The 56658-nt window shown below is 61.2% G+C and carries 58 protein-coding genes and 1 pseudogene (1 of these 59 only partly in view); 17 read left to right on the forward strand and 42 right to left on the reverse strand.

The features are described from left to right. Positions 1–85: pseudogene (locus KL786_RS21700) on the reverse strand (electron transfer flavoprotein subunit beta/FixA family protein); the annotation flags it as partial. A 556-nt stretch (positions 86–641) separates the two neighbouring features. On the opposite strand from KL786_RS21700, the gene KL786_RS21705 reads away from it, so the two are divergent. Continuing rightward, complete coding sequence (locus KL786_RS21705) at positions 642–2306, forward strand: electron transfer flavoprotein-ubiquinone oxidoreductase (protein WP_215518945.1); 1665 nt, start codon at positions 642–644, stop codon at positions 2304–2306. Positions 2307–2465: 159 nt separating this feature from the next. Here KL786_RS21705 and KL786_RS21710 read toward each other — a convergent pair whose 3' ends face one another. Then, entirely contained in the window at positions 2466–3359 is an 894-nt protein-coding gene (locus tag KL786_RS21710) for an AraC family transcriptional regulator (RefSeq protein ID WP_090291743.1), read from the reverse strand. Between the two features lie 225 nt (positions 3360–3584). Here KL786_RS21710 and KL786_RS21715 point away from each other — a divergent pair, with 225 nt between their 5' ends. After that, positions 3585–4637 (forward strand): NAD(P)-dependent alcohol dehydrogenase, encoded by a 1053-nt coding sequence (locus tag KL786_RS21715; RefSeq protein ID WP_215518946.1) that lies wholly within the window; start codon positions 3585–3587, stop codon positions 4635–4637. Here the strand turns inward: KL786_RS21715 and KL786_RS21720 are convergent, their stop codons facing one another. Both KL786_RS21720 and KL786_RS21725 read right to left on the reverse strand, forming a co-directional pair. Continuing rightward, entirely contained in the window at positions 4638–5441 is an 804-nt protein-coding gene (locus tag KL786_RS21720; protein WP_215518947.1) for an IclR family transcriptional regulator, read from the reverse strand. 72 nt (positions 5442–5513) lie between these two features. After that, entirely contained in the window at positions 5514–5993 is a 480-nt protein-coding gene (locus tag KL786_RS21725) for a GNAT family N-acetyltransferase (protein WP_029299666.1), read from the reverse strand. A gap of 184 nt (positions 5994–6177) precedes the next feature. Between KL786_RS21725 and KL786_RS21730 the strand changes: the two genes are divergently transcribed. Further along, positions 6178–7386 carry an MFS transporter gene (locus KL786_RS21730; protein WP_215518948.1) on the forward strand — a complete coding sequence of 403 codons (1209 nt, stop codon included), beginning with the start codon at positions 6178–6180 and terminating at the stop codon, positions 7384–7386. An 85-nt stretch (positions 7387–7471) separates the two neighbouring features. Continuing rightward, complete coding sequence (locus tag KL786_RS21735; protein ID WP_032861491.1) at positions 7472–7810, forward strand: hypothetical protein; 339 nt, start codon at positions 7472–7474, stop codon at positions 7808–7810. Between the two features lie 70 nt (positions 7811–7880). On the opposite strand, the gene KL786_RS21740 is transcribed toward KL786_RS21735, so the two are convergent. From KL786_RS21740 to KL786_RS21815, 16 genes are all read right to left on the reverse strand, one after another. Further along, positions 7881–8447, reverse strand: a complete 567-nt coding sequence (locus tag KL786_RS21740) for a DUF1285 domain-containing protein (protein ID WP_032861493.1) — start codon at positions 8445–8447, stop codon at positions 7881–7883. A gap of 16 nt (positions 8448–8463) precedes the next feature. After that, positions 8464–9069 (reverse strand): DUF4823 domain-containing protein, encoded by a 606-nt coding sequence (locus tag KL786_RS21745; RefSeq protein ID WP_032861494.1) that lies wholly within the window; start codon positions 9067–9069, stop codon positions 8464–8466. Between the two features lie 94 nt (positions 9070–9163). Beyond that, positions 9164–10132: a GTP 3',8-cyclase MoaA gene (locus KL786_RS21750; RefSeq protein ID WP_032861495.1), complete on the reverse strand. Its 969-nt coding sequence runs from the start codon at positions 10130–10132 to the stop codon at positions 9164–9166. Between the two features lie 139 nt (positions 10133–10271). Beyond that, positions 10272–10925, reverse strand: coding sequence for a TetR/AcrR family transcriptional regulator (locus KL786_RS21755; RefSeq protein ID WP_029299679.1), 654 nt, complete (start codon positions 10923–10925; stop codon positions 10272–10274). Between the two features lie 425 nt (positions 10926–11350). Beyond that, the gene (locus KL786_RS21760) at positions 11351–12133 is read right to left on the reverse strand and encodes a TatD family hydrolase (RefSeq protein WP_215518949.1); all 783 of its coding nucleotides are present in this window, start codon (positions 12131–12133) and stop codon (positions 11351–11353) included. Between the two features lie 65 nt (positions 12134–12198). Then, a complete protein-coding gene (locus KL786_RS21765) occupies positions 12199–13185 on the reverse strand; it encodes a DNA polymerase III subunit delta' (RefSeq protein WP_032861497.1) in 987 nt (328 codons plus the stop codon). Continuing rightward, positions 13178–13810: a dTMP kinase gene (gene tmk / locus KL786_RS21770; RefSeq protein WP_215518950.1), complete on the reverse strand. Its 633-nt coding sequence runs from the start codon at positions 13808–13810 to the stop codon at positions 13178–13180. Before tmk ends, KL786_RS21765 begins: the two co-directional genes overlap by 8 nt. 19 nt (positions 13811–13829) lie before the next feature. Further along, a complete protein-coding gene (mltG, locus tag KL786_RS21775; protein WP_215518951.1) occupies positions 13830–14924 on the reverse strand; it encodes an endolytic transglycosylase MltG in 1095 nt (364 codons plus the stop codon). A 1-nt stretch (position 14925) separates the two neighbouring features. Further along, complete coding sequence (gene pabC, locus KL786_RS21780) at positions 14926–15741, reverse strand: aminodeoxychorismate lyase (protein WP_215518952.1); 816 nt, start codon at positions 15739–15741, stop codon at positions 14926–14928. Beyond that, complete coding sequence (fabF, locus tag KL786_RS21785; protein ID WP_032861501.1) at positions 15741–16985, reverse strand: beta-ketoacyl-ACP synthase II; 1245 nt, start codon at positions 16983–16985, stop codon at positions 15741–15743. Before fabF ends, pabC begins: the two co-directional genes overlap by 1 nt. Positions 16986–17112: 127 nt before the next feature. Continuing rightward, positions 17113–17349 carry an acyl carrier protein gene (gene acpP / locus KL786_RS21790; RefSeq protein ID WP_010165887.1) on the reverse strand — a complete coding sequence of 79 codons (237 nt, stop codon included), beginning with the start codon at positions 17347–17349 and terminating at the stop codon, positions 17113–17115. Positions 17350–17540: 191 nt separating this feature from the next. Next, positions 17541–18284, reverse strand: a complete 744-nt coding sequence (gene fabG / locus KL786_RS21795; protein WP_017737757.1) for a 3-oxoacyl-ACP reductase FabG — start codon at positions 18282–18284, stop codon at positions 17541–17543. A gap of 17 nt (positions 18285–18301) precedes the next feature. Then, the gene (gene fabD / locus KL786_RS21800) at positions 18302–19240 is read right to left on the reverse strand and encodes an ACP S-malonyltransferase (protein ID WP_215518953.1); all 939 of its coding nucleotides are present in this window, start codon (positions 19238–19240) and stop codon (positions 18302–18304) included. A 127-nt stretch (positions 19241–19367) separates the two neighbouring features. Then, the gene (gene plsX, locus KL786_RS21805) at positions 19368–20378 is read right to left on the reverse strand and encodes a phosphate acyltransferase PlsX (RefSeq protein ID WP_286675759.1); all 1011 of its coding nucleotides are present in this window, start codon (positions 20376–20378) and stop codon (positions 19368–19370) included. Between the two features lie 4 nt (positions 20379–20382). Next, positions 20383–20565, reverse strand: coding sequence for a 50S ribosomal protein L32 (gene rpmF / locus KL786_RS21810; RefSeq protein WP_008152339.1), 183 nt, complete (start codon positions 20563–20565; stop codon positions 20383–20385). A gap of 13 nt (positions 20566–20578) precedes the next feature. Further along, positions 20579–21109: a YceD family protein gene (locus tag KL786_RS21815; RefSeq protein ID WP_029299696.1), complete on the reverse strand. Its 531-nt coding sequence runs from the start codon at positions 21107–21109 to the stop codon at positions 20579–20581. Between the two features lie 105 nt (positions 21110–21214). On the opposite strand from KL786_RS21815, the gene KL786_RS21820 reads away from it, so the two are divergent. Beyond that, positions 21215–21793, forward strand: a complete 579-nt coding sequence (locus tag KL786_RS21820; RefSeq protein ID WP_215518954.1) for a Maf family protein — start codon at positions 21215–21217, stop codon at positions 21791–21793. 128 nt (positions 21794–21921) lie between these two features. On the opposite strand, the gene KL786_RS21825 is transcribed toward KL786_RS21820, so the two are convergent. Genes KL786_RS21825 through rluC form a run of 3 tightly spaced genes read right to left on the reverse strand, consistent with a single transcriptional unit; the run spans position 21922 to position 24541 of the window. Next, on the reverse strand, positions 21922–22911 hold the full coding sequence (locus KL786_RS21825; RefSeq protein WP_215518955.1) for a S49 family peptidase: 990 nt from the start codon (positions 22909–22911) through the stop codon (positions 21922–21924). A gap of 21 nt (positions 22912–22932) precedes the next feature. Beyond that, the gene (locus tag KL786_RS21830) at positions 22933–23595 is read right to left on the reverse strand and encodes an HAD-IIIA family hydrolase (RefSeq protein WP_032861513.1); all 663 of its coding nucleotides are present in this window, start codon (positions 23593–23595) and stop codon (positions 22933–22935) included. Further along, a complete protein-coding gene (gene rluC, locus KL786_RS21835) occupies positions 23582–24541 on the reverse strand; it encodes a 23S rRNA pseudouridine(955/2504/2580) synthase RluC (protein ID WP_215518956.1) in 960 nt (319 codons plus the stop codon). Before rluC ends, KL786_RS21830 begins: the two co-directional genes overlap by 14 nt. Positions 24542–25242: 701 nt before the next feature. Here rluC and rne point away from each other — a divergent pair. Then, entirely contained in the window at positions 25243–28479 is a 3237-nt protein-coding gene (gene rne, locus KL786_RS21840; protein ID WP_215518957.1) for a ribonuclease E, read from the forward strand. A 126-nt stretch (positions 28480–28605) separates the two neighbouring features. On the opposite strand, the gene KL786_RS21845 is transcribed toward rne, so the two are convergent. From KL786_RS21845 to KL786_RS21900, 12 genes are all read right to left on the reverse strand, one after another. Then, entirely contained in the window at positions 28606–29193 is a 588-nt protein-coding gene (locus KL786_RS21845) for a nucleotidyltransferase family protein (protein WP_215518958.1), read from the reverse strand. Further along, on the reverse strand, positions 29190–30176 hold the full coding sequence (locus KL786_RS21850; RefSeq protein ID WP_215518959.1) for an XdhC family protein: 987 nt from the start codon (positions 30174–30176) through the stop codon (positions 29190–29192). The genes KL786_RS21845 and KL786_RS21850 overlap by 4 nt, the downstream gene beginning before the upstream one ends. Then, positions 30176–32497, reverse strand: coding sequence for a xanthine dehydrogenase family protein molybdopterin-binding subunit (locus tag KL786_RS21855; protein ID WP_215518960.1), 2322 nt, complete (start codon positions 32495–32497; stop codon positions 30176–30178). The genes KL786_RS21850 and KL786_RS21855 overlap by 1 nt, the downstream gene beginning before the upstream one ends. After that, a complete protein-coding gene (locus tag KL786_RS21860) occupies positions 32494–32964 on the reverse strand; it encodes a (2Fe-2S)-binding protein (protein WP_032861520.1) in 471 nt (156 codons plus the stop codon). The genes KL786_RS21855 and KL786_RS21860 overlap by 4 nt, the downstream gene beginning before the upstream one ends. 392 nt (positions 32965–33356) lie before the next feature. Beyond that, positions 33357–34376 (reverse strand): UDP-N-acetylmuramate dehydrogenase, encoded by a 1020-nt coding sequence (gene murB / locus KL786_RS21865; RefSeq protein WP_215518961.1) that lies wholly within the window; start codon positions 34374–34376, stop codon positions 33357–33359. Beyond that, on the reverse strand, positions 34373–34837 hold the full coding sequence (locus tag KL786_RS21870; RefSeq protein ID WP_215518962.1) for a low molecular weight protein-tyrosine-phosphatase: 465 nt from the start codon (positions 34835–34837) through the stop codon (positions 34373–34375). Before KL786_RS21870 ends, murB begins: the two co-directional genes overlap by 4 nt. Further along, entirely contained in the window at positions 34837–35601 is a 765-nt protein-coding gene (gene kdsB / locus KL786_RS21875) for a 3-deoxy-manno-octulosonate cytidylyltransferase (protein ID WP_032861524.1), read from the reverse strand. Before kdsB ends, KL786_RS21870 begins: the two co-directional genes overlap by 1 nt. After that, the gene (locus KL786_RS21880; RefSeq protein ID WP_003174668.1) at positions 35598–35783 is read right to left on the reverse strand and encodes a Trm112 family protein; all 186 of its coding nucleotides are present in this window, start codon (positions 35781–35783) and stop codon (positions 35598–35600) included. The genes kdsB and KL786_RS21880 overlap by 4 nt, the downstream gene beginning before the upstream one ends. Before the next feature lie 24 nt (positions 35784–35807). Next, on the reverse strand, positions 35808–36818 hold the full coding sequence (gene lpxK, locus KL786_RS21885; RefSeq protein WP_154842661.1) for a tetraacyldisaccharide 4'-kinase: 1011 nt from the start codon (positions 36816–36818) through the stop codon (positions 35808–35810). After that, a complete protein-coding gene (pocB, locus tag KL786_RS21890) occupies positions 36818–37246 on the reverse strand; it encodes a flagellar polar localization protein PocB (RefSeq protein ID WP_169992764.1) in 429 nt (142 codons plus the stop codon). Before pocB ends, lpxK begins: the two co-directional genes overlap by 1 nt. Then, a complete protein-coding gene (pocA, locus tag KL786_RS21895; protein WP_029299724.1) occupies positions 37243–37878 on the reverse strand; it encodes a flagellar polar localization protein PocA in 636 nt (211 codons plus the stop codon). Before pocA ends, pocB begins: the two co-directional genes overlap by 4 nt. 75 nt (positions 37879–37953) lie before the next feature. Beyond that, positions 37954–40209, reverse strand: a complete 2256-nt coding sequence (locus KL786_RS21900; RefSeq protein ID WP_215518963.1) for a DNA internalization-related competence protein ComEC/Rec2 — start codon at positions 40207–40209, stop codon at positions 37954–37956. 135 nt (positions 40210–40344) lie between these two features. Between KL786_RS21900 and KL786_RS21905 the strand changes: the two genes are divergently transcribed. The 5 genes from KL786_RS21905 to KL786_RS21925 all read left to right on the forward strand — a co-directional run bounded on the left by KL786_RS21905 (position 40345) and on the right by KL786_RS21925 (position 45826). Beyond that, on the forward strand, positions 40345–40860 hold the full coding sequence (locus KL786_RS21905) for a DUF2062 domain-containing protein (protein WP_032861531.1): 516 nt from the start codon (positions 40345–40347) through the stop codon (positions 40858–40860). A 273-nt stretch (positions 40861–41133) separates the two neighbouring features. After that, the gene (locus tag KL786_RS21910; RefSeq protein ID WP_032861532.1) at positions 41134–43887 is read left to right on the forward strand and encodes a response regulator; all 2754 of its coding nucleotides are present in this window, start codon (positions 41134–41136) and stop codon (positions 43885–43887) included. A 36-nt stretch (positions 43888–43923) separates the two neighbouring features. Continuing rightward, a complete protein-coding gene (locus tag KL786_RS21915) occupies positions 43924–44913 on the forward strand; it encodes a 2-hydroxyacid dehydrogenase (protein WP_215518964.1) in 990 nt (329 codons plus the stop codon). A gap of 71 nt (positions 44914–44984) precedes the next feature. Continuing rightward, on the forward strand, positions 44985–45425 hold the full coding sequence (locus tag KL786_RS21920; RefSeq protein ID WP_032861534.1) for a hypothetical protein: 441 nt from the start codon (positions 44985–44987) through the stop codon (positions 45423–45425). Beyond that, the gene (locus tag KL786_RS21925; protein WP_215518965.1) at positions 45422–45826 is read left to right on the forward strand and encodes an META domain-containing protein; all 405 of its coding nucleotides are present in this window, start codon (positions 45422–45424) and stop codon (positions 45824–45826) included. The genes KL786_RS21920 and KL786_RS21925 overlap by 4 nt, the downstream gene beginning before the upstream one ends. Positions 45827–45950: 124 nt before the next feature. Here the strand turns inward: KL786_RS21925 and KL786_RS21930 are convergent, their stop codons facing one another. Continuing rightward, entirely contained in the window at positions 45951–46412 is a 462-nt protein-coding gene (locus KL786_RS21930; RefSeq protein WP_032861536.1) for a TlpA disulfide reductase family protein, read from the reverse strand. A gap of 115 nt (positions 46413–46527) precedes the next feature. Between KL786_RS21930 and arsC the strand changes: the two genes are divergently transcribed. From arsC to KL786_RS21945, 3 genes are read left to right on the forward strand one after another with little or no spacing between them, the layout of a single operon-like run. Continuing rightward, positions 46528–46881, forward strand: a complete 354-nt coding sequence (arsC, locus tag KL786_RS21935) for an arsenate reductase (glutaredoxin) (protein ID WP_215518966.1) — start codon at positions 46528–46530, stop codon at positions 46879–46881. Continuing rightward, a complete protein-coding gene (gene wrbA, locus KL786_RS21940; RefSeq protein ID WP_029299742.1) occupies positions 46878–47492 on the forward strand; it encodes an NAD(P)H:quinone oxidoreductase in 615 nt (204 codons plus the stop codon). The genes arsC and wrbA overlap by 4 nt, the downstream gene beginning before the upstream one ends. After that, positions 47476–47880 (forward strand): DUF2069 domain-containing protein, encoded by a 405-nt coding sequence (locus tag KL786_RS21945; RefSeq protein WP_029299744.1) that lies wholly within the window; start codon positions 47476–47478, stop codon positions 47878–47880. Before wrbA ends, KL786_RS21945 begins: the two co-directional genes overlap by 17 nt. Before the next feature lie 97 nt (positions 47881–47977). On the opposite strand, the gene KL786_RS21950 is transcribed toward KL786_RS21945, so the two are convergent. Together KL786_RS21950 and ttcA are read right to left on the reverse strand one after the other, a co-directional pair. Next, positions 47978–48649 (reverse strand): DNA-3-methyladenine glycosylase I, encoded by a 672-nt coding sequence (locus tag KL786_RS21950; RefSeq protein ID WP_032861540.1) that lies wholly within the window; start codon positions 48647–48649, stop codon positions 47978–47980. A gap of 67 nt (positions 48650–48716) precedes the next feature. Then, positions 48717–49541: a tRNA 2-thiocytidine(32) synthetase TtcA gene (gene ttcA / locus KL786_RS21955; protein WP_215518967.1), complete on the reverse strand. Its 825-nt coding sequence runs from the start codon at positions 49539–49541 to the stop codon at positions 48717–48719. Positions 49542–49823: 282 nt separating this feature from the next. Here ttcA and KL786_RS21960 point away from each other — a divergent pair, with 282 nt between their 5' ends. Further along, on the forward strand, positions 49824–50426 hold the full coding sequence (locus KL786_RS21960; RefSeq protein ID WP_032861542.1) for a Yip1 family protein: 603 nt from the start codon (positions 49824–49826) through the stop codon (positions 50424–50426). 129 nt (positions 50427–50555) lie between these two features. Further along, complete coding sequence (locus KL786_RS21965; protein WP_215518968.1) at positions 50556–51050, forward strand: SprT family zinc-dependent metalloprotease; 495 nt, start codon at positions 50556–50558, stop codon at positions 51048–51050. A 114-nt stretch (positions 51051–51164) separates the two neighbouring features. Here KL786_RS21965 and KL786_RS21970 read toward each other — a convergent pair whose 3' ends face one another. Together KL786_RS21970 and KL786_RS21975 are read right to left on the reverse strand one after the other, a co-directional pair. Next, on the reverse strand, positions 51165–52346 hold the full coding sequence (locus tag KL786_RS21970; RefSeq protein ID WP_215518969.1) for a CaiB/BaiF CoA transferase family protein: 1182 nt from the start codon (positions 52344–52346) through the stop codon (positions 51165–51167). 151 nt (positions 52347–52497) lie between these two features. After that, positions 52498–53829, reverse strand: coding sequence for a dicarboxylate/amino acid:cation symporter (locus tag KL786_RS21975; RefSeq protein ID WP_029300714.1), 1332 nt, complete (start codon positions 53827–53829; stop codon positions 52498–52500). Positions 53830–54162: 333 nt separating this feature from the next. Here KL786_RS21975 and KL786_RS21980 point away from each other — a divergent pair, with 333 nt between their 5' ends. Beyond that, complete coding sequence (locus tag KL786_RS21980) at positions 54163–55161, forward strand: AraC family transcriptional regulator (protein ID WP_215518970.1); 999 nt, start codon at positions 54163–54165, stop codon at positions 55159–55161. 119 nt (positions 55162–55280) lie between these two features. On the opposite strand, the gene KL786_RS21985 is transcribed toward KL786_RS21980, so the two are convergent. Together KL786_RS21985 and KL786_RS21990 are read right to left on the reverse strand one after the other, a co-directional pair. Continuing rightward, on the reverse strand, positions 55281–56627 hold the full coding sequence (locus tag KL786_RS21985) for an ATP-binding protein (RefSeq protein ID WP_215518971.1): 1347 nt from the start codon (positions 56625–56627) through the stop codon (positions 55281–55283). Then, positions 56624–56658, reverse strand: the final stretch of a protein-coding gene (locus KL786_RS21990; RefSeq protein ID WP_215518972.1) for a response regulator transcription factor. 643 nt of this gene lie beyond the right edge of the window; the window shows 35 of its 678 coding nt (coding positions 644–678); its start codon lies beyond the right edge, outside the window — the gene reads right to left on this strand; it ends in the stop codon at positions 56624–56626. Before KL786_RS21990 ends, KL786_RS21985 begins: the two co-directional genes overlap by 4 nt.

Below are 56658 nucleotides of genomic sequence, written 5' to 3' on the forward strand. Positions count from 1 at the left end.
CCAGATCGACGCCGGAATTGTCCGCCTTGACGCGAACTTTCACGTTGTAATCGACAACGCGTTTGACAGCTACAAGAACCTTCATGGATTCCTCGTTACTCTCCGGTGAAAAGGAAGCCGCCCGGATAAACCTGGCGGTAGATGCTCAACGGCGCACAAGGGCACCTCTAAAAACGCAGGCCGTCATGACAGATAACGTTGCACGTACTCAATAATAAAGACCGTTCGTCAGGGGTGACTGACAAGTCATTCATCGTCGCAACGTGTAAACTGCGCACCAGCATTACGTGCGCGTCAACCTGCATGGAGCAGTGCCTTGTCTTTGGACGTGGCCTTGAAACCGGCAGTCCGCCTACGGGAAGCGCAAAACCGACCGTATATTGACCGGAACGCCTTTTCCGGTCAATACAGCAAAATGGTCAGATATAAGCCGCGCTGCTTTGATTTATCTAGCGCGCGGGCAATTCAAACAAACGTTTGTATTGGACGCTGAGAGTGGTGTAGATATAATGCGCCACCCAGAGAGAAAGGTGGGTCGTCCCCTGCCCTTCGTAAGAAATTTACGCAGATGACGACAGATAAAACACCGAACCTCCACCCATTAGAAAAAAAACTGTTGAGCCTTGAGTAGGAGATAGCCTGTGGAACGCGAATACATGGAATTCGACGTGGTCATCGTCGGCGCAGGGCCGTCGGGCCTGTCTGCCGCCTGCCGACTGAAGCAGAAGGCCGCCGAAGCCGGTAAGGAAATCAGCGTCTGCGTGGTCGAAAAAGGCTCCGAAGTCGGCGCACACATCCTGTCCGGTGCCGTGTTTGAACCACGCGCCCTGAATGAATTGTTCCCGGACTGGAAAGAACTTGGCGCCCCGCTCAACACTCCCGTGGTGCGCGACGACATCTATGTACTGCGCAGCAGCGACAGCTCCACCAAGGTTCCAGACTTCTTTGTGCCCAAGACCATGCACAACGAAGGCAACTACATCATCTCCCTGGGCAACCTGTGCCGCTGGCTGGCCCAGCAGGCCGAGAACCTGGGCGTAGAAATCTACCCAGGCTTCGCCGCCCAGGAAGTGCTGTTCGACGAGAACGGCGTAGTACGCGGGATCATCACTGGCGACCTCGGTGTCGACCGTGAAGGCCACCCAAAAGACGGCCTGTACACCCCGGGCATGGAACTGCGCGGCAAGTACACGCTGTTCGCCGAAGGCTGCCGTGGGCACCTGGGCAAGCAACTGATCCAGCGCTTCAACCTGGACAGCGACGCCGACGTGCAGCACTACGGTATCGGCCTCAAGGAAATCTGGGAAATCGACCCGGCCAAGCATCAGCCAGGCCTGGTGGTCCACACCGCCGGCTGGCCGCTGGACATCATGAGCAACGAGAACACCGGTGGTTCGTTCCTCTATCACTTGGAAAACAACCAGGTGGTGGTCGGCCTGATCGTCGACCTGTCCTACAGCAATACCTTCCTGTCGCCATTCGATGAGTTCCAGCGCCTCAAGCATCACCCGGTGCTGGCCCAATATCTGGAAGGCGGCAAGCGCATCAGCTACGGCGCGCGCGCCCTGGCCAAGGGCGGCATCAACTCGCTGCCGAAGATGATATTCAAAGGCGGCGCCTTGATCGGTTGCGACCTGGGCACCATGAACGTGGCCAAGATCAAGGGCAGCCACACCGCAATGAAGTCCGGCATGCTCGCCGCCGACGCCGTGGCTGATCGCCTGTTCGCCGAGTCCGAAGGCGGCGATGAACTGACCGCCTACGTCGACAGCTTCAAAGCCAGCTGGCTCTACGAAGAACTGTTCGCCACCCGCAACTTCGGCCCGGCGATGCACAAGTTCGGCCCGATCATCGGTGCTGGCTTCAACTGGTTCGACCAGAACATCCTCGGCGGCAAAATGCCGTTCACCCTGCATGACACCAAGCCGGACTACGCCTGCCTCAAGCTGGCCAAGGACAGCCAGAAGATCGACTACCCCAAACCCGACGGCAAGTTGAGCTTCGACAAGCTGAGCTCGGTGTTCCTCTCCAGCACCAACCATGAAGAAGAACAGCCGTGCCACTTGAAACTCAAGGACCCGAGCATCCCGATCGGCACCAACCTGCCGCTCTACGATGAACCGGCGCAGCGCTACTGCCCGGCTGGCGTGTACGAAGTCATCACCCAGGAAGACGGCGAGAAGCGCTTCCAGATCAACGCCCAGAACTGCGTGCACTGTAAGACCTGTGACATCAAGGACCCTTCGCAGAACATCACCTGGGTGACGCCGGAAGGCGCGGGCGGGCCGACTTACCCGAACATGTAAGTCATCTGCTTGAACACGAGGCTCTCCACTGGAGAGCCTTTTTTATAGTGGGAGCGGGCTTGCTCGCGAAGGCGGTGTATCAGGTTAATAATAGTTAACTGACACACCGCCTTCGCGAGCAAGCCCGCTCCCACATTTGGATAGAGGTATCTACGGGATTTATGCGGCGCGCTCTTCGCCAGGGTTGCGCAGGAAGTAGCGCTTATATTCGCGACTGAACTGCGACGTACTCTGATACCCCACGTTATGCGCCGCCTGCGCCACGCCCATGCCTTCGACCAGCAACAACTGCTGGGCCTTGAGCAATCGCAAGCGCTTGAGGTACTGCACCGGCGACAACAAGGTGCAGCGCTTGAAGTGCTCATGAAAGGTCGACGCGCTCATATGCGCATACCCAGCCAGGGTCTCGATGTTCAGCGGCTCGGCGTAATGGGCATGCAGGTGGTTCAATGACGTGGCAATCCGCGAAAACTGCCCCTGCTGTTCCACCAGCGCGCGCAGCACATCGGCCTGGGGCCCACGCAGCGCGGTGAACAACAATTCCCGCACCCGCGCCGGTCCCATGATCCGACTTTCCAGTGGATCGTGCAGGCACTGCAACAGCCGCTCCACGGCACCGCGCATCGCGTCATCGAGCACCACCGAACTCATCGACTCCAGGGTCTGCGCTGTCGGCGGTGGCCCGGCCTGCATGCCCATAGCCATCACCAACTCGCCCAACACCACCCGGTCAATCCCCACAGTCACCCCGTACAGCGGGGCATCGGCGGCCATGGCAAACGTCTCGCATTCAAAGGGCACCGGCATCGCCTGGATCAGGTAATGCCCGGCGCCATACTCCAGCGTCCGGGGCCCCAGGTAGGCGACCTTGCTGCCCTGGGCCACGAACATCAGGCTGGGTTCGTAGATCTGCGGCCCGCGCGCCACGTCGCAACTGGCGCGCAACACCTGCACGCCCGCCAGGTGAGTCGGGGAGAAACCGTCGCAGGGCGTGAGCTGCTCAATCAAGGCAACCAGCGTGGCGTTGGCATCAAGATGGCGGGTCAACAACATAAAAGCAGTTCTCGGGAAATTCACGACCGGATGCAGCGGGACAAGCTTCAAGCCACACGCTGCAAAAGAGTGTGGAGTTTATAGCTTGGCGCTTGAAGCTTGCTGCTTTTGGCTGCTCCTTCGGAGCTTTAGGCATAAGACTCGGAGCATTTGCCATGTTCGCCCACCGGGTCCACGCGCAGAATTCGCCACCTCTCCCGTCCAAGCTTTTGCGAGGTTTTCACCATGTATACCGCCATCGGTTACGCCGCCCAGTCGGCCACCACTCCCCTCGCCCCCATGTCGTTCGAGCGCCGCAGCCCGCGGGCCGATGACGTGGCGATCGAGATTCTCTACTGCGGCGTCTGCCACTCCGACATCCACCAGGCGCGCAACGAATGGGGCATCGCCGTCTACCCGCTGATGCCGGGCCATGAGATTGTCGGCAAGGTCACGGCCGTCGGCGCCAGCGTCACCGCGCATAAAGTCGGCGACCTGGTCGGCGTGGGCTGCATGGTGGACTCATGTCGCCACTGCGAAGCGTGCAAGTCGGACCTGGAGCAATACTGCCTCGAAGGCCCGACCATGACCTATGCCACCCCGGATCGCGTGGACGGCAGCAACACCATGGGCGGCTACTCCGACAGCATCGTGGTCAGCGAGCACTTTGTGGTGAAGATTCCGGCCAAGCTCGACCTGGCCAGCGCCGCACCGATCCTCTGTGCGGGCATCACCACCTACTCGCCGCTCAAGCACTACGGGGTCAAGGCGGGTGATAAAGTCGGGATCCTTGGCATGGGCGGCCTGGGCCATATGGGCATCAAGTTTGCCAAGGCCATGGGCGCCGAAGTGACGCTGTTCACCCGCTCGGCGAGCAAGGCTGAAGAAGGCCGTCGCCAGGGCGCCGATCATGTGATCGTGTCCACCGATGCCGAGCAGATGAAAGCCGCCGCCGGGCATTTCGATTTCCTGCTCGACACCATCCCGGTGCAGCACGACCTCAACCCCTACCTCGATACCCTGCGCTTTGACGGCGTGCATATCCTGGTGGGTTTGATCGAGCCGGTAGACCCTCCGGTCAACGCCGCCAAGCTGGTGCTGGGCCGTAAAGTGCTGGCCGGCTCACTGATCGGCGGCATTGCCGAAACCCAGGAAGTCCTGGATTTCTGCGCCGAGCATGGCATTACCTGCGACATCGAAATGCTCGATATCCGCCAGATCAACGAAGCCTATGCCCGCATGATTGCTGGCGACGTGAAGTACCGCTTCGTGATCGACATGACCACCCTGAAGGCTTGATCAGGCCTTCGCCCCCAACTCCGCTGACAGCCGTGCTGCGACCTGTTTGACCACAGGAATCAGCTCGGCCATTTTTTCCAGCGGCATGTAGGGCACCGTACTGGCGATGCTGATGCCGGCGACAATCCGCCGGCTGGCATCGCGCACGGGTGCGGCCACACAGCGGATCGATGGTTCGTTGTCTTCCAGGTCGAACGCATAGCCGCCCGCGACATAGTCGTGCATGCGTTGCTCGAACTGCTCCCAGGATTGTTCCGGGTGCTGCGGCCAGTGCAGGTTTTTCCCGCCTACCGGCAAGCTGGCCTGATACAGGCGCTGCCATTCCTCTTGCGTATCATCGAGCAACAAGGCCTTGCCGATCCCGGTGCGTGCCAGGGGCATGCGATGGCCGACCCGCGAACGCATTTCCGGGCCATTGCGCCCAGGGTTCTTGTGCAGGTACAGCACATCGTCGTATTCACGGATCGCCAGGTGGATGGTGTCGCCAGTCAGCGCCGACAACTCATCCAGATAAGGCATCGCCAGCGTCACCAGCGGCAGTTCTTCCCGGGCCTGGAAGCCCAATTCGATCAACTTCGGCCCCAACAGATAGCCGACTTGCGGCACCACCCGCAGGTAGCGCTCGTCCACCAGGCAACTGGCCAGGCGGTGCGTGGTGCTGCGGGTGGTGCCGATGCGCCGGGCAATCTCCTTGAGATCCCGCGCACCGCTAGCCACCGCCTGCACCACGCCCAGGCCGCGCAACAGGGTCTGGGTGCCCGTGGGGGCAGGATCTTTGACGGGCGTTGGGGCGTTTTCCTGCATGTCGGGAGCCTATGTGTCGTACGAAAGCGGCGGCCATTATGGCAAATGCCGGGCCTCAAGACAGGGCCGATCTCAGCCCTGGGCAAACTCACGCAACGCATCGCCTTCCATGCGGTAGCGCACCCATTCTTCCTGGGGCTGGGCACCGATGGATTTGTAGAACGCAATGGCCGGCTCGTTCCAGTCCAGCACGCTCCATTCGAAGCGCCCACAGCCATTGTCGTAGGCAATCTTCGCCAGGTGGCGCAGCAATTTCTTGCCCGCCCCGCCGCCACGCTGTTCCGGGTTGATGTACAGGTCTTCCAGGTACAGGCAGTTGCTGCCAAGCCAAGTGGAATAGCTGAAGAAGAACACCGCAAAACCGATCGGCAAGCCATCACGCAGGCAGATCAGGCCATGGGCGGTAGCGCCTTCACTGAACAGGCTGCGCTCGATATCCACCACGCTGGCGATCACTTCGTGGCGGGCTTTTTCGTACTCGGCCAGCTCCGTGATGAAGGTCAGGATCTGCGCAGCATCGCTGGGCACGGCGGGACGAATCTCGATGGTCATGAACAGGCCTGCTGCTAAAAAAGAAAGGACACATACTAAGGCGCTTTGATGACCGCTTGCAGGGTTTTATGCACGCGGTTACTCCGCTGCCCAGCAATGCTGGCACCAGTAACCACAGAACAAACCACACGGTGGTGCGTGGTAAAAAGTCCGTCATAAATCCAACAGACTCCCAGGCTTGCCCATGCGCCCCACTGCTTCGGTTGACGGAAAACTCTTCGCCCTGCTCTGCCTTGCCAGCTACCTGTTATCACTGTCGTATGGCTCGACGTTTTTATTGTCGCTGCTGATCGATTCCAGAGGCGGCAACGAGCACGACGCCGGTAGCGTGATCGCCATGGCAATGCTCAGTACGTTTATCGCGGTAATGGCGTCCGGGCACCTGGCCGACGCCCTGGGTGCCGCGCGCTCGATTGCCTGCCTGGGGATGCTGTTGGTGACGGCCTGCCTGGGTTTTGCCCTGACGCCGGGCTTTGGCCAGGGCCTGATGCTGTTCGGCCTGGCACTCGGGCTGGGCTGGGGCGTGTTCTATACCCTGGGCCCGATCATTGTGGCGATGCTGGTGGAGCCCAGCCAAAGGGCCAAGTATTTTGCCTGGCTGTCGGGCAGCATGATGACCGGCATCGGTTCGGGGCCCTTGCTGGGGCGAGTGGCCAGCTCTTTGGGCCTGCCCCTTGAAACCGCGTTCTACATCGCAGCCCTCGCCAGCCTGGCGGGCGTGCTGATCTTCTGGCGCCTGGGCAGCCATTTCAAGCAGCAACCCAACCTGCTGGGCGCCGGCACCGTCTCGAAAATCTCCTGGGCCAGCACCCGGCAGGTACTCGGGTCCAAGGCGGTATTCGCAATCATCATGGTGGGCCTGGGCGGCTGCGTGTTTGGTGGGCTGTCGAGTTTCCAGACCAGTTATGCGGCAAGCCGTGGGCTGGATTATTCGTGGTTCTTTCTTGGCTTCATGGGGGCAGCCATTACCAGTCGCTTGCTGATTGCCAGCGTGGTGGTCAGGCGCGACGCCTATTGGTCAGCCTGTGTATTGTCCGGATTGATGATGGTGTCGATCCTGATGTTCAGCGTCGGCGTACATGACAGCTTCAGCTACTTGCTGGCGGCCATGACCTTGGGGGTGGGTTACGGCCTGACCTATTCGGTGATCAACGGCCTGGCCGCCAACGAAGCGCCGAGTGCCAGCATGCCCCAGGCCTTGCTGTTGTTCAGCCTGTCGTACTTTATCGGCGTGTTCGGGTTTCCGCTGCTGGCAGGCAAGCTGATCGTCGAGCAAGGCATGCCGACCCTGCTGGCCAGTGTCCTGGGGATCGCCCTGCTCAATTGGTTGATCACGGTGGCGCGCCTGATCTGGCGCCGGGTTTCGCAAAACAAAATCCTGCAGGTGACCTGACACCGTTCGTCGCGACCCAGGCACCAACCACAAAGGTGGGCTGACCAATAGAAGGTAAGGACCTTATTTCTATGGAGGCTCCACCATGAATACTCGCAAAATGACTGCCCTTGCCCTCACCGGTTTGCTGTCTGCGTTTTCGCTTGGCAGCTTTGCCGCATCCGACCACTCCACCGGCAAGACCGACCCGATTGGCAGCCCACCCAACCCGGCAACCGAAGAAACCAAGAACTCCATGGGCACCGGCCTGGACACCAATGGCGGTGCCATCATCCAGGACGGCGCTGACCCTCGCACCCAGGGCAATGACGGCAACCGTCAGGGCCTGGGCACCGATGTCGAGAACGGCAAGATCGGCCCAGGCAAGAATGCCACCCCAAGCGGCAACGATGACAACCTGCCCGGTGCGCCGAAGCAGCCTTGAGCCACCAACCGACAGACGCAGAGCCGGCTTGCCAGCGATGGCGGTGTGTCGTTCAACCCTATAGCCGGGATCAGCCCTCGGGTTCCAGGCCGATCGGGAAGAACACCCCGCCACTCCAAACCCCCAGCCAACGCTGGCCGTCGATCAGGCGCGTCACCGCCAGCTCCACCAACTGGTAGAACACGTTGCGATGGACCAGCGCCTCAAGGTTGTTGCGCACCAGCACGTAGGGCGAAGGTTCCTGGGTGTGTGCGTCGATCACCACCCGCAGCGGATGCGCCGGGCCGGCCTCGATCGGATCATCGACATTGGAAGTAAACCGCAGCAGCTGGCTCTCACCCTGCCCTTCGACCTCCAGCATCACCGCCACAAAGGGCGCGTCATCCACCTTGATCCCGACCTTTTCCACCGGCGTGATCAAGAAGTAATCATCGCCATCGCGGCGGATGATATTGGAGAACAGCTTGACCATCGGTTTGCGCCCGATAGGCGTGCCCAGGTAATACCAGGTGCCATCACGGGCGATGCGCATGTCGATATCACCACAGAAATCCGGGTTCCACAGGTGAACCGGTGCCGGTCCCTTGCCCTTGGGCAACTGTGCCAACAAATCATTGGCCTTGGCCGAACCCGTCATGCTGTTCTCCTTTGAATTACTGGTCGCTCATGCCCAGCAAGGTGCGGGCGTACTGCCGCAACGGTGGGCCAAGCAGATCTTCGGGCTTATTGTCGTGGAACGTCAGTAAACCGCCACGACTGCGAATCCGTGCAGTATCGATCAAATACTGGGTGCTGGTCTCGATCAACATGATCTGGATAACCCCGCTGTCCACTCCCAGCCGATCAAGGGCCTCCTGATCCGCCCACTCATCGGCATTGCCAATGCGATCATCGGCCTTGGCGAACCGCGTGTACAACAGGTAATGCGCCCCGACTTCACGGGCCTCGGCCATGGCTTGCTCCAGGCCTTCCGGGGCACGGGCGCGGCGGACCATGGGGAAGTATTCGATAAAACCGTTGAAGGCTTCTTCGGCCACCACATTGGGACGCGGATAGGCACTGCCCGGCGGCGTGAATGCGCCCTGGGCGATAAACACAAAGGAATCGGGCTGTATGCGAACCGAGTTGGAACGACGGGTGTCGCTATGATCCAGCAAACCGGCATCGCTCATCTGATAGCGAGTGCCTTCGGCCATATCGCTGACTGTCATGCAGCCACCCAGCGCGAACGACGCCAGCAACAAAACCAGACTACGCATCCTATCCTCCAGAAGCCGGTGACGGAAAACCGGCGAATGGGCACGAGATGCAGATTTTGGGCCATAGAAGCAGCTGCAAGCTTATAGCTAGGTGTCAGCCGCCAATAATCTTCATCACCGTAGCGCCGCCCGAAAATGCCACTTCCTGCTTGTCGCCCAAGGCCTTGACCAGCAGGCGCTGCAACGCAGGCAAAGCTTGGTGACGTGGTTTGTCCAACAGGTCGCCGACGTAATGGCGGTTGCTCGAAGACAAGCAGCCGTGCAGCCAGCCGGTGGAGGAAAGGCGCAGGCGCGAACAGGTTCGGCAAAATGGCACGCTTTCATTGGCGATCACGCCGAAAAAGCCCTGGCCGGGAATTTCATAGCGCACGGCCGTGGCATCTACCGGGGCGTCGGCCTGCAAGTATTCGTGATGGTCGCCAATCAGGCTCAACAGTTGTTGCAGGCTGACGAATTGCTGCAGGAAGGCGTTGGAGTCACTGGCCAGGTGGCCCATGCGCATCAACTCGATAAAACGCAGCTCATAGCCGCGCGCCAGGCAATACTCCAGCAGCGGCATGACCTGATCGAGGTTCTGCCCGCGTAGCGGCACCATATTGACCTTGATCTTGATCCCCGCCGCACGCGCCTGGTCCATGCCATCGAGGACTGTAGCCAAGTCGCCACCACGGGCGATCCCACGAAAGGCATCGGCATCGAGGGTGTCGAGGGACACATTGATACGGCGGATTCCGGCATCCACCAGCAAGGGCAACTTGCGCGCCAGTAACTGGCCATTGGTGGTCAGGCTGATATCGCTCAAGCCCATCTGCCCGACGGCCTGCATGAAGGTTTCGAGCTTGGGGCTGACCAGCGGCTCGCCGCCAGTAATGCGCAGGCGATCAATACCGGCCGCCTCGATCAGGTAGGCCACGCCACGGGCCATGGCCTCAGCCGAGAGTTCGTCCTGCGCAGCCACCAGCCGCTTGCCGTTGGGCACGCAGTAGGTACAGGCATAATTGCAGGCTGAGGTCAGGCTGATCCGCAAATTGCGAAAACGCCTGCCTTGACGATCAACGATCATGGATCACTCCGGCAGAGGATAATTCGGGCGCGCTAAAACCTGACTTATAAATCAGATTTTAGCAAGGTCCTTGCCTGAGTATATTCCTGGGTTACCACATACGGCAGTAAATCAGCACGCCATTGTGCCGATGAATGCCTTATGTAGCAGGCGTCTCGGGGTTCGGCAGGTCGGTGCTGTGCTTGCGCTTGTTGCCCATGCGCACGCCGATGTCCATCAGGAACTGGAAGAAGCCTTCCTGATCTTCCAGCACGTTGCTCCAGAATGGCGAGTGGTACAACGCCACGGCGCCATGCACCAACGCCCAGGCGGCGCAGTAATGGAAATAAGGCGGCACGTCTTCCAGCTTGCCTTCGCTGATCCGGCCCTTGATCAGCAGGGTCAGGCGTTCGAAGTTCGAGGCACGGATCTTGTGCAGCTCCTCGACCATTTCCGGCACCTGGTGGCCCTTGACCACTTTCTCTTCCAGGCGGTCGAACAAGCGGTAACGCTGCGGATCACGCATGCGAAACTCGAAGTACGCCCGGGACAGCGCTTCCTTGTCCTTGTCGACATCAGCTGAGTGCAGCAACTCGTTCAAGTCACGCTCGTAGTCGAGCATCAGGCGCAGATAGATCTCGGCCTTGGACTTGAAGTGTTTATAGATGGTGCCTTTGCCGATACCCACGGCATCCGCAATCATCTCGACGGTGACGCTGTCTTCACCCTGTTCGAGGAACAATTTGAGCGCGGTGTCGAGAATTTCCTGCTCACGGCGGCGAAACTCACGGACCTTACGGGGTTCTTTGTGCATAGAAAGAGGTCTGCAGAGGTCAGTATTGGAAGGGTGGGATGCCCCGATGACGGAACGTTTTACCCGGTGCGAGGGATTATCCCGACTGGGCGGTCGTTGGGCAACGTCTATATGAACAACCCACATACTAAACTTACAGCACGCCAACGAATCAGGCGATACGGGTCAGAAATAAAACACTGATTCACGCAATGTATTGCCGTCAATGAGAACTCAAGCGAAGCGCACGTATTCCAAATCTGTTTAAAAAACGATCAGATGCGACTGGACTGCACGGGATACTGATCAATACTTCATCTGTCGGTGTGACATCTCCCCCAAGTGAAACACCGATATGGGTACCAACGGACCGCGTACCTTTGTTTACTCCTAATGGTCTTAACCCGGATTCACCCCCCAGAACCCGGGTTTTTTTTGCCTGGGATTCAGCCAACGTGCGCCAGAGGGAACAGGCGCTTGAAGTTTTCGGTGGTCTGCTCGGCAAAACGCTCCACCGACTCACCCCGCAACATTGCCAGGTAGTCCGCCACATCCCGCACATATTCCGGCAGGTTCGGCTTGCCGCGATGAGGGATTGGCGCCAGGTAAGGCGAATCGGTTTCCACCAGCAGGCGGTCAGCCGGCACCTGGCGCGCTACATCGCGCAGGGCCTCGGCGTTGCGGAAGGTGACGATGCCCGACAGGGAAATATAGAAGCCCAGGTCGAGGGCCGCCTTGGCCATCTCCCAATCTTCGGTAAAGCAGTGCAACACACCCGCCTGGGGCAGCGCCGCTTCGCGCAGCAAGGCCAGGGTGTCGGCCCGGGCGCCACGGGTGTGTACGATCACCGGCTTGCCGGTCTGCTGCGCCGCCTGCAGGTGCAGGCGGAACGAGGCCTGCTGCAAGTCGGCGGCTTCTGGCTCGTAATGGTAATCCAGGCCGGTTTCACCGATGGCCACCACCCGTGGGTGATTGAGCTCGTCCAGCAGCCACTCAAGGGCCGGGGCTTCGCCGGGTTTGAGATCCAGGGGGTGGATGCCCACCGAGCAATCGACATCGGCATAGCGCTCGGCCAGAGCCTTGACGTCGGCGGCATTCTCGGCGCTGACGCCGATACACAGGAAGTGCCCGACGCCACGCTGGCGCGCAGCGTCGAGCGCTGCATCCAGGGAGCCGTTGTGAGCGACGAGGTCGAGGCGATCAAGGTGGCAATGGGAATCTACGAGCATAGGAAGTTACAACTTGCGTCACAGGAAGTGTCTGGCCAACGAGACATCCGTCGGCCCCGAGAATATCAACGTCGGCCGAGCAACCCGACCCATTGCACCAGCAATGCCTCAAGCAACAGCACCCGGTTCAGGTTGGCCTTGCCCAAGACCTTCTGGCGCTGGGCAAGGATCCAGTCCTGAATGTTCAAAACCTTGTCCTGGGCACTCTTCTGCGCCAGGTATTGCACGACCTTGCGCATGTCCATCAAGCCCAGGCCGTTCTCGTCCTGGGTCAGTTGATAGCGCAGGATCAGGCTGGACCAGTCGCAAAACCAGTCAAACAGCAGCAGCAGCGGCACGTCTTTCCAGCCTTCGGCCAGTTGCGTGGCCGACTGCTCCTGCTTGAGCAGTTTTTTCACCCCGTCGACCACCAGCGCACGCTGCTCGCGCACGCCCTGGGCCTGCAGGCTGACCGCCGCCAAGGGCGAGCCGGCGGCCAGGGTCAACAATTCGACCCGCTCTTGCTCACTGCACTCCGGCAAGGCCTGGCCCAGCCACTGCAAGCTCATGGCCTCGCTCGGCAGCGGGCAGGCCTGTTGCACGCAACGGCTGCGAATGGTCGGCAGCAGACGGCTGGACTGGTGGCTGACCAGCAACAGCACGGTGTCGCCGGACGGCTCTTCCAGGCTCTTGAGCAAGGCGTTGGCGGCGTTGATGTTCATCGATTCCACCGGTTCGATCAACACCACCTTGCGGCCGCCCATCTGCGCGGTCTGCACCACAAAACTCACCAAGTCTCGCACCTGGTCGACCTTGATCGCCTTGTCGGCTTCTTCAGGTTCCAGCACGTAGTTGTCCGGATGGCTGCCGGCCTTGAGCAACAGGCACGACTTGCATTGCCCGCACGCCTCCAGCCCTGCCGGCCGCTGGCACAGCAGGCGTGCCATCAAGCGTTCGGCCAAGGCGCGCTTGCCGATGCCTGCCGGCCCATGGAGCAGGTAGGCATGGGCGTGCTGGGCACGCCCGGCCAATTGCTGCCACAGGCTGTCCTGCCACGGGTAGGCTTCAGCCACGGTAAAGCTCCAACAGTTTGGGTACCAGCGCATCGATAGCCTGCTGCACCTGCTTCAGCGGCTGCGCGGCATCCAGCAGGCAGTAGCGCGAGGGTGCAGCTGCGGCACGCTGGAGATAAGCCGCACGCACTGCTTCAAAAAATGCCCGGCCTTCCAGCTCGAAACGATCCAGGCGACCACGGGCGCTGGCCCGGGCCAGGCCGACATCAACCGGCAGGTCGAAGACCAGGGTCAGGTGCGGGCGCAGGTCGCCCTGGACGAAAGTCTCCAGGGTCGCAATGCGCTCCAGGGACAAGCCGCGGCCCGCGCCCTGATAGGCGTAGGTGGAATCGGTGAAGCGGTCGCAGATCACCACTGCGCCACGGGCCAGCGCCGGGCGAATCACTTGCGCCAAGTGCTGGGCACGGGCAGCAAACACCAGCAACAGTTCGGTGTCCGGGTCCATGACCTCATCGCCAGTGGCCAGCAGCACTTCGCGAATCTTCTCCGCCAGAGGCGTGCCGCCAGGCTCGCGGGTCAGCAACACCTCGATCCCCTCGGCCCGCAAGCGTTCGGCCAGGTATTCACGGTTGGTACTCTTGCCGGCGCCTTCCGGGCCTTCCAGGGTAATAAACAAGCCAGTCACAGGCAGTCCTTAGTCAGAGTCATTGCGGGCTTTGCGCGGGCGCAGCGTCAGGCGCGACAGGCTCAACGGTCGCGGGTAGAGCCGGCGCAGGGCTGGAGCGATAGTCGGCGCGACGCTTGAGTTGGTACTCACGCACCGCCGCATTATGGGCATCCAGGCTATCGGAGAAAATGTGGCTGCCATCGCCCCGGGCCACAAAATACAGGCTGCTGCCCGGTACCGGATTCAACGCGGCGTGGATCGCCTCGCGGCCGACCATGGCAATCGGCGTCGGCGGCAGGCCGCTGATCATGTAGGTGTTATAGGGCGTGGCTTCTTTCAGGTGCGCGCGCGTCAACTTGCCGTTGTAGCGCTCGCCCATGCCGTAGATCACGGTGGGATCGGTTTGCAGCAGCATGCCGATCTTCAGGCGTCGTACAAACACCCCGGCAATCTGCCCACGCTCTTCAGGCACGCCGGTTTCCTTCTCGACCAGCGATGCCATGATCAGCGCCTGGTAGGGGTCGGTATAGGGCGCATCCGGGGCGCGTCGGCTCCATTCCTGCTCAAGGACATCGTCCAGGCGGTTGTAGGCTTTCTTGAGGAACTCGACATCGCTCATACCACGTACAAAACGGTAGGTATCAGGAAAGAACCGCCCTTCCGGGAACACGTCGGGATGACCGATCTTCTCCATCACCTCACGGTCACTCAAGCCCGACAGGGTCTGCTCGATCTTTTCGTGCTTGGCCAGCGCACTGCGCACCTGGCGGAAATTCCAGCCCTCCACCAGCGTCAGGCTGTACTGCACGACTTCACCGCGCTGCCATAGGCCGATCAGCCCCTGGGCCGTCAGGCCTGGCGTCATGCGGTATTCGCCACTGTGCAGCGGCTGGCCATCAAGGTTGAAGCGCCAGTACAGACGCAGCCAAAAGGCATCCTCAAGTACACCATCCGCTTGCAGACGGTTGAAGGTGCCCGTAGGCGTCGCGCCGGTCGCTACATCCAGCAATTGCTCCTGGGACAGATTCAGTGGCTGCTTCAAGGCCGAGTCCAGCTTCCAGGCCGAAAAGCCCAGCAGCAAACCCGCCAGGACCAGACCGATCTCCAGCAGCAATACAATTTTACGTCTCAAATCAAACACCCAATAGCGCGCGAACAATGCCTTGCAGTTTACGGGTGAGTGGCCCAGCCGACCAGCTCATTGGCCCATATCCAAGCACCGGCCAAATGCCATATACGCTGTTGCAGACGAACACTTCATCGGCCTGCTGCAACTGCGCAAGGCTGATATCGGCAACGATGGTGGCAATGCCCAACGCCTCGGCCCTGCTCAACAACTCGGCGCGCATGACGCCGGCCACGCCACAGCGGCTCAGGTCGGCGGTCAGCAACTGGCCGGCATGCACCAGGAACAGATTGCTGAACACGCCTTCGATGACGCGCCCGGACATATCCAGCATCAATCCTTCAGCGTGATCGGCATCTTGCCACTCGGCGCGAGCCAGGACCTGTTCGAGGCGGTTGAGGTGTTTGAGACCGGCGAGCAAGGGTTGCTCGGACAAACGCGTGGCGCATGGAAACAGGCGTACGCCTGATGAACCATGAGCCTCGGGATAGGTGGCAGGCGGGCTGCCTTGCAGGATACGGCGCGCTGGGGCGCCTGGGTTGATGCCATAACCGCGCAAGCTATCGCCACGGGTGAGGATTAACTTGAGCACGCCGTCACCAAGGGCTGCCGCGTAGGCCAGCAACTCGTGGCGGATCAGTGCCTGGTCGACGGTGAGCGCCAGGCGCCTGCAACCTTCGTCAAGGCGTTGCAGGTGGCGGTCAAGCAGCACGGGCTGCCCGGCCTTGACCGCGATGGTTTCAAACAAACCATCGCCGTAGGCCAGGCCGCGATCTTTGAGCGGCACGGTATCCGCTGGCTGACCGTCGACCCAGCTGTGCATCACTCGGCGAACCGGCGGAACACCAGGGAACCGTTGGTACCACCAAAGCCGAACGAGTTGGACAACACCACGTCGATCGGCATTTTCTGCGGCTCGTGAGGCACGAAGTTCAGGTCGCAGCCCTCATCCGGCTCATCAAGGTTGATGGTCGGCGGCGCGACCTGATCCTTGATCGCCAGCACGCTGAAAATCGCTTCGACCGCACCTGCCGCACCCAACAGGTGACCGGTCATGGACTTGGTGGAACTGACCGCCAGCTTGTAGGCGTGCTCACCGAATACCGACTTGATGGCCTGCGCTTCCGCCAGGTCACCCGTGGGCGTCGAGGTGCCGTGGGCGTTGATGTACTGCACTTGATCGACATTGATCTTCGCATCGCGCAGGGCATTGCTGATGCAACGCGCAGCGCCCGCGCCGTCGGCGGGTGGCGAGGTCATGTGGTAAGCATCGCCACTCATGCCAAAACCGATCAGCTCGGCATAGATCGTCGCGCCGCGGGCCTTGGCGTGCTCCAGTTCTTCGAGGACCAGGGCACCGGCGCCGTCGGACAGCACAAAGCCATCACGGCCCTTGTCCCACGGACGACTGGCGCGGGTCGGCTCGTCATTGCGCGTAGACAGCGCACGCGACGCGCCGAAGCCGCCCATGCCCAGGCCACAGGCGGCCATTTCGGCGCCACCGGCGATCATCACGTCAGCTTCGTCATAGGCGATATTGCGCGCCGCCATGCCGATGCAGTGAGTGCCCGTGGTGCACGCCGTGGAAATGGCATAGTTAGGCCCCTGGGCACCCAGATGGATGGACAGGAAACCGGAAATCATATTGATGATCGAGCCCGGGACGAAGAACGGTGAAATTCGACGAGGGCCGGAGTCGTGCAGCGTGCGGCTGGTTTCTTCGATATTGGTCAGACCACCAATACCCGAGCCCATGGCCACGCCAATGCGATCACGGTTGGCATCGGTGACTTCCAGGCCGGCATTACGCACTGCCTGAAAACCGGCCGCCAAGCCGTATTGAATGAACAGGTCGAGTTTTCGGGATTCCTTGATCGAGAGATATTCCTCGACATTGAAGCCCTTTACCGAGCCGCCAAAACGGGTGGAATAGGCAGAAAGGTCCGTATGCTCGATCAGACCAATACCACTGTGGCCAGCCAGAATGCCCTGCCAACTGCTCGGCACATCCGTACCCAGTGGCGACAACATACCCATACCGGTGACTACGACGCGTCTACGCGACACAGCACTCTCCTTTTTCTAATGACGACACTTTGCTTCACAGCTCATTTTTCATCAGAGCTAAAGAAAAAACCGCACGCCGTTACAGCAGTGCGGTTTTTCCATAACAGCAAGCGACGATTACAAACTATTACGCCTGGTGGCTAGTAACGTAGTCGATAGCAGCTTGAACAGTAGTGATTTTTTCAGCTTCTTCGTCCGGGATTTCGGTCTCGAATTCCTCTTCCAGAGCCATCACCAGCTCAACGGTGTCAAGGGAATCGGCACCCAGGTCTTCTACGAAGGAAGCAGTGTTGGTCACTTCTTCTTCTTTAACGCCCAGTTGCTCGGCGACGATTTTCTTGACGCGCTCTTCGATGGTGCTCATACCTTGTTTAACTCCTAATGGACAAATTCAGGCAGCTGGCCAGTGGGTAAGTGTATAGAAAGGCTTTTCAGCTTTTCAACTGAAAGCTTCACCCTCGTACCCTACCGACCACCTGCCTATAAATAGATTGCAGCTTTATAACGGATTTTAGACAGCTCGTATGACATTTTTTTGAAGCGATCCGTCACAATTTAACTCATGTACATCCCGCCGTTCACCGGGATTGTAGCCCCAGTCACGTATGCCGCACCGTCAGACGCCAGGAAAGAGACCACATTGGCGATCTCTTGGGCCTGGCCCAGACGGCCCAGCGGAATTTGCGTCAGCAACGCTTCACGTTGCGCTTCAGGCAACTCACGGGTCATATCGGTATCGATAAACCCTGGAGCTACCGAGTTGACCGTAATCGACCGCGAGCCGACTTCACGTGCCAGGGCACGGCTGAAACCTTCCAGTCCGGCCTTGGCAGAGGCGTAGTTTACTTGGCCTGCGTTGCCCATGGCACCCACTACGGAGCCAATATTGATAATTCGCCCCCAACGCGCCTTGGTCATGCCGCGCAAAACACCCTTGGACAGGCGAAACAGACTGTTCAAGTTGGTATCGACCACGTCGTACCACTCGTCGTCTTTCATGCGCATCATCAGGTTGTCGCGGGTAATCCCGGCGTTGTTCACCAGAATAGCCGGCGCGCCGAACTGTGCAGTGATCTGGGCCAAGACAGCAGCCACGGACTCATCGCTGGTCACGTTGAGTTCAAGACCGGTGCCCTGTACGCCATTTTCCTTCAGGGTCGCGGCGATACGCTCGGCGCCCGAGGCGGAGGTCGCAGTACCGATCACTACCGCGCCCTGACGACCCAGCTCCAGGGCGATCGCCTGGCCAATGCCACGGCTTGCGCCGGTAACCAGTGCAACTTTACCTTGCAGACTCATGCAGGCTTCTCCTTAGTTCAGGCCAGTGCGGCGCGGGCGGCTGCGAAGCCATCCGGGGTATTGAGATTGGACGTCGACACGCCTTCGGCGCAACGCTTGTTGAGACCGGCCAGGACTTTGCCCGGACCACACTCAACCAGTTGGGTAGCGCCCTTGGCAGCCAGGGTCTGGACCGATTCAACCCAGCGCACCGGCTTGTACAGCTGTTCCAGCAGGTCGCGCTTGAGGGTGTCCAGGTCCGGCGCCACGTCGGCGCTGACGTTTTGCACCAGCGGGATCTGCGGTACCTGCCAGTTGATGGCTGCAATGGACTCGGCAAAACGCTCGGCGGCCGGGCGCATCAGCTCGCAATGGGACGGCACGCTGACCGGCAGCGGCAATGCGCGCTTGGCCCCACGGGCCTTGCAGCCTTCGATGGCACGCTCAACTGCCGCCTTGGCGCCGGCGATCACCACCTGGCCAGGAGAGTTGAAGTTCACCGCGCTGACCACTTCACCCTGGGCCGCTTCGGCACAGGCTTCGATCACCACCGCGTCGTCCAGGCCCAGGATAGCGGCCATGCCGCCCTGCCCGGCTGGAACCGCTTCTTGCATCAGTTGGCCACGGCGCTCTACCAGCTTGACCGCCTCAGCGAGGGTCAGGCTGCCTGCCGCGACCAAGGCGCTGTATTCGCCCAGGCTGTGACCGGCGACAAAAGCCGGGCGTGCGCCGCCTTCGGCCAACCAGACGCGCCACAGCGCGATGGAAGCCGTCAGGATGGCCGGCTGGGTTTTATCGGTTTGATTGAGCAGTTCTTCCGGCCCGTCCTGGGTCAAAGCCCAAAGGTCGTAGCCCAAGGCAGCGGAAGCTTCCTTGAATGTTTCCAGGACTAGCGGGTATTGCGCGCCCAGCTCGGCCAACATGCCGAGGGACTGCGAACCCTGCCCTGGAAAGACGAATGCGAGGGATGTAGACATGTAACAAGCCCCTAATGATCTGGTCGTCGGTGAATTGACGCTCCACAGCTGGGAGCGCAAGAAACTGACAGATTGGATGGTCAATTGAACTGGCCGGTCACATTTAAGCATTCCCGGACCAATTCGCCTAAGGCAACAGATCCTCAAGACGCCCATGCAAGCGTTGCGGCAGGTTCTCCTGGATCTCGATCTGGGCACGCGCAATGGCACTCTGAAAGCCCTGGACACCCGCCGAACCGTGGCTTTTTACCACAATGCCCTGCAAACCGAGAAAGCTGGCACCGTTATGCCGAGCCGGAGCCAGGTCGGCCTGCAGGCGCCGCATCAACGGCAGCGCCAAGGCACCCACCAGTCGCGAGGCGATGCCCTGCTTGAACAAGGCCTCAATGCGAGCAGCAATCATCGTAGCCAGGCCTTCACTGGATTTGAGTAGGATATTGCCGACAAAACCGTCGCAAACCACCACATCGGCCTCGCCACGATACAACCCATCACCTTCGATAAACCCGATGTAGTTCAACCCCCGCGCCTGCTGCAGCAGGCTGGCGGCCAACTTGACCTGCTGGTTGCCCTTGATGTCCTCGGTGCCGATATTGAGCAAGGCGACCCGGGGCCGCACCACACCCAGCGCTTCAGCCGCCACCGACCCCATCAGGGCAAAGTGCAGCAGGTGCTCGGCACTGCAATCGACATTCGCCCCCAGGTCCAGCAACTGGCAATAGCCACGCTGGGTCGGGATCGCCGCGACCATCGCAGGCCGGTCAATCCCCGGCAAGGTTTTCAGCACATGACGAGACAACGCCATCAGCGCCCCGGTATTGCCCGCACTGACACACGCCTGGACCTTGCCGTCACGCAGCAGCTCAAGGGCCACGCGCATGGAAGAGTCGGGTTTGCCACGCAGGGCCTGGGCCGGTTTTTCGTCCATGCCGATGGTTTCGCTGGCCGGCATTATCGTCAGGCGCGCGCGATCCACAGCCGGATGACTGGCAATCAGTTCTTCAAGTAAGGAAGGTTGACCGACAAGGGTCAGGTGCAGCGAGGGCGTTGCAGACAGGCTGGCAATGCAGGCCTGAACAATGCTGCGGGGACCGAAGTCCCCGCCCATTGCGTCAATCGCGATGACTTGAGCAGACAAGTGATTACTCGTCAGCGCCCTTGTCGATCACTTTACGGCCACGGTATACGCCTTCTGGCGATACGTGGTGACGCAGGTGAATTTCACCGGTGGTTTTTTCTACAGACAGAGTGCTTGCCGTCAGGGCATCGTGCGAACGACGCATGTCACGGGCAGAGCGGGATTTTTTGTTCTGCTGAACAGCCATAATTGATTAACTCCTAAACGTTTGGGTCACGCTTTAACTGCGCCAATACACTGAACGGGTTGGACCGCGTTACCTCGTCCTCGCTCGGTTCGGACTCGTCATCGAGCCCCGCCGGCTGCTGGCATTCTTCCGGATGATGAGCAGGCACAATGGGCAAGGCGAGCAAAAGCTCTTCCTCGATCAGTGCATGCAGATCCAAAGGATCTTCGCCCAGTTCCAGCACGTCATAACCTTTCGGCAACGACTGGGTATTCGCACCCTCTTTCACCACAGCATAACTGCATTCGCTGTGGATCGGCAGGGTGACCAGCTCAAGACAACGCTGGCAAACCATTTTGACCTCGGTGTCGATAAAGCTGTGGATTACCACAGATTTACGTTCATCTCGTTCAAAAACGAATTTAGCCTGCACCGTACCGACATTGTCGGAAAGCGGGTCGCAGAGTCTCTCCAAATCGGCCAGCAACACTTCACCTTGGAGGGTGGTGCCACGATCAGCCAATTTGCGCGGGTCAACGTGAGGTGGAATCGGGTCATTCAACATAGGCGCAGCATTATAGGGATGCACCCGGCCATGTCAAAGGAAATTCAGCCCTGTGCGCCAGACTGCCCGCTCGCTAGAATCCGCAACTGCCTTGAGGAGAGCCACATGTTGCCTTTATTACTCGCTTCCAGCTCGGTTTATCGCCGGGAACTGCTCAATCGCCTGCACCTGCCGTTCATCTGCAGCTCGCCGGATATCGACGAAAGCCATCGCAAAAACGAGCCTGCTGTCGAGCTGGTCAAGCGCCTGGCCGAGGAAAAGGCCCGCGCCCTTGCCAGCAGCCATCCAGGGCACCTGATCATCGGCTCGGACCAGGTGGCGACGCTCGACGGCCAGATCATCGGCAAGCCCCACACCTTCGAAAAAGCCCGCGAACAATTGCTCGCCGCCAGCGGCAGGCAAGTCAGTTTCCTGACCGGCCTGGCACTGCTCAATAGCGAAACGGGGCATTGCCAAGTGGACTGCATCCCCTTCACCGTGACGATGCGCCCACTGAACCTGGCACAGATCGAGCGCTACCTGCGAATCGAGCAGCCCTACGATTGCGCTGGCAGCTTCAAGGCTGAAGGGCTGGGGGTGAGCTTGTTTCAGAGCACCGAAGGGCCGGACGCCACCAGCCTCGTCGGCCTACCGCTGATTCGCCTGGTGGATATGCTGCTGGCCGAAGATGTGCAGGTACCGTAGAACACCACAAAACCCAATGTGTGCGGGCTTGCTCGCGAAGGCGGTGTGCCAGATACACACTCAGTGACTGACACTGCGCATTCGCGAGCAAGCCCGCTCCCACATTTTGATCTATGCCGACCCTGAGATCAGCGCAGCGTCGGGCCCTGGAAGCCCATATACAACGCCAGCTTCTCCGCCACACTGGCACCCAGCCGCTTGGAGAAGCGATCGAACGGCGATTCCTGGACAGTGAAGTCCACCAACTCCTTCTCGCCAATCACATCCCGCGCCACGGAGCTGGCACTGCCCAGGCCGTCGATCAAGCCCAACGGCAATGCCTGCTCACCCGACCAGATCAAGCCGGAGAACAACTCCGGATGCTCTTTATCCTTGAGTCGCTCACCACGCCCTTGCTTGACGCTGGCAATGAACTGGCGATGAGTGGTGTCGAGCACGCTCTGCCAGAACTGGGTTTCTTCAGTCTTTTGCGGCTGGAACGGGTCAAGGAACGACTTGTGCTCGCCCGACGTATAGGTACGCCGCTCGACACCCAGCTTCTCCATGGCACCGACAAAACCGTAACCGGCCGCCGTCACACCAATGGAACCTACCAGGCTGGCCTTGTCGGCGTAGATCTGGTCGGCAGCGCTGGCAATGTAATAGGCGCCCGAAGCCCCCAGGTCAGAGATCACCGCGTACAGCTTGGTGTCCGGATGCAGCGCGCGTAGACGACGGATCTCGTCATAGACATACCCCGACTGCACCGGACTGCCGCCCGGACTGTTGATGCGCAGCACCACACCCCTGACCTTGGGATCCTCGAAGGCCGTGCGCAGGCTGCTGACAATATTGTCGGCGCTGGCGGACTCCTTGTCGGCAATCACCCCGCGCACCTCGATCAGCGCGGTGTAGTTGGCGCTGCGCACGGCGCTTTTTTCCATGTCCACCAGGGGACTGAACAGCACCAGCATGCCAATCAGGTAGGTAAAGGTCAGGAGCTTGAAGAAGATCCCCCAGCGCCGGGCGCGACGCTGTTCCTGGACGCCCGCCAGCAGGGTCTTTTCCAGCAATTTCCAGCTTTTATCATCGCCATTGTCGGCACCGGCCTTGCTCGGTGCCTTCCACTCATCGGTCATGCCATCTACCCCAGCAAAAACTTAATGGGCCTGGTTGAGCCAGGCGTGCAATTGAGAAAACCGATCAATCGTCAGTCGCGGCTCGTACGCCTGCAAGGCTTCGGGGGACTGGGCACCGTAGCTGACCGCAACACTGTCCATGCCAGCATTGCGCGCCATAAGCAAATCGAACGAAGCATCACCGACCATCAACGATTCGCGGGCAGAAACCCCGCAGTGCGCCATGATCTGCTCCAGCATCAAAGGATGGGGCTTGCTCGCGGTTTCATCAGCGGCGCGGGTGATATCGAAATAATCTTCCCAACCATTGGCCTTGAGTACCCGATCCAGGCCGCGCCGCGCCTTGCCGGTGGCCACTGCCAGGTGATAGCCCTGCTCGCGCAATGCCGCCAGGGACTGCACCACACCCTCAAACAAGGGTGAAGGCTCAGCTTCCAGGGCAATGTAGTGATCGGCGTAATGCTCGCGAAACGCGACCAGCTCGCTGTCAGTGATCTGCGGATACAAGGTGCGAATGGCCTCCGGCAAACCCAGACCAATAATGCCCTTGACCGCCAGGTCGCTGCACAGCTCGAAGCCGGAACGGGTCGAGGCCATGTGCATGGACTCGACAATCCGACCAATGGAATCGCACAGGGTGCCATCCCAGTCAAAAATCAGCAGTTTGTAGTCAGGGCGCGACACTCAGGCGCTCCACGGTCTTGGCCCACATCTCATCGACAGGGGCCTGCAACTTCAATTCGCCACCATCGGGCAACGGCACCGTCAGCATGTAGGCGTGCAGGAACAGACGCTTGCCGCCAAGGTCACGAATCTCCTTGGAGAAACCCTCGTCGCCGTACTTGGTATCACCGGCAATGCAATGGCCCGCATGCAGGGTATGCACGCGAATCTGGTGGGTACGCCCGGTCACCGGCTTAGCCTCGACCATGGTTGCAAAGTCACCAAAACGCCGTAGCACCTTGAACAGGGTCAGCGCCTCCTTGCCCTCCTCGTCCACCTCGACCATGCGCTCGCCGGAGCGCAGGTTGCTCTTCTGCAACGGCGCACGCACGCTCTTGATCGAAGATGCCCAATTGCCACGCACCAGGGCCATATAGCGCTTGTCCACGCCATCGCCGCGCAGGGCGGTATGCAGGTGGCGCAACATGCTGCGCTTCTTGGCAATCATCAACAGGCCGGAAGTGTCACGGTCCAGGCGATGGACCAGCTCCAGCTCCTTGGCGTCCGGACGCAACTGACGAAAGGCTTCGATCACCCCGAAATTCAGGCCGCTGCCGCCATGAACCGCAATGCCACACGGCTTGTTGATCACGATCAGCTTGTTGTCTTCGAAGACAATCGACGCTTCAAGGCGCTGCAACAGGCCCTGGGCCAGCGGCACGGGCTCGTCGCGCTCAGGCACACGCACAGGCGGCACCCGGATGATATCGCCGGCCTGCAGCTTGTACTCGGGCTTGATCCGGCCTTTGTTCACCCGCACTTCGCCTTTACGCAAAATGCGATAAATCAAGGTCTTGGGCACGCCCTTGAGCCTGGCCAGAAGAAAATTGTCGATGCGTTGGCCGGCATATTCCGGCGAGACCTCAAGCAGCTGGACGCTGGGGGTCGGGGGGGCGGTAGTCGTCATGCCGGGAATGATAACAATTTTTTATGGAATTGAAGCACTTAATCATTGCTGCTATAGTCGCGAACGCCGCCAAAAGCGGCCTGGACAGAGGACTCGCGGCAAACTGCCGCCCCTGACCATCGCAATTCATCAGGACGCGAGGCCGTCCTACGGGGCTCTTGCCACACTGGAAGGCTCAAGATTGTAACAAGCGCAGGTGACATGAGGCCTGAAGCGAGTGCAGGAAACAGAGTGATTACTCGTCTCTTGCGCCGATATTTACGGCCAGTTCACAAAGTGCAGTCAGTCTTGTACCAGACCACGGCGAATGCTTCGGAAACAACGCCTGTTATTAGCCATGAGCGTGAACTCCCCATTGGAGAACACGGTAAATGCCAACCCGCTGCGGATTCTGCGCGCGGCAGCACCCGAATTATCAGGGATACGTGTAGGGTGGAGATGCACAACCGTCGGACTGTGTAGCACTAGGCTTATATTTAGACGCTTCATCTCGTCCACAGTCGCCGGTTGATTCCTCCTCCTGACTGAGTGCTTATTAAGTCACCACAGCAAGCAGGACGCGTAAGTCGCGATACCAGCCCAATTGGCCGGTATTGCTGGACACTGGAGTGGCCAACCACTCTTGACGCACCTGACACCGACCGTGAGAAGTCGTGTGTGCCGAACGCCGTTTCCGGCAGCCCGGAAACCGACGGTACAACATGAAAAGAATGCTGATTAACGCAACTCAACCCGAAGAGTTGCGTGTTGCACTGGTAGATGGCCAACGCCTCTACGACCTGGACATCGAGTCCGGTGCACGCGAGCAGAAGAAGGCCAACATCTATAAAGGCCGGATTACTCGTATCGAGCCGAGCCTTGAGGCTGCCTTTGTCGATTTTGGCTCTGAGCGCCATGGCTTCCTGCCCCTCAAGGAAATCTCCCGCGAATACTTCAAGAAAGCCCCTGAAGGCCGCGTGAACATCAAGGACGTCCTGAGCGAAGGCCAGGAAGTCATCGTCCAGGTCGAAAAAGAAGAACGTGGCAACAAGGGCGCAGCCCTGACCACCTTCATCAGCCTGGCTGGCCGTTACCTGGTCCTGATGCCGAACAACCCGCGTGCCGGCGGCATCTCCCGTCGCATCGAAGGCGAAGAGCGCAACGAACTGCGTGAAGCGCTGAACGGCCTGATCGCCCCGGCCGACATGGGCCTGATCGTGCGCACTGCCGGCCTTGGCCGCAGCAGCGAAGAAATGCAGTGGGACCTCGATTACCTGCTGCAACTGTGGACTGCTATTAAAGAAGCATCCCTGGACCGTTCCGCGCCATTCCTGATCTATCAGGAAAGCAACGTGATCATCCGCGCCATCCGCGACTACCTGCGCCAGGACATCGGCGAAGTGCTGATCGACAGCGTTGAAGCCCAGGACGAAGCCCTGACCTTCATCCGCCAGGTGATGCCGCAGTACGCCAGCAAGATCAAGCTGTACGAAGACAGCGTACCGCTGTTCAACCGTTTCCAGATCGAAAGCCAGATCGAAACCGCCTTCCAGCGCGTGGTCGAACTGCCTTCCGGTGGCTCCATCGTCATCGATCCAACCGAAGCCCTGGTGTCCATCGACATCAACTCGGCGCGCGCCACCAAAGGCAGCGACATCGAAGAAACCGCCCTGCAGACCAACCTGGAAGCAGCCGAAGAGATCGCTCGCCAACTGCGCCTGCGTGATATCGGCGGCCTGATCGTGATCGACTTCATCGACATGACGCCTGCCAAGAACCAGCGAGCCGTGGAAGAAAAAGTCCGCGAATGCCTGGAAGCCGACCGTGCCCGCGTGCAAGTCGGCCGCATCTCGCGCTTCGGCCTGCTGGAAATGTCCCGTCAGCGCCTGCGTCCATCCCTGGGCGAAAGCAGCGGCATCGTCTGCCCGCGTTGCAACGGCACCGGCATCATCCGTGACGTCGAATCGCTGTCCCTGGCGATCCTGCGCCTGATCGAAGAAGAAGCCCTGAAAGACCGCACCGCCGAAGTCCGCGCGCAAGTGCCGATCCCGGTTGCAGCCTTCCTGCTCAACGAGAAACGCAACTCGATCACCAAGATCGAACTGCGTACCCGTGCCCGCATCGTGATCCTGCCGAACGATCATCTCGAAACGCCGCACTTCGAAGTGCAGCGCCTGCGTGATGACAGCCCGGAAGCCCACAGCGGCCAGTCCAGCTACGAAATCGCCGCTGCCGCTGCCGAAGTCGAAGAAGTCCAGCCAGCCGCCGCGACCCGCACCCTGGTTCGCCAGGAAGCTGCCGTCAAGACCGCACCGGCCCGTGCCAACGCACCGGTACCGACTGAAGCCGCAGCCCCGGTTGCCGCACCTGCCTCCCTGCCGGAGCCAAGCCTGTTCAAGGGCCTGGTGAAGTCGCTGGTCAGCCTGTTCGCCACCAAGGAAGAGCCGGTAGCTCCTGCCGTGGTCGAGAAGCCAGCCGCTGAACGCCCTGCACGCAATGAAGAGCGTCGCAACGGTCGCCAGCAGAGCCGTAACCGCAACGGTCGCCGTGACGAAGAGCGCAAGCCTCGCGAAGAGCGTGCACCGCGTGAAGAACGCGCACCACGTGAAGAGCGTCAACCGCGCGAAGCCCGTGAAGAAACCCCGGCCGTAGCCCGTGAAGAACGTGCTCCGCGTGAAGAGCGCGCACCACGTGAAGAACGTGCACCGCGCGCACCTCGCGCCCCGCGTGAAGATCGCAAGCCGCGTGGCGAGCGTGAAGAACGTGTACGTGAACTGCGCGAGCCCTTGGACGCCGTCCCGGCGGTTGCCGCCGCTGCCGTTGATGCCGCCACTGAAGAACGCCCGGCCCGCCAGCCGCGCGAGGAACGCGCACCACGCCCACCGCGTGAAGAGCGTCAACCACGCGCCGAACAGGCCGTTGCCGCCAGCGAAGAAGAACTGCTGACCAGCGAAGAGCAGCAACAGGAAGATGGCCAGGACAACGCCGAAGGCGATCGTCCACGCCGCCGCTCCCGTGGCCAGCGTCGTCGCAGCAACCGTCGTGAGCGTCAGCGTGACGCCAACGGCAATGTGATCGAAGGCTCGGAAGAGACCGGCGAAGCCACTGAAGAAACCGCCAACAACGAGTCAACCAGCACCGAACTGGCTGCTGGCCTGGCCGTTACCGCTGCCGTTGCCAGCGCGGTTATCAGCGCTCCTGCCGAAGCCGAAGCCAACCAGCAGGCCGAACGTGCCACCGCTGCCGTGCAGGAAACTGCCGTCGTTGAAGCGCCCGTTGTCGAAGCCACCACTGTGGTCGAAACACCTGCTGCTCCAGAAGTGGAAGTTGCACCGGTTCGCGAAGCCCAGCCTGAAGTTGAAGCAGTTGCTGCACCTGCGGACGTGGTTGAGCCACAGCCTGTGGTTGAAGCCGTTGTCGAAGCGCCAGCCGCTGAAGCAACCCCAGAAGTGCGTGAAGTTCGCGAAGAACAGACCGCCTTCCAGTGGACTGCCGAACCAGCACCCGCGCAAGCGCCGGTAGAAGAAGCGCCTGCACCGGTCGCTGAAGTGGTGATCGCCGAAGCCGTCGTGGTTGCAGTAGAACCGGTTGTGGTTGCAGAACCTGCCCCGGTGGTCGTGGAAGCGCCAGTGGTTGCCGAAGTGGCCGCCCCGGTGGTTGAAGCCCCGGCCAGCGCCCTGACCGAAAACGGCCGTGCGCCGAACGACCCGCGTGAAGTGCGTCGCCGCAAGCGTGAAGCCGAGCGTCTGCAGAAAGAAGCCGAAGAAGCAGCGGCGGCGGCTCCGGCCGTAGTCGAAGCCGCACCGGTGGTTGCCGAGGTTGTCGAAGCACCGGCGATCGAAGCAGAAGTTGAGCACGCGGCCCCGGCCATCGACGAGAACCTGCGTTCCGTTGAGGAAGTGGTAGAGCACAACCCAAAAGCCCTGGAAGAAGAGCACGAGCCTAAACCCCTCGCCTGATTCCAACGGCCACTAAAAAGCCCCGCCTGAGCAATCAGGCGGGGCTTTTTTATGCGTTCCATGCAGCTACAACAATCAAATGTGGGAGCTGGCTTGCCTGCGATGGCGGTAGAGAGGGATGGGCTCCTACAGGGGTTGTGGGAACTTGAGCATTTGCGGTACATCCACATCCCACAACACCCCGGGATCATCCACCGGCACTTCCCGCACATCAGCCTGGGCAAACAGGGGCTTGGCGCCACGGTCCCCCGTCAGTTCCATCAAGGCGGGCCCTAGAGCCCGGCCAAACGCAACGGGATGGCCATACTGCCCAGCATGCACCGGCACACTGATGCCCTCCACGCGTTCTATCACCCGCTCAATACTCGACGACTGAATAAACGGCATATCCCCCAGCACCACCAGCCAACCGGCACTTGGGCCACTGGCCGTCACTGCCGCTGCAAGGCTGTCGCCCATACCCGCAGCATCCAGAAGCAGCACTTCGCATCCATAAACCCTGGCCAGACGAATGACCTCGCTGCGCCCAGGCGACGTGACGACCCAACGCCGGGCGATACTGCCCGGTAAATTGACCAATACCTGCTCGAAGACCGGTCGCGTCACCCCATCACGCCCCACACAAGGGGCCAAGAGCTTGTCCTGGCCATTTTGCGCACGGAAACGACTGCCCAGCCCCGCTGCCAGGACGATCGCAGTGATCGTCCTCGTCAACTGACCGCCTCGCGTACGGGGTTCTTCTGTAACAGCTCCACACCGTTCTTGACCGCGACGATATGCGCCATCAGCGACAAGGCAATCTCTGCCGGCGTATGACTGCCGATATGAATGCCAATCGGGCCATGCAGCCGCGCAATCGCCTCGGCCCCCAACCCCAACACCGCCAGGTTCTCCCGGCGCTTGCGGCTATTGACCCGTGAACCCAGGGCACCGATGTAGAACGCCCGGGAGTTCAATGCGGTCAACAACGCCATATCGTCCAGGCGCGGATCGTGGGTCAGGGCAACAATGGCCGTGCGCTCGTCCGTCTGGATAGTGAGCACGGCCTCGTCAGGCATTCCCGGCACAAAGCGTCCATGCTGCTCTTCCCAGCCATGGACAAACTCCTGGCGCGGGTCGCAGATCAACACTTCAAAATCCAGCAGGCGCGCCATTTCTGCCACATAGCGTGACAACTGGCCCGCGCCGATCAACAGCAGGCGCCAGCGCGGACCATAAATAGCCCGCAAGCGCTCACCATCAAACGTGACAATGTCGGACTTGCGCGCCTCGCTCAAGCACACGATGCCCGTCGCCAAATCCAACTCCCGCGCAACAATTTCATGGGCCTCACAACGCGCCAGCAACTCGGCGACCCACGCAGGATCACCGACCCGCTCCTGCGTCAGGCGCAAGGTGCCGCCGCACGGCAGGCCAAAGCGCGCGGCTTCATCCCGGGTAACTCCATAGGTCACCAGTTGCACCGGTGGTCCATCGTCGAGCAACCGGCCATCGTACAGACGAGCGATCAGATCGTCCTCGATGCAACCACCGGACACCGAGCCGATCACCACGCCATCGCCGCGCAGGGCCAGCATCGCCCCCGGCGGCCGTGGCGCGCTGCCCCAGGTCTGGACCACGCTGTACAGCACCACCTGGTGCCCTGCGCGGCGCCACTCCAGCACGCTGCGCAGCACATTCAGATCAACGCTGTCCATCAGGCCTTCGCCTCCTGCTGCCAGCCCTGCAACTGATAACGCACCGGCAAGCTGCGGATGCGCTTGCCAGTCGCCGCAAAAATCGCATTGCACAGTGCTGGCGCAATCGGCGGCACGCCCGGTTCACCGACGCCGCCCAGAGGCACCTCGCCCTTGGGCGTGACCAAATGAATGGCAATTTCCCTGGGCGCCAGGGACATGCGCGCCACTTCATACATATGGAAGTTGTCCTGCTGGACCTTGCCATCCTTGAAGCTGATTTCCCCCAGCACCGCGTTGCCCAGGCCCATGACGCAGGCGCCCTCGAACTGCGAGCGAATGCGCTCCGGGTTGATCTGCGGGCCGCAGTCCACGGCAATATCGGCCTTGTGTACGATCAGCGTGCCGTCATCCTTGACCTCCACCTCGATCACCGCCGCCACATAAGTGACGAAGCTGTAATGCACCGCCAACCCCAGGCCACGCCCCTTGGGCAATGTACGACCCCAGCCGGCAGCCTTGGCCGCGGTTTCCAATACGCCACGCATACGAGCCGTGTCGATCGGATAGCGCTCGGGTGACTCGCCGTAGTTCCACTCTTCACTCAAGGTTCGCGGATCAATCTGACGATCCGGGCCCAGCAGCTTGAGTTGGTACTTCAACGGATCCTGGCCGGCCTTGTGGGCCAATTCATCGACAAAGCTCTGAATCGCAAAGCCATGGGGGATGTTTGACACCGAGCGGTACCAACCCACGCGGGTGTGGGCGGCGGCCTCGGGGTTTTCCAGGCGCACATTGGGGATGGCGTAGGCCATGTTGGTAAAGCCCATGCCCAACTCAAACGCGGCCTCGTGGTTCATGCCCGGCGCAAACAGCGCGGTGATGCTCGGGGCCACGGTGCGATGCAACCAGCCCGACGGCAGGCCATCCTTGTTCAGGCCGGCCTTGAGGTACTCGGCGGACACGGTATGAAAGTAGGAATTATGGATATCGTCTTCACGGGTCCACTGCACGCGCACAGCCTTGCCGGGGAATTCCTTGGCCAGGATCGCGGCTTCGACGATAAAGTCCGGTTTCGATTTGCGTCCAAAACCACCGCCCAACAGCGTGACGTGGATTGTGACGTTGTCGAACGGCAGGCCAAGGCGCTCGGCCACCCGCTCCCGCGTGACCTGCGGCGCCTGGCTCGGCGCCCAGGCCTCGCATTGCCCGTCCTGATAACGGGCCACCGCCACCATCGGTTCCATCGGCGACTGCGCCAGGTGTGGCAAGTAATACGCAGCGTCGAAAGTGCTGTCGGCATCGCTCAGGGCCTGGTCGATACTGCCGGTATTGCGCACCACTTTGCCGGGTTTGAGGGCGGCGGCCTCTAGAGTCTTGCGATAGTCGATGGAGTTGTAGCCGGCATTGGCGCCGTCGTCCCAGACAATCTGCAGCGCCTCACGCCCCTTGATTGCCGCCCAAGTGTTGCTGGCGACCACCGCCACGCCGCCCAATGGCTGGAACTCCGAGGGTATGGGGCGGCTCTCGATCTCCAGGACCTTGATCACACCCGGCACTTTCAGCGCCGCGCTGGCATCAAATGATTTGACCTTGCCGCCATACACCTTGGGCCGCGCGACAGTGGCGAACAACATGCCGTCAAAATGCACATCGGCGCCGTACACCGCCCGACCGTTGACGATATCGACACCGTCGATAGCCTTGCTCGCTTCCTTGCCGATATAACGAAACTCCGACGGTTGCTTGAGCCGCAGGCTGTCCCGCGCCGGTACTGCCAGCGCCGCGGCGGCAGTGGCCAGGGCGCCATAGCCCAGTTCACGACCGCTGGGCTGGTGAATCACTTTATGCAGCTGTGCACGGCACTCGCCCAGCGGGACTTTCCACTGCTCGGCAGCCGCCTGTTCCAGCATGGTCCGCGCGGCAGCACCGCAACGACGCATTGGCTCGTACCAATGGCGCATGCTGCGCGAGCCATCAGTGTCCTGGTTACCAAAGCGCACTTCGTCACCGGGTGCCTGTTCGACCTTGACCTTGGCCCAGTCGGCTTCCAGTTCGTCGGCCACTACCATGGCCAGGCTGGTGCGCACGCCCTGGCCCATCTCCGAGCGGTTGCAGACCACAGTCACGCTGCCGTCGGCAGCAATACTGACGTAGACCTTGGGGTCGTCGATCACGCCATTGGGCATGGCTTGGGCGCCGTACTTCTTCACCTCTTCGGCAAAGGCATCGGGCAAGCCCCAACTGGCAGCCACTACCAGGGCGCCAGTCACGCCAACACCCTTGAGAAAGCCGCGACGGCTGAGGTTGTTCAGGACGAAATCAGCAGGCAACTGGCTCATGCCTTGGCCTCCTGCAGGTGGGTGGCAGCCTGGCGGATCGCGGTCTTGATCCGATTGTAGGTGCCACAACGGCAGATATTGCCGACCATCGCCTCTTCAATCTGCGCATCACTGGGGTTGGGGTTGGTTTTCAGCAGCGCGGTGGCCGACATGATCTGCCCGCCCTGGCAGTAACCGCATTGGGCCACCGCCGTGTCCAGCCACGCCTGCTGCACCACTTGACCGACTGGATCATTGTGCAGGTTGTCGATAGTGCTGACGTTCTGCCCCTTGACCGAGCCAATGGGCGTGATGCAACTGCGTGCCGGCGCCCCATCGATATGGATGGTGCAGGCACCGCACAAGCCCATGCCACAACCGAACTTGGTACCGTTGTAACCCGCCACGTCACGGATCGCCCACAGCAGGGGCATGTCCTCGGTGGCGTCCAGTGGATGATCTTGACCGTTGAGCTTGAGAGTAATCATGGGCACGCCCGCATAGTGATTGGATTATGGGGTCGAGCTATCTGCCGCTTTGAGGAAGCGGAGTCGGTTCACGCAGATGGCTCAGGCTAATCGGGCTCTCTTGTGAAGACAGGTTTTGCGTCAGGGCATGTGCAGTACTGTAGGAGCGAGCTTGCTCGCGAAAAACGCCAAGACACCACGTTCATTCCGAGCGCCCACGTCATCGTTGACGATCTTCGCGAGCAAGCTCGCGCCTACAATTCCCTACGCGAACAACACCAGCCTTTCACCGGGCCTTTGATAAACAGCATCGATCGAACAATAAACAGGCATCGTTAGCCTGCTAAGTTAACCCAGCATTAACAAAAAAGCCCTGCAATGCAGGGCTTTGTTCAACACGCTAGAAGCGTAGCTCAATAACGATTGGGCTCCATTTCCAGATCGACCTGGAAGCGCTCGGCAATATCGCGCTGGATACGTTGCGCCAGGCTGGAGATTTCCAGGCCCGTGGCCGCGCCATAATTGACCAGCACCAGCGCCTGCAAGCGATGCACGCCAGCATCGCCGTCACGAAAGCCCTTCCAGCCAGCCTTGTCAATCAACCAGCCCGCCGCCAGTTTCACTTGGCCATCAGCCTGGGGATAGGCCACCAGATCGGGATATTGCAGTTGCAATTGCGCAGCCAGCACCTGGGATACCAGCGGGTTCTTGAAGAAACTGCCGGCATTGCCCAAGACCGCAGGGTCGGGCAGCTTTTCACTGCGGATGCTGCATATGGCCCGGCTGACATCGCTTGGCGTCGCCTGGGTGATACCTTGTTCGGCCAGGCGCTGCTGCACCGGCCCATAACCCAACTTGAGGTGCGCGACACGGTTCAGGGCAAAACGCACCCGCAGGATCAGCCAGCGTCCCACTTCGTGCTTGAACAGGCTGTCACGGTAGGCGAAGTTGCATTCTTGCAGGCTGAAATCCCGCAGCTCGCCGGTCTGGCGGTCGAGGGCGGTCAGGCCGGCGAACACATCCTTGATCTCGACCCCATAGGCACCGATGTTCTGCATCGGCGCGGCACCGACGGTACCGGGAATCAAGCTGAGGTTTTCCAGGCCAGAGAACCCTTGCTCAAGGGTCCACAGCACAAAAGGATGCCAGGCTTCGCCCGCTTCAGCCTCCACCACAACCTGCTGGCCATCATCGTGCAGGACCCGAATCCCACGGGTCGCCATGCGCAACACCAGCGCCGCGATATCCTGGGTCAGCAGCAGGTTGCTGCCGCCCCCGATCACCAGCAACGGCAGCTGTTGTGCGGCCGCATAGGCCAGGGCCTCGCGCACATCGGCGTCGCTATGGGCTTCGGCGAACAACTGCGCTCGCACATCGATACCAAAACTGTTAAAGGCCTTCAGGGAAACCCGGGGCTGTACATCCAGGCTCATAAACGCCCCTTCAATTCGATCACCAGCAAATCACAAGCGGCCTCGATCAGGTCCAGGACATGTTCGAAACCTTGCTCGCCGTCGTAATACGGATCCGGCACTTCATCCACCGCCGAGTCGTAGCGGCGCAGGAACAGGTCCAATTCTGCCTTGCCCTTGGCCGGTTGCATGGCCTTGAGGTTACGCAGGTTGCTCTGGTCCATGGCCAGGATCAGGTCGTAGCGCGCAAAGTCGGCACGCGACACCTGCTGCGCACGCTGGGCCGACAAGTCGTAGCCGCGACGCAATGCTGCCTGCTGGCTGCGTTTGTCCGGTGCCTTGCCGATATGCCATTCGCCGGTACCGGCCGAGGCCACCTCGACCCGATCCGCCAACCCGGCGGCCCGCAATTTATGGCGCAGGACGCCTTCGGCGGTGGGCGAGCGGCAGATATTGCCCAGGCACACAAACAGGACTTCCATCAAACCCCCAGCAACCGGCGTACGCGCTCAAGGTCTTCCTGGGTATCAACGCCGGCCGGTGGGGCTTGCATGGCATCGTCGACATGAATCCGCACGCCATGCCACAGGGCCCGCAGTTGCTCCAGGGCCTCGGTGTTTTCCAGCCAGCACGGGCCCCAACTGACGAAGTCATGCAGGAAGCCGGCGCGGTAGGCGTAAATGCCAATATGGCGGCGATACGGCACGCCGGCCGGCAATACGTCACGCTGTTTGGCGAATTCGTCGCGTGCCCAGGGCAGGGTCGAACGGCTGAACGTCAGGGCCAGGCCATTGATGTCGCTCACCACCTTCACCACGTTCGGATTGAACAGGGTCTGGATGTCTTCGATCGGTTCGGCCAGGGTCGCCATGCGCGCTTCGGGATGGGCGGCCAGGTTGGCCGCGACCTGATCGATGACACTCGGCGGGATCAGCGGCTCGTCGCCTTGCACGTTGACCACGATGGCATCCGGCGCCAGGCCCAAGTGCGTGGCGACTTCGGCCAGGCGGTCGGTACCGGAGTTGTGATCTTCACGGGTCAGCACCGCTTCGGCGCCAAACCCCTTGCAGGCCTCGATGATCCGCAGGTCATCAGTGGCCACCACCACGCGCTGGGCGCTGCTTTTGCAGGCCTGCTCCCAGACCAGCTGGATCATCGGCTTGTCGCCGATCATTTGCAGCGGTTTGCCGGGCAGACGGGTGGAGGCGTAGCGCGATGGAATGACAACAGTGAAGGCAGTGGTCATTTATCCAGGCGCTCGTCGGTGGTCAGGGTACGGGCTTCGCTTTCCAGCATCACCGGGATGCCGTCGCGGATCGGGTACGCCAGGCCGGCGCCTTTGCTGATCAGTTCGGTCTTGTCAGCGCTGAGCTTGAGCGGGCCTTTGCAGATCGGGCAAGCGAGGATATCGAGCAGTTTGGTGTCCATGAGGATTTCCTGGATAAAAGCGGTTTAAGGCAAAAGGCGAGCCGGCAACAGGCGCATCAACTGCGTGTCGAACCAGGCGATAAACGCCGGTGACGGTGCCGCATCGACTGCAAGGTACCACCAGTGTGCCTGGGCAAAGGCGCGGCACTTCACCGCGTCCTTTTCGGTCATGACCAGCGGCAGTGACGGCGTGAAATTCAGGACCTCTGCACTGTAGGGTGCATGGTCGGCAAACGCATGGGGTATTGGCAGCCAGTGTAGCGTTTCAAGGGTATTGAAGAAACGTTGCGGGTTGCCGATGCCGGCGACCGCATGCACCTGCTGCCCCACGGGAAAATGGTCCAGCGGCTGGCGCTCGCCGGTTGACAGGTTGACCAGCGTGGTTGGTAAAAGGCGGAAGGCGAAGCCATCCTCGCGGTCGGCTCCGGCACCGTTGTACAACACGGCATCGACGCTTTGCAGGCGCTCGACCGGCTCGCGCAGCGGCCCGGCGGGCAGGCAACGGCGATTGCCCAGGCCACGGGCGTTGTCGATCAGCACCAGTTCAAGGTCACGGGCCAGACGGTAATGCTGCAAGCCGTCGTCGGACAGGATCAGGTCCAGGGTTTCACTGGCCAACAGTGCCTGCACCGCACGGCTGCGATCAGGGTCGATCATCAGGGGGACGCCGCTGCGCTGCACGATCAACAAGGGCTCATCACCGGCCACCTGGGCGCTATCGCTGGCTTGCACCCGCCATGGCAACTGCGGCGGACTGGCACCGTAGCCACGGCTGACCACCCCCACCCGCAGGCCGCTGCGCTGGCAATGGTCGATCAACCACAGGATCAACGGCGTCTTGCCCGTGCCGCCCACGGTGATATTGCCGACCACTACGATGGGCACCGGTGATTGGTAGATCGTCCCTTCGCCCGCCAGGAAACGCTCGCGCTTGCGCGTTACCACCCGGCGATAGAGTGCCTCCAGCGGTTGCAGGAGCTTGAGCGCCGGATGGCCGTCGTACCAGGCCTTGAGCAAACGATCGGACAAGGCCATCAGGGCTGCCCCGCCGCCTCGACGGTGGTCATGCGCAAATGGCTGAAACCGAGCTTGCCGGCAGCATCCATCGCGGTGATCACGGCCTGGTGCGGGGTCTTGCCATCGGCGCTGATGGACAGCGGCATTTGCGTATCACCGCCAGACTCCTTCTGCAGCGCATCCATCACGCTGGCCACGTCGTTTTTCTCCAACAACTGGTTGTTCACCGAAAACACCCCTTCGGCGCTGATGGTGATGTCCAGTTGCTTGAGCTGCTGGTCCTCAGCCGGCGAGCCGCTGACGGCTTCCGGCAGTTCGACCCGCAGTTGGGTTTCCCGGGTAAAGGTGGTGGTGACGACAAAAAACAGCAACAGGATAAACACCACGTCGATCAATGACGCCAGGTTGATATCGACGGTTTCCCGGGGCTTGCGGCGAAACTTCACGCTTTGCCCTCGACCAGATCAACATCACGGTCGCCCTGGACCACTTCCACCAGCTTGATGGCTTCCTGCTCCATGCCCACCACCAACTCATCGATACGCCGTTGCAGGAAACGGTGGAAGAATACCGCCGGGATCCCCACCATCAGGCCCGCCGCCGTGGTGATCAGGGCCTTGGAAATCCCTCCGGCCAACACCGAGGCGTTAGTGGTCATGCCGGAACCGGTGAAGGCGCTGAAGATATCGATCATGCCCAGCACGGTGCCAAGCAGGCCGAGCAAGGGAGCCATTGCCGCGATGGTGCCCAGGGCATTGATATAGCGCTCCAGCTCGTGGATCACTCGGGCGGCGGCTTCTTCAATGCATTCCTTCATGATCTCGCGACCATGCTTGGAATTGGCAAGGCCCGCGGCCAGGATCTCCCCAAGGGGCGAATTGGCCCGCAGTTCCTTGAGTTTTTCCTTGTCCAGTTGCTTGTCCTTGATCCAGCGCCAGACCTGCCCCAGCAGATGATCAGGGGTCACACGGCTGGCGCGCAGGGTCCACAGGCGTTCGGCAACGATGCCGAGTGCGGCGATGGAGCTCAGAATGATCGGCAACATCATCCAGCCGCCGGATTTGACCAATTCCCACACAGTGAATGCCCCCTCGAAAAAGTGCGCCACTTTAGCATATAGGCTGGCGAGGAAGGGCCTGCCCGCCGACAGCCATCATGTCGCAGGCACCGGCCTTTGGTAACTGTCAGTTGCGGGCGCGCGCCAGAAACGGCGCTGGCTGCGCGCCATCACCGGGGCCTGGAATGCCCCCAGGCGCAGACGCACGGCGCCCTGTTCGGCGCTGTCATAAATAGCGCTGCCAAAATGCTGGTAACGCGCCAGCACTTGCGGGTGCGGATGGCCAAAGCCATTGCCGCGCCCGCGGGAGATCAGCACCGCCTTGGGCGCCAACTGCTGGACAAACGGCCATGACGAGGAACTGCGGCTGCCATGATGGGGCACTTGCAGCCAATCCGTGGGCACCGCCAATGGCGTGGTGAGCAAGGCCCGTTCGGCCTCGCGGTCAATATCGCCAGTCAGCAGTAGCAGTTCGCCATTGGCCTGGACCTGTAGCACACATGACTGCGCGTTGCCGTTGCGGGCATCGGCCCATTGCCATAACTGGAACACCACGCCGTCCCACTCCCAGCGCTCGCCACTGACACAGGCCTGGGCGCCGAGGAATGCCGGCAGCCCCTGGGTTTCCCCACCCACCACCCGCGCCACCGGCAACCCGCGTGCTACCGCCGCCGCGCCACCGGCATGATCCGCGTCGGCGTGGCTGAGCAGCATCAGGTCCAGTTGAGTAACCCCCAGTTTGCGCAGTGTCGGCAGTACCACGCGCGCGCCGATATCAAAATCCCCGAAGCGCGGCCCGGCGTCATACAACAGCGTGTGGTGACGGGTACGCAACACCACCGCCAGGCCCTGGCCGACATCCAGTTGCTCCACTGCCACCTGGCCCAGCGGGATCGATTCACGGGGCGGGAACACCGCCAGCAACAACAGGGGCCACCCCAGCAGGCGAAAAGGAATGCCCTTGGGCATCAATAACAGCAGTGCGCCCAGCAGGCTCAGTAGCCAGTAGCCGACGGGCACCTCGGCAGGCATCCACGCTGGCAGCTGTCCGGCCAACAAGGCCAGGGCCTTGAACAGCCAATCCAGCGCACCGCCCGCCAGCCACAGCAGGCCACTGCCCAGCCATGGCACCGCCAGCAACAACGTGCCCGCCAGCGCCAGCGGCAGCACCAGCAGGCTGATCCACGGCACCGCAAACAGATTGGCCAGAGGTGCACTCAAGCTGATCGGCAAACCGAGGATCAGTAGCAACGGAAACAGCCCAATAGCGATCAGCCATTGGGCGCGGGTCCAGGCCTGCCACATACGCCAGGGGCCCAAGCGGCCGCTGAAGGCCAGCACCAACACGGCCACGGCGGCAAATGACAGCCAGAAACCCGGTTGCAGACTGGCCAAGGGTTCAAGGATCAACACCGCATTCAGGGCCAGCAGCAGCGGCCACCAGATCCCCAGATGGCGAAACCGCAGGCGCCACAGCAACACCAGCCCGACCATCACACAGGCCCGCTGCACCGGCACTTCAAAACCGGCCAGCAAGCCATAAGCCAGCGCCGCGGCAAATGCCAGGCCGCAGGCCCAAGGCAGCCAGGGCAAGCGCCTGGGCCAGCAGCCATAGCGCGCCAACCCAGCCACCAGTGCATAGATCAACCCCGACAACAGGCCAATGTGTTGGCCAGAGATGACCAATAAATGCACGGTGCCGGTGTCCTGCAAAATGCGCCAGTCCTCGGCGGCCAAGCCGGAGCCGTCACCCAGTACCAGTGCGGCCAGCCCGGCTTCACGCCCCTGGGCATCGACCGCCAGTAGCTGCTGGCGGATCCCGTCGCGCCAGGCCTGTCGGGCAGGCGCCAGGCGTTGGCCATCCTTGACCGAGCCGGTCGCCCCCACACGCTGGGCCAATAGCCAGGCTTCCTGGTCGAATCCATGGAAATTCAGCAGGCCAGACGGACGCTTGAGGGTGACGGCCAAACGCCAGCGCTCACCGCTGTGTACTGGCGGGCCGCCCTGCCAGGTCACGCGGATGCGCTGAGGCAGCCGGTCCTGGCGTGACCGGCTGTCGCTCAGCTCAAACCGCACGACCCCATTACCCTGTTGCGGCAGCCCACTGACGCGCCCTTCCAGCCAACGGGTCTGGCCATCCAGCGCGACAGTTAGCCGGTCGTCCAGTGCCCGTTGCGCACTGAAACAGGCCCACGCCAAGCCCAGTAGAAAAAACGCCAGCGGATAAGTACGAAACGGCAGCAGCATCAACGCCACCACCGGCAACACCAGCAACCAACCGACCGGCGGCAAGACGGGCAGCAGGCGCAATGCCAGCAGCCCCAACGCCAGCGCAAACATCCCTGTACGCATGGGCCATTCCTTGAAAGTGACCCAGGAGTGTTAGCCGAGCGGTTCAGGCCGAACTATTATTTTTTGTCACAAAGTCTGAATTTCCCGTTCGTAGAATACGGGCATACTTGCCCCTCGAACTGACCTGGACCCCTTATGCCACGGCGCTTATTCAAACGGTACATGCCCGATCCGACCAGCATCAGGGAACACAAGTCCTTACGCTTTCTCGGCAAGTTGCTCCATGACCCCAACCTCTGGCACCTGAATCGGCACTCCGTTGCCCGGGCCATGGCTGTCGGCCTGTTTGCTGCTTTCATTCCCATTCCCTTGCAAATGTTGCTGGCAGCCGTGCTCGCCATCTCCGTGCGCGGCAATATGCCCATCGCCGTGAGCCTGGTATGGCTGACCAACCCGATTACCATGCCGGTGGTGTTCTTCTGCACCTACATGACCGGCACCTGGCTGATGAACATCCCGGCCCGCACCCTGCCCGATGAGCTGACCTGGGAATGGATCAGTGGGCAACTGTCGACCATGTGGCAGCCGTTCCTGCTGGGTTCGGTGGTGATGGGCCTGGTATTGGGCGCGCTGGCGTACTGCCTGACCATGCTCTATTGGCGGTGGTGGGTGGGTCATCAGTGGAAAAAGCGCCAGCAGCGTAATCGGTAGAAGGCGGCCTCCTCTGTTTAGAAGCAGAGGTGTCCCGGCTGGCGCCATCGCCGGCAAGCCAGCTCCTACAGGAGTATGCGCACGCTTCGACGATCAGGTCGGCTGTCAGGGCGCAACCGATACCCGCCGTTACCGCAGCTCAATAATCCCGCCATCCCCCCCTCAATCATCTTTTGCAAGATTCCAAACCCCTCATATGGCTACACTGCGCAGGTAGCGCGGGCCGGATGCCTGCGTAGAATGTCGACAACAGTGTGGTAGTGGGAGAGTGGCGTGCTTAGAAGAATGGGGATAAAAGGCCGCGTACTGTTGCTGACCTTGTTGCCTACCAGCCTGATGGCATTGCTTTTGGGCGGTTATTTCACCTGGATGCAGCTCTCGGACCTGCAAACCCAATTGCTCAATCGCGGCGAGATGATTGCCGAGCAACTGGCGCCACTGGTAGCCCCGGCACTGGGCAACAAGAACACCGATCTGCTGGAACGCATCGCCACCCAGTCCCTGGAGCAAGTCGATGTACGCGCCGTGTCCTTCCTGGCGCCCGACCGCTCGCCCCTGGCCCATGCCGGCCCGACCATGCTCAACCAATCGCCCATCGGCAACAGCTCCCATCTGTTGCAGCGCACGGGCAATGACGCCACCCGCTACCTGCTGCCGGTGTTCGGTCGCCATCGCAACCTTGCCGGCGAGCTGATTCCCGATGAAGCCGATCGCCTGCTGGGCTGGGTCGAGCTGGAGTTGTCCCACAATGGCATGCTGTTGCGCGGCTATCGCAGCCTGTTTGCCAGTTTGCTGTTGATCGCCATCGGCCTGATCTGCACCGCCGCCCTGGCCTTGCGCATCAGCCGCACGATCAACTCGCCCATCGGCCAGATCAAGCAAGCCGTGGCACAGCTCAAGGATGGCAACCTGGAAACCCGTTTGCCGCCGCTGGGCAGCCAGGAGCTGGATCAGTTGGCATCCGGCATCAACCGCATGGCCGATACCCTGCAAAACGCCCAGGAAGAATTGCAACACAGCATCGACCAGGCCACCGAAGATGTGCGCCAGAACCTGGAAACCATCGAGATCCAGAACATCGAGCTGGACCTGGCTCGCAAGGAGGCTTTGGAAGCCAGCCGCATCAAGTCCGAGTTCCTGGCCAATATGAGCCATGAAATCCGCACGCCGCTCAACGGCATCCTCGGCTTCACCCACCTGTTGCAGAAAAGCGAGCTGTCGCCCCGTCAGTTGGATTACCTGGGCACCATCGAAAAGTCCGCCGACAACCTGCTGGGCATCATCAACGAAATTCTCGATTTCTCGAAAATCGAAGCCGGCAAGCTGGTGCTCGACAATATTCCGTTCAACCTGCGCGACTTGCTGCAAGACACCCTGACCATCCTCGCCCCGGCCGCCCACGCCAAACAGCTGGAACTGGTGAGCCTGGTCTACCGCGATACGCCGCTGTCGCTGGTAGGCGACCCGCTGCGACTCAAGCAGATCCTGACCAACCTGGTCAGTAATGCCATTAAGTTCACCCGCGAAGGCACCATCGTTGCCCGGGCCATGCTCGAAGACGAGCAGGAAGACAGCGTGCAACTGCGCATCAGCGTGCAGGACACCGGCATCGGCCTGTCCAACCAGGATGTGCGGGCGCTGTTCCAGGCCTTCAGCCAGGCGGATAACTCGCTGTCACGCCAACCGGGCGGCACGGGCCTGGGGCTGGTGATTTCCAAGCGCCTGATCGAGCAGATGGGTGGCGAGATCGGCGTCGACAGCACGCCAGGCCAAGGTTCGGAATTCTGGATCAGCCTCAACCTGCCGAAGACCCGCGACGATATCGAAGACCTGCCCGCACCGCCGCTGCTGGGCCGGCGTGTGGCCGTGCTGGAGAATCACGAGTTGGCGCGCCAGGCCCTGCAACATCAGTTGGAAGACTGTGGCCTGGAAGTCACGCCGTTCAACAGCCTGGAGAACCTGACCAACGGCATTACCAGCGCGCACCAGACCGAGCAGGCCATCGACCTGGCCGTACTGGGCATCACCGCCAACGATATTCCGCCGGAACGCCTCAACCAACATCTCTGGGACCTTGAGCACCTGGGTTGCAAAGTCCTGGTGCTGTGCCCGACCACCGAACAGATGCTGTTCAACCTGTCGGTGCCCAACCCCAATAGCCAGTTGCAGGCCAAGCCGGCCTGCACCCGCAAATTGCGCCGGGCACTGTCCGACCTGATCAGCCCTCGGCCATTGCGCAGCGAACCGGGCGAGCCGTTGTCCAGCCGCGCGCCACGGGTGTTGTGTGTCGACGACAACCCGGCCAACCTGCTGCTGGTACAGACCCTGCTCGAAGACATGGGCGCCAAGGTCCAGGCCGTGGAAAGCGGCTATACCGCCATCGAAGCGGTGAAGAAGGAAGCCTTCGACCTGGTGTTGATGGACGTGCAGATGCCCGGCATGGACGGGCGCCAGAGCACCGAAGCAATTCGTCAGTGGGAAAGCGAGCGCCACGGCACGCCGCTGCCTATCGTCGCGCTGACGGCCCATGCCATGGCCAATGAAAAACGCGCCCTGCTGCAAAGCGGCATGGATGACTACCTGACCAAACCCATCAGCGAACGGCAACTGGCCCAGGTGGTACTGAAATGGACCGGCCTGGCCTTGCGCAATCAAGGCCCGGAACGCGCTGCCGAGGGCCACGGCCCTGCCGCGCAACTGCCGGTGCTGGACCATGAAGAAGGCCTGCGCCTGGCGGCCGGCAAGGCTGACTTGGCCGCCGATATGCTGGCCATGCTGTTGGCCTCCCTGGAAGCCGACCGCGAGGCGGTCTGCATCGCCCGCGAAGCCTGCGACAATAACGCGCTGATCGAACGGGTCCATCGCCTGCACGGCGCTACCCGCTACTGCGGCGTGCCGCAACTACGGGCCGCCTGCCAGCGGGCCGAGACCTTGCTCAAGCAGGATGACGCCAAGGCCATGGCCGCCCTCGATGAGCTGGACATGGCCATTGCCCGCCTTGCCAGCGAGGCACGGGTCAACGCCTGACACAGCACAACACGCCATTTTGCAGGGAGCCCTCCAATGCGCATCATTCTATTCAGCAGCCAGACCTATGACCGTGACAGCTTCCTCGCCGAGCCCTTGCCCGCCGGCCTGGAGCTGCAATTCCAACCGGCACGCCTGAACCTCGATACCGTGGCCCTGGCCGACAAGCACGAAGTGGTCTGTGCCTTTATCAACGACGACCTCAGCACCCCAGTGCTCGAACATCTCGCCGCCGGTGGCACGCGCCTGATTGCCCTGCGTTCGGCCGGCTACAACCATGTGGACCTGGCCGCCGCCAAGCGCCTGGGCCTGACCATCGTGCGGGTGCCGGCGTACTCGCCCCATGCGGTGGCCGAACATGCCGTGGCCCTGATATTGGCCCTCAACCGTCGCCTGCACCGCGCCTACAACCGCACCCGCGACGGCGACTTCAGCCTGCACGGCCTGACCGGCTTCGACCTGGTGGGCAAGACCGTTGGCGTAGTAGGCACCGGGCAGATCGGCGCGACCTTTGCCAAGATCATGGCGGGTTTCGGCTGCACGTTGCTGGCCTACGACCCCTACCCTAATCCGCAGGTCGAAGCCCTCGGCGCGCGCTATGTCGACCTGCCCCAGTTGTTGGCCGAGGCGCAGATCATCAGCCTGCACTGCCCGCTGACCGCCGACAGCAAGCACTTGATCAATACCCAATCCCTGGCCCATATGCAGCCGGGGGCGATGCTGATCAATACCGGGCGCGGCGGCCTGGTGGACACGCCGGCGCTGATTGAAGCGCTCAAGGACGGGCAATTGGGCTACCTGGGCCTGGATGTGTACGAGGAAGAAGCCCAGCTGTTTTTTGAAGACCGCTCGGACCTGCCCTTGCAGGACGACGTGCTGGCGCGCCTGCTGACCTTCCCCAACGTGATCATCACTGCGCATCAGGCGTTCCTGACGCGCGAAGCCCTGGCGGCGATTGCCGGGACCACCCTGGCCAATATCCAGGCCTGGGCCAACGGCCAGCCACAAAACCTGGTACACGGATGATCAGCGGTCACATACCGGGCTCATGATGAGCAGGCGAGCGTGATAGGATGCCGCGCCTATTTGGAGGATCCATGGCCGAACACGATTTCCGCTTCAGTTTGCTGAGCCCACAACACACCCTGATCGAATGCCGCGCCCTGGTGCCGGGTCGTTACCAAGTCACCGGCAATGGTGGCTCGATCAAGCATGGCGATGTGCTGATCGTCACCTTGCGCGGCAGCAAGACCCTGTCGATGCGCCTGACCGTCGAAGGCGATGCGCGCTACTCGATCCGCCCGGCCGGCCAATGGGTCGCCATGGCGCAAGGGCCGAAGTTCGGCGAGCTGGAAATTCACACCTGGAAGGTCAACTGCGACAGCTGCGACGCCGTGCTGGAGTTTGAGTTCTCGGTCGAGACCAAGCTGACCAAGGAGCCGCTGCAACCGGCGGCCACTGCGCGCATTAGCGAGCTGGGCTGGGCCACTGTCGGTGATAAACACCGTTGCCCGAAATGCCAGAAGGCTGCGCAATGAAGCGCCTGCTGGTGCTCGCCGCGCTGGGCGTCGGCCTTGCCGGCTGCGCCAGCGATGAGGTCACGCTCAAGCAGGATCACAGCTATATCGTGGAATGGATCGGCGAACGGCCACTGATGGATTACGCCCACCTGACCGTGACCCTCGGCGCCGATGGCCGGGCCTATGGCAATGGCGGCTGCAACCACTGGTTCGCGCCATACACCCTGGACGGTGACAAGCTCAGCTTCGGCAAGATCGGCAGCACCCGCAAACTGTGCGCCGAAGCCCTGATGGAGCAAGAGCATCGCTTCTTCAAGGCCCTGGAGACGGTGCAGCGCTGGGATATCTCACCCATCGAGCAAACCCGCTTCTGGCCTGCCGAGGGCAAACCACTGCGCCTGTGGCTGGAAGAAGGCTGATCCAACGCCTTGTAGGAGCGAGCTTGCTCGCGAAGAACTTCAATGAAAACGCGTGCATCCAGGATGAGCGCGGTGCCTGTGAGTTCTTCGCGAGCAAGCTCGCTCCTACAGAGATCGCGAGGGTTCAGCCGCGCAACTCCTTGAGCTTGGCCAGTACCCCCGCCGCCGTCTGCTCGCCCAACATCTGCGCCCGCACCTTGCCCTTGTCATCGATGATGTAGGTCACCGGCAACGCTTCGCTGCGTGGGATATCAAAAATCAGCTCGGGGTTCTGGGCCAATACGGTGAACTTGATGCCCAGCTTCTCGCTGGCGCTCTTGAGTTCTTCGCCCTGCACATTGTCGAAGTTGACGCCAAATACACTCACCGGCTGGCCCTTGAGCTGCTCGGCCAGGGCGTTCAGCTCAGGGATTTCGATACGGCATGGGCCACACCATTCGGCCCAGTAGTTGATCACCAGCCATTGCTTGTCGACGCGTTCGGACGCGACTTTCTGGCCATATTGGTCAACGCCATAATCATTGCCGCAGCCGCTGAGCAGGAGTGTAGTGATAACTGCCAGTGCGCCTATCAGTCGCCGTGTCATGGGGTAATCCTTAGCAAAAATGAACGTGGGCTGCGGCCTATCGCCTCTTACGGTTTAAGGACACGCCACAGCGCAGGTAGAATACCCGCCACCTTACGCAAGATGCGACCCGCACATGACCGATCTGACGCTTTATCACAACCCGCGCTGCTCGAAATCCCGCGGTGCGCTCGAACTGTTAGAGGCCCGTGGCCTGACACCCAACGTCGTGCGCTACCTGGAAACCCCGCTGGACGCCGCGCAGCTTGAAGCCCTGCTCGGCAAACTGGGGATCAGTGCCCGGCAACTGCTGCGCGCCGGCGAAGACGAATACAAGACGCTCAACCTGGCCGACGCCAGCCTCAGCGAAGCGCAATTGATTGCCGCCATCGCCGCCCATCCCAAGTTGATGGAACGACCGATCCTGGCCACCGCCGACAAGGCCGTGATTGGCCGTCCGCCGGAAAATATCCTGGAGATCCTGCCGTGAGCGCGCCCTACGTCCTGGTGCTGTATTACAGCCGCAACGGCTCGGTCAGCGAAATGGCCCGGCAGATTGCCCGGGGCATCGAGCAAGGCGGCCTGGAAGCGCGCCTGCGGACCGTGCCGGCCATCTCCAGCGAGTGTGAGGCCGTGGCGCCAAGCATCCCGGCCGAAGGCGCGTTGTACGCCAGCCTCGACGACCTGAAGAACTGCGCGGGCCTGGCCCTGGGCAGCCCGACGCGTTTTGGCAACATGGCCGCGCCGCTGAAGTATTTTCTCGACGGCACCAGCAACCTGTGGCTGACCGGCGCCCTCGTCGGCAAGCCCGCCGGGGTCTTCACTTCCACCGCCAGCCTGCACGGCGGCCAGGAAACCACCTTGATGTCGATGCTGCTGCCGCTGCTGCACCACGGCATGCTGATCACCGGCCTGCCCTACAGCGAACAGGCCTTGCTCGACACCCAGGGCGGCGGTACGCCCTACGGTGCCAGCCATCATTCCGGGGCTGACGGCAAGCGTGCCCTGGATCCCCATGAAATCGCCCTGTGTCGCGCCCTCGGCCTGCGCCTGGCGAAGACGGCAGCAAAACTGGAGAGTGGCCGTGGCCAAGAAGCCTAAAGTCCTGCCACCCCAGGCCTGGCTGGAACCCCGGGTCAAGGTGGCTCGGGCCTTGAGCCTGCTGGCGTTTTTTGGCCTGGTAGGCCTGCTCTGCGTTTACTACCTGCTGGTCGCCGACCTGCATGGCGCCCGGCCCTGGGTGATCCTGCTGATCGAACTGGTGCCGCTGCTGATCCTCGCGCCGGGCATGCTCATGGGCAGTGCGCGCGGGCATTCGTGGATGTGTTTTGTGGTGAACCTGTATTTCATCAAGGGCGCCCTGGCGGCCTATGACCCCAACCGCCAGTGGTTTGGCGTGCTGGAGATGCTGGCGAGCGTGGCGGTGTTCTGCACAGCGCTGCTGTATGTGCGTTGGCGGTTCCAGCTCAATCGGCGGTTGGCCATGTAGGAGCGAGCTTGCTCGCGAAAAACGTTAACGATGACGCGGGTATTCAGAATGCACGCGGCGCCCTCAGGTTTTTCGCGAGCAAGCTCGCTCCTACAGGTCAATGGTTGACGGTGTAGGCCAGCATCATCGACAACTGGCACATCGGCCGCCCACTTTCGGCGTGCCACTGGTTGAACGCCGCCTGCACCGTCGCCAGGTCACGCAGGCTGGTAGGGGCCTTGTCGACAATCTTCTGCGCATTCAGCGCCGCGACCACGTCATAGCTCGGCACAAAGGTGTCCTTGCCGACCATGCGCAAAAAGCGTGGGGCTGACAGCCCGCCCAGTTGGTGTCCGTGTTTGCTCAGGTATTTCCACAAGCCGACAATATCCGTCACCGGCCAATCGGCGATCAGTGCGCCGAAGCTGCCCTTTTCCTGCGCGACGTCGAGGATCATCTGCGCATTGCGCGGCACGCTCTTGAGCTTGCCCAGGTGGCGGATGATCCGCGTGTCCTGCATCAGGCGCTCCAGGTGCTCGGCACCCATCAACACCACTTTTTCCGGATCGAAGCCGAAGAACACCTGCTCGAACGCTGGCCATTTGGCGTCCACCACACTGTGTTTGAGACCGGCGCGAAACACCCGCAGCGACAGGGTCGACAGGTAGCGGTCATCGCTGATCTGGCGCAATTGCGCCGGCGTCTTGGGCACAGGCAGGTGGGCTTCCAACTCGGCCGCCGAACCAAAGCGATTCAGACAGTATTCGTGCAGCCATTTGTAATCGCGCATGCCCTCTCCTACGGGTTGAAATGAAAACGGCGCCCATGAGCGCCGTCTGTCAGAGCGTGAAAAAGGCTCAGAGGTTCACAATATTGACGAAGCGCGAAGCTGCGGTTTCATCGATACGCAGGCTGGTGAAGTCGAACAGGTTGCGGTCGGCCAACTGCGACGGAATCACATTCTGCAAGCTGCGGAAGATGCTTTCGGTACGCCCCGGCGTCTTGCGGTCCCAGTCCTGAAGCATGTCCTTGACCACCTGGCGTTGCAGGTTTTCCTGGGAGCCGCAGAGGTTGCAGGGGATGATCGGGAATTGCTTGAAGTCGGAGTAGGCCTGGATGTCCTTCTCGTTGCAATACGCCAGCGGCCGGATCACCACGTTGCGCCCATCATCGGCGCGCAGCTTGGGCGGCATGGCCTTGAGGGAGCCGTTGAAGAACATGTTGAGAAAGAAAGTCTCGACGATGTCATCGCGGTGATGACCCAAGGCCATCTTGGTCGCGCCGATTTCATCGGCAAAGGTGTACAGCGTGCCACGACGCAGGCGTGAGCACAGCGAGCAGGTGGTCTTGCCTTCCGGGATCAGTTCCTTGACCACCGAATAGGTGTCTTTCTCGACGATGTGGTATTCGATGCCGAGGGTCTTGAGGTAGGCCGGCAGCACATCCTCGGGGAAACCGGGCTGCTTCTGGTCCATGTTCACGGCGACGATGTCGAACGTGATCGGCGCGACCTTTTGCAGGTGCATCAGCACGTCCAGCAGGGTGTAGCTGTCCTTGCCGCCGGACAGGCAGACCATGACCTTGTCGCCCTCCTCGATCATGTTGAAGTCAGCGACGGCCTCACCGGCCAAGCGACGCAGGCGTTTTTGCAGTTTGTTCTGATTGACGGTAAGAGTGCCCATGGCGCTTGGATCCGCGAAAAGGTGTGTGACGAAAAGCCGGGTATTTTAGCGGTATGGAGCACCGAGTTCCAATGTGGGAGGGGACTGCACTCCACGTCACAGACCCAGGCGCGATTAAGCCCCGCGTTTACAGCGCGATTTGCTCTAAAGCCCTACAGTTTTTCCGGTCATCACCTCCTATACTGCGACATAAGGTCGCACACATATCCAGACCTTTCAGGCCATTTGGCCGGCGGGCGCTCCGCTTGGGGGGCGATGGTAATAACGACAGGAGTGACTGGCATGATCCATCACGTCGTGGGGCTTTTCACCCATCCCGACCAGGAATGGCGGGAAATTCGTGGCGATAAAGAAGAAAGCATCAGCCACATGTACCTCACTCACACGCTGATTCTCGCGGCGATCCCCGCCGTATCAGCCTTTATCGGCACGACCCAGGTCGGCTGGGTCATCGGCAGTCGCGCCCCGGTCATGCTGACCCAGGAAAGTGCGTTGTGGATGACCATCATGTCGTACCTGGCAATGCTCGGCGGCGTTGCGGTAATGGGCGCCTTCATTCACTGGATGGCGCGCACTTATGACGCCAACCCGAGCATGGCGCGCTGCGTGGCATTCGCCACCTACACCGCGACTCCCTTGTTTATCGGCGGGCTGGCGGCGCTGTATCCGCATATGTGGCTGGGGATGGTGGTGGGCACGGCGGCCATTTGCTACACCGTCTACCTGCTGTATGTGGGGCTGCCGACCTTCATGAGCATCGACCCGGACGAAGGCTTCCTGTTTTCCAGCTCGGTGCTGGCGGTAGGCCTGGTGGTACTGGTGGCGATCATGGCGTTTACCGTGATTGTCTGGGGCCTGGGCGTAGGACCGATCTACACCAACTGACACGCTTTCAACCGCAGGAATAGCCACCGCAAGGTGGCTTTGTGCGTTATGCATGACCATTCGGCGCCTGACAGATTCGGAAACACCCCTGGATGCGGCATACTGGACATCTCTGGAGATATGTACAGCATGCCCGAGCAACTCAATACCCGCGTCGAAGATTGTTTCCTGCAAGCCGAATCCTTTTTCAAACGAAGCTTCAAACGCCCCAAGGTCAGCCTCAAGCTCCGCGGCCAGAAAGCCGGTGTCGCGCATTTGCACGAGAACCTGCTGCGCTTCAACCCCCAGCTGTACCGGGAAAACAGCCAACATTTCCTCAAACAGACGGTCGCCCACGAAGTGGCGCACTTGATTGCCCACCAATTGTTTGGCGAGCGCATCCAGCCCCATGGCGAGGAATGGCAGCTGATCATGCGCGGGGTCTACGAACTGCCGCCTGATCGCTGCCACACCTATGAGATCCAGCGGCGGCGCGTGACGCGTTATATCTACCGGTGCCCGTGTGCCGACAGTGACTTCCCGTTCTCGGCCCAGCGTCATGGGCTGGTGAATCAGGGGCGGCGGTATTTATGCCGGCGCTGTCGGGAGACGTTGGTGTTTACTGGGGAGACACGGGTCGAGTGAGGTTTTTGGGTGGCTGTTCCGGCCCCTTCGCGAGCAAGCCCGCTCCCACATTTTGATTTGTGAATACCTTCAAATGTGGGAGCTGGCTTGCCTGCGAAGGGGCCCAAACAGGCGCTATCCAACCACCTTGGCACCCCGCAACTCGGCTATCCGCTGAGCGCTTAACCCCAGCTCATCCAATACCTGCTCACTATGCGCCCCCACCGCCACCCCAATATGCCTCGGCTCCGGCAACCCCTCGGAAAACTTCAGCGGGCACGCCATCTGCGCCTGGAACGAGCCATCCCCACGCGGCACCTGGCTCACCAGCTCCCGGGTCTGCAATTGCGGGTGTTCCAGGGCTTCGCCCACACTGAGCACCGGTTCCACGCAGGCGTCGACCCCGGCAAACATTGCACACAGCTCTTCAAAACTGTGCCGCTCAAACTCCACCTGCAACGCCTGCTTGAGTGCCTTCTGCTGCTCGGGCTTGGGCGATAACCCCTGGGCCGCCAGCTCAGGGCGCCCCAGCGCGATACACAGTTGCTGCATAAACCCAGGTTCGAGGCTGCCGACAGATAACCAGCGCCCGTCCCGCGAGCGGTAGTAATCGTAGAAGCTGCCGCCATTGAGCACCTGGTCTTCGCGCCTAGGCTCCACGCCACAGGCCAGGTAGGCCGCGCCGGCCATGGCGTTGAGGCTGAAGGCGCAGTCGGTCATGCTCACATCCAGATACTGACCCACCCCACTGTGCTGCCGTGCAATCACCGCGGCCAGCAAGCCGACCACTGCATGCAACGAACCGCCGCCCACATCCGCCACTTGCACGCCCAAGGGGAGCGGCCCGCTGTCCTGGCGCCCGGTGTAGCTGGCGATGCCGGACAGTGCCAGGTAATTGATGTCATGCCCGGCGCGGTCCTTGTAGGGGCCGGTCTGGCCGTAGCCGGTGATGGACACGTAGATCAGCTTCGGGTTGATCGCCTTCAACGCTTCATAACCCAACCCCAGGCGCTCCATGACCCCGGGCCGGAACTGCTCCAGCACGATGTCGTAGTCCGCCACCAATTGCCGCACGATCTCCAGCGCCTCGGGCTGCTTGAGGTCCAGGGCCAGGCTGCGTTTGTTGCGATTGAGGTAAGCGTGGCTGGCAGAAACGCCCTGGTCGTGGGGCGGCAACACCCGCAGCAGGTCCATGCGCGTGGGGGATTCGATGCGCAAGACGTCGGCGCCCATGTCCGCCAACAGCAGCGAAGCGAAAGGCCCCGGCAACAAGGTCGAGAAATCCAGCACTTTGAGGGACGCCAAGGGGCCTGACATGGGAGCTCCGATTCCAGTTCGATGGGGCACAGAGTAGTCAGCCTTGGGCGCCAGCGGCAATTACCGGAACCATCATCGACAGTGACCGTTGTGCTCGTGCGAGCATAAAAAAACCCATCCGAAGATGGGTTTTTCAGTACTGCGTCAGCGTTTACTTGATCGCTGGCGCCGGGCCTTCGGCCACGCCCAGGTCATCCAGTTCGCGGGTTTCGGAGATACCGGTACCGCCGGAAGCCAGCTCGCTTTGCAGCTTGTCGGTGTCCAGTTCCTTGACCCACTTGGCCACGACGATGGTCGCTACAGCGTTACCGACCAGGTTGGTCAGGGCGCGGGCTTCGGACATGAAGCGGTCAATACCGAGGATCAGCGCCAGGCCGGCAACCGGCAGGTGGCCAACAGCCGACAGGGTCGCGGCCAGTACGATGAAACCACTCCCGGTCACGCCAGCAGCGCCTTTGGAGGACAGCAGCAGCACCAGCAACAGGGTGATCTGGTGGGTGATGTCCATGTGAGTGTCAGTCGCCTGGGCGATGAACACGGCAGCCATGGTCAGGTAGATCGAAGTACCGTCGAGGTTGAAGGAGTAGCCCGTCGGGATAACCAGGCCAACCACCGATTTCTTCGCCCCCAGGCGCTCCATCTTGATCAGCATGCGTGGCAGTGCGGATTCGGAAGAGGAAGTACCCAGTACGATCAGCAGTTCTTCACGAATGTAGCGCACCAGTTTCAGGACGCTGAAGCCGTGGGCGCGGCAGATGCCACCCAGCACTACCAGCACGAACAGGATGCAGGTGATGTAGAAGCAGATCATCAACTGGCCCAGTTGCACCAGCGAGCCCACACCGTAGGCACCGATGGTGAACGCCATGGCGCCCAGGGCACCGATTGGCGCGAGCTTCATGATCATGTTGATGATGTTGAACATCACGTGGGCGAAGCGATCGATGAAGTCCAGCACCGGCTTGCCGTAGGCACCCAGGCGGTGCAGGGCGAAACCGAAGATCACCGAGAACATCAGCACTTGCAGGATATCGCCGTTGGCGAAGGCGCCGACGATGGTGTTCGGGATCACGTTGAGGATAAAGCCGACGATGCTCTGGTCTTTACCGGCGGTGACATAAGCGGCCACTTTCGAGGCGTCCAGGGTTGCGACGTCGATGTGCATGCCAGCGCCTGGCTGCACCACGTTGACCACGACCAGGCCGATCAGCAGGGCGATGGTGGAGACGATTTCGAAGTACAGCAGCGCGTAGCCACCGGTCTTGCCCACCGACTTCATGCTCTGCATGCCGGCGATGCCGCTGACAACGGTACAGAAGATGATCGGGGCGATGACCATTTTGATCAGCTTGATAAAGCCGTCACCCAGTGGCTTGAGGGCCACGCCGGTCTGCGGGTAGAAGTGACCGAGCAGGATACCGATAACGATGGCAACGATTACCTGGAAGTACAGGGTTTTGTAGAACGGCTGACGAGTCGTCATTGCAAAGTTTCCTCAAGAGTCCCGTGGGCAAATATCCGCCATTGCCCACGACACTTGAATTGCGAACCCTCCTGCACTGGAGGGATTTGTTTTGGCGAGCTGCTGGCTGGCAGGTCTGTACTCCCTATCGCAAACGGCGTGCCACTTTCCTTAAAAGCCCTGGAGCCCTTGGACCAAGGGGGCTGACGCCTTTTTAGGGTTGTTTGCCTGGTTGGAAACGGTGGCGGATATCCGCCCAGCACCCGGATCTCGTCCTACAATTTGGCGGATATCCGCCTTGTCCACCCAAGGTCTGATGGCTACCATCGGCCACTCAATGGACGAGGCCCCTGCATGCGCGAACGCACCATCGCCAGTCATTACGCCCGTGCAGCCTTGGGCGGAGCGCGTCGGGCCGGCTACGACTGCTCGACGCTGTTGCAGCAACTGGGCATTACCCCCGAACTGCTGGCAGAGCCACGCGCGCGCATTGCGCCAGAGCAGTTCACGCGGCTGTTGCAGATGTTGTGGCAGGCCCTGGATGACGAATACCTGGGGTTCGCCGATGGGCCGAGCAAGCGCGGCACCTTCGCCATGATGTGCCATGCGCTGATTCATTGCCGCACGCTGGAGAAGGCGCTGCAACGCGGCTTGTTGTTCTACAGCCTGTTCCCCCAGGGGCCACGCTGGCGGCTGAGCCGTGAAGGCGACATGGCGCGCCTGAGTCTGGATGACTCGCAGTTGTGGGACCCGGACCACTTTTTGAGCGAATCCCTGCTGGTGATCTGGCATCGCCTCGGCAGTTGGCTGATTGGCCAGCGCATCCGCCTGGAGCAGGCCACCTTCAGCTACCCGATACCGGCCCATGCCAGCGAATACGACCTCCTATTCCCCTGCCCGCTGGTGTTCAGCGCGGCCAGCAGCAGCCTGGTGTTCCACAGTCGCTACCTGAACCTGCCATTGTTGCAGGACGAGCGCACCCTCAAGCACTTCCTCGAACGCTCCCCCGCCGACCTGCTATCACGGCCGGACGAAGGCGATAGCCTGAGCAGCCAGATCCGCCGTTTGCTGAGCCGCGACCGCACACCCTGGCCGGACCTGGAGGCCGTGGCGCAGCACCTGCACATCAGCCCGCAGACCCTGCGCCGGCATTTACGTGAGGAAAGCACCAACTTCCAGGCCCTCAAGGATGAACTGCGCCGGGATATTGCGATTTTCCATCTGGGGCGGGCGGATCTGTCGTTGCAGGAGATTGCCGAGCAGTTGGGGTTTTCCGAGCCGTCGGCGTTTCACCGGGCGTTCAAGAAGTGGACGGGGGTGACGCCGGGGGCTTATCGAGCGCAGGAAAGTTGAGGATGTATTGTTTGGACGGGCGCCATCGCAGGCAAGCCAGCTCCCACATTTGACTGTATTCACCAATCAAACCGTGGGAGCTGGCTTGCCTGCGATGCGGACGGCCAATCCAATAAAGATCAAACAGCCGGAAAATGAATCCTGAACGCCGCGCCCCCTAAAGGCGAATCCCCCAGGGTCAGCCGCGCGCCATAGCTCTCGATGATGTCCTTGACCACCGCCAACCCAATCCCCTGCCCCGGATGCTGGCGGTCCAGGCGCTCGCCGCGCTGCAAGATCCGCGCACGCTGATCGGGGGGCACGCCGGGGCCATCGTCTTCGATGCACAAGCGCACGCCATCGGCACTTTCATCCAGGGTAATGCGCACCTCGCTCAAACACAGGCGGTAGGCGTTTTCCAGCAGGTTGCCGAGCAATTCCAGCAAGGCGCCCTGTTCGATGGGCACGTCACATTGCTCTGGCAACGCAAAAGATACGCGCACGCGCTTGTCGCGGTACACCTTGTCCAGGGTGTCGCACAGGCTTTGCAGCACCGGGCGCAGGCGCACCTGGTGGCGCACCAGGCCGCTTTTGCGCAGGCTGGCGCGCTGCAACTGATAGCTGATCTGCTGGCTCATGCGCTCGATCTGCGACTGCAAGACCCGCGCCTGCTCAAGGTCCTGGGGGCGCTGGGCCATGTCTTCACTCACGCCCTGCAAGACCGCCAGCGGGGTCTTCAGGCTGTGGGCCAGGTCGTCCAGGGAGTCGCGGTAACGGGTGCGCTGCTCGCGCTCGCTGTGCAGCAGGCGGTTGAGGGAACCGGTCAGGCGCAGCAGCTCCCGTGGGTGTTGCTCGCTGAGGCTCTCGCGGGTGCCGCCTTCGATTTCATCCAGTTCCTGGCTCAGCCGGCGCAAGGCCTGCAAGCCCCAGGTCAGGCCGATCCACAGCAGGCTCAACAACACCAACAAGGCAGCGCCGAAGCCCAGGTAGAGGTTTTCCCGCAGGCCTTCAAGGGTCACCTGGTATTCGCGCACCGGTTGCAGGGCGACAATACTGAACGCCGCGCTCTTGCCCCCCAGCAGCTTGACCTCGACGTCATAGACGAAGAATTCCTGGCCGTTGGCCTCGCGAATCTTCGCGAACTCGTTACCGCGTCCGTCGTAGCGCGGCCGGTAGTTGATGTTTTCTTCCCTGGTCGCCCGCGAACGCCAGACCAGATGGCCTTCGCGGTCATAGATATAGCCCAGCAGGCGGCTATCGGTCAGGTTGAAGCGCTCGTCGGGCAACTGCGCCGGCATCAGCAAACGGTTGTTTTCGACCCGTGCGGCCGAGATCAACGTGGTCACATCCGACGCCAGGCGCTGCTCGATGGAGTCCTGCAACGCCAGGCTGAACGCGCCCTGCATCGCCGGCAACAGCCCAAGCATGAACAATACGGCCAGGGTGGTGGCCGCCAGCATCAGGCGTACACGCAGCGAACGGATCAACGGCAGCGCTCGTTAAACAGGTAGCCCAGGC

The sequence above is a fragment of the Pseudomonas sp. TAE6080 genome (genome assembly GCF_018732265.1).
In the GTDB taxonomy this organism is placed as follows: domain Bacteria; phylum Pseudomonadota; class Gammaproteobacteria; order Pseudomonadales; family Pseudomonadaceae; genus Aquipseudomonas; species Aquipseudomonas brenneri.

Coding starts and splice junctions, on each gene's coding strand:
- KL786_RS21870 (WP_215518962.1), bottom strand. CDS start 34,837: ATGGAAGTCCTGTTTGTGTGCCTGGGCAATATCTGCCGCTCGCCCACC.
- KL786_RS21920 (WP_032861534.1), top strand. CDS start 44,985: ATGGCCGAACACGATTTCCGCTTCAGTTTGCTGAGCCCACAACACACC.
- KL786_RS21915 (WP_215518964.1), top strand. CDS start 43,924: ATGCGCATCATTCTATTCAGCAGCCAGACCTATGACCGTGACAGCTTC.
- KL786_RS21715 (WP_215518946.1), top strand. CDS start 3,585: ATGTATACCGCCATCGGTTACGCCGCCCAGTCGGCCACCACTCCCCTC.
- KL786_RS21980 (WP_215518970.1), top strand. CDS start 54,163: ATGCGCGAACGCACCATCGCCAGTCATTACGCCCGTGCAGCCTTGGGC.
- KL786_RS21905 (WP_032861531.1), top strand. CDS start 40,345: ATGCCACGGCGCTTATTCAAACGGTACATGCCCGATCCGACCAGCATC.
- arsC (WP_215518966.1), top strand. CDS start 46,528: ATGACCGATCTGACGCTTTATCACAACCCGCGCTGCTCGAAATCCCGC.
- fabD (WP_215518953.1), bottom strand. CDS start 19,240: ATGTCTACATCCCTCGCATTCGTCTTTCCAGGGCAGGGTTCGCAGTCC.
- KL786_RS21855 (WP_215518960.1), bottom strand. CDS start 32,497: ATGAGCCAGTTGCCTGCTGATTTCGTCCTGAACAACCTCAGCCGTCGC.
- KL786_RS21960 (WP_032861542.1), top strand. CDS start 49,824: ATGATCCATCACGTCGTGGGGCTTTTCACCCATCCCGACCAGGAATGG.
- rluC (WP_215518956.1), bottom strand. CDS start 24,541: ATGACGACTACCGCCCCCCCGACCCCCAGCGTCCAGCTGCTTGAGGTC.
- KL786_RS21965 (WP_215518968.1), top strand. CDS start 50,556: ATGCCCGAGCAACTCAATACCCGCGTCGAAGATTGTTTCCTGCAAGCC.
- KL786_RS21720 (WP_215518947.1), bottom strand. CDS start 5,441: ATGCAGGAAAACGCCCCAACGCCCGTCAAAGATCCTGCCCCCACGGGC.
- ttcA (WP_215518967.1), bottom strand. CDS start 49,541: ATGGGCACTCTTACCGTCAATCAGAACAAACTGCAAAAACGCCTGCGT.
- KL786_RS21750 (WP_032861495.1), bottom strand. CDS start 10,132: ATGATCGTTGATCGTCAAGGCAGGCGTTTTCGCAATTTGCGGATCAGC.
- KL786_RS21860 (WP_032861520.1), bottom strand. CDS start 32,964: ATGATTACTCTCAAGCTCAACGGTCAAGATCATCCACTGGACGCCACC.
- kdsB (WP_032861524.1), bottom strand. CDS start 35,601: ATGACCACTGCCTTCACTGTTGTCATTCCATCGCGCTACGCCTCCACC.
- KL786_RS21880 (WP_003174668.1), bottom strand. CDS start 35,783: ATGGACACCAAACTGCTCGATATCCTCGCTTGCCCGATCTGCAAAGGC.
- KL786_RS21710 (WP_090291743.1), bottom strand. CDS start 3,359: ATGTTGTTGACCCGCCATCTTGATGCCAACGCCACGCTGGTTGCCTTG.
- KL786_RS21925 (WP_215518965.1), top strand. CDS start 45,422: ATGAAGCGCCTGCTGGTGCTCGCCGCGCTGGGCGTCGGCCTTGCCGGC.
- KL786_RS21975 (WP_029300714.1), bottom strand. CDS start 53,829: ATGACGACTCGTCAGCCGTTCTACAAAACCCTGTACTTCCAGGTAATC.
- KL786_RS21760 (WP_215518949.1), bottom strand. CDS start 12,133: ATGCTCGTAGATTCCCATTGCCACCTTGATCGCCTCGACCTCGTCGCT.
- KL786_RS21730 (WP_215518948.1), top strand. CDS start 6,178: ATGCGCCCCACTGCTTCGGTTGACGGAAAACTCTTCGCCCTGCTCTGC.
- KL786_RS21930 (WP_032861536.1), bottom strand. CDS start 46,412: ATGACACGGCGACTGATAGGCGCACTGGCAGTTATCACTACACTCCTG.
- rpmF (WP_008152339.1), bottom strand. CDS start 20,565: ATGGCTGTTCAGCAGAACAAAAAATCCCGCTCTGCCCGTGACATGCGT.
- lpxK (WP_154842661.1), bottom strand. CDS start 36,818: ATGGCCTTGTCCGATCGTTTGCTCAAGGCCTGGTACGACGGCCATCCG.
- KL786_RS21900 (WP_215518963.1), bottom strand. CDS start 40,209: ATGCGTACAGGGATGTTTGCGCTGGCGTTGGGGCTGCTGGCATTGCGC.
- rne (WP_215518957.1), top strand. CDS start 25,243: ATGAAAAGAATGCTGATTAACGCAACTCAACCCGAAGAGTTGCGTGTT.
- murB (WP_215518961.1), bottom strand. CDS start 34,376: ATGAGCCTGGATGTACAGCCCCGGGTTTCCCTGAAGGCCTTTAACAGT.
- KL786_RS21850 (WP_215518959.1), bottom strand. CDS start 30,176: ATGGACAGCGTTGATCTGAATGTGCTGCGCAGCGTGCTGGAGTGGCGC.
- KL786_RS21755 (WP_029299679.1), bottom strand. CDS start 10,925: ATGCACAAAGAACCCCGTAAGGTCCGTGAGTTTCGCCGCCGTGAGCAG.
- KL786_RS21745 (WP_032861494.1), bottom strand. CDS start 9,069: ATGCGTAGTCTGGTTTTGTTGCTGGCGTCGTTCGCGCTGGGTGGCTGC.
- fabG (WP_017737757.1), bottom strand. CDS start 18,284: ATGAGTCTGCAAGGTAAAGTTGCACTGGTTACCGGCGCAAGCCGTGGC.
- KL786_RS21825 (WP_215518955.1), bottom strand. CDS start 22,911: ATGACCGATGAGTGGAAGGCACCGAGCAAGGCCGGTGCCGACAATGGC.
- KL786_RS21820 (WP_215518954.1), top strand. CDS start 21,215: ATGTTGCCTTTATTACTCGCTTCCAGCTCGGTTTATCGCCGGGAACTG.
- acpP (WP_010165887.1), bottom strand. CDS start 17,349: ATGAGCACCATCGAAGAGCGCGTCAAGAAAATCGTCGCCGAGCAACTG.
- KL786_RS21970 (WP_215518969.1), bottom strand. CDS start 52,346: ATGTCAGGCCCCTTGGCGTCCCTCAAAGTGCTGGATTTCTCGACCTTG.
- pabC (WP_215518952.1), bottom strand. CDS start 15,741: ATGCACAGCTGGGTCGACGGTCAGCCAGCGGATACCGTGCCGCTCAAA.
- KL786_RS21740 (WP_032861493.1), bottom strand. CDS start 8,447: ATGACGGGTTCGGCCAAGGCCAATGATTTGTTGGCACAGTTGCCCAAG.
- KL786_RS21725 (WP_029299666.1), bottom strand. CDS start 5,993: ATGACCATCGAGATTCGTCCCGCCGTGCCCAGCGATGCTGCGCAGATC.
- KL786_RS21950 (WP_032861540.1), bottom strand. CDS start 48,649: ATGCGCGATTACAAATGGCTGCACGAATACTGTCTGAATCGCTTTGGT.
- KL786_RS21815 (WP_029299696.1), bottom strand. CDS start 21,109: ATGTTGAATGACCCGATTCCACCTCACGTTGACCCGCGCAAATTGGCT.
- KL786_RS21735 (WP_032861491.1), top strand. CDS start 7,472: ATGAATACTCGCAAAATGACTGCCCTTGCCCTCACCGGTTTGCTGTCT.